This is a genomic window from Alteribacillus sp. YIM 98480 (genome assembly GCF_009765375.1).
GTDB lineage: Bacteria > Bacillota > Bacilli > Bacillales > Marinococcaceae > Alteribacillus.
The window spans coordinates 225847-283517 of sequence record NZ_VTOK01000004.1; the positions used below are offsets into that span (position 1 = coordinate 225847).

The window sequence follows — 57671 nt, forward strand, 5'->3', positions numbered from 1 at the left end:
TGTCGCGCTCCGCTTATTTTGCCGTATCTTTATTCATGTGCTTACTTATCGCGCTTGGAACATACGGCGGCTATGTATATATGAAAAAAAGCGTTTCAGATAGTCTTTCAGCAGAACCGGTACTCTCTGAAAGCGTATCAGCGGCTGATACCGACGAGGAAAAAGAAGAGGCAGATACGAAAAAAGTGATCCACGATTCGCAGAAAAGCGTCGTCATGATAGAAACGGACTATGGTCTTGGAAGCGGCTTTTTATATAACGAAAAAGGTGATATTGTAACGAACGCTCATGTCGTAGAAGGAGCAGAGACTGTCAGTGTACAGTTTTCAAATGCCGAAATACTCCCGGGAACGGTGATAGGAAGAAGTGATACGGTGGATGTGGCACTTGTCCGTGTGGATGCTCTCAAAGATGCAGAACCACTGCCCCTTGTAGAAGACGAATATCTTGAAGTGGGCGATGAAGTGATGGCGTTAGGAAGTCCGAGGGGGCTGGATAACACAGTGACCACTGGCATCATTAGCGGGGTGGACCGTGACTTTGAACTTCCTCCATATACTTATGAAAATGCCTATCAAATATCTGCTCCCATTGCTCCCGGCAGCAGTGGCGGTCCCCTTGTTATGCAGAAGTCCGGGCAGGTAGCAGGCATTAATTCTGCTGGCATGACAGAAGGAGATATTGGTTTTTCGATTCCGATAAATGATGTTCTTCCTATGGTGGAGAAATGGTCAGAAAACCCGGCAGAAACCAGAGAAGCAGCTTCTGCCCCAGTGGCAAATGCCGCAGTGGACGAGGAAGCGGCTGCCTACGTTGTTGGGTATTATTTTGACAGTCTGAATGTTGGCGATTATTGGACTGCGTATGATCTTCTCAGTTCAGATTGGAAACAGGGAGAAACATATGACGAATTTTCCGTTCGTAACGCTGATTTAGGCTACGTGGAAATACGGGAGGCTGACACCACAATCGTAGGAGACCAAGCCAAGGTCATGTTCGTTCTAATCGAAGATGAGGGTGAGAGTGAAGGTTGGTATCAGGCGACATATACAGTTGAAGCTGAAAACGATCAGCTTGTTATTGTCGATCGGGAATGGGAGAGTATTGAATAAGTTTTGAATGAGCTGCTCCAAAAAGAGGCAGCTCTTTTTTACACTGATAGAAAAGTATAGAATTTTAGCATGGATGAAGCATCGAGGTTGTCAAAATGTTGAGGATATCGTTATAAGTGCAGCTAGGCATAACCTGCACCTAAAGATTTGACACTAGCCAAGTTTTCCTTTGATTAAGGGACAAAAGACTAACAGGAAGGCACGTAAACAGAAGTTTTATAAGATTTTTCGTCATGAGAAAAAAATGTCGAATTAAGAAACTTACTGTTGAGAAAATTCGAATATTTTTGTATAATTAATATATGACCTTTTTCCTATGTCATCCGGTCAACTCCAAATTGCACTATAGGCGATAAGGGCAATACCATGAATAGATGGTGACGTAACCATTAGGGGCCCAGTTATCGAAGTGAACTCCTTTATTTAAAGATGTGGTTTGGATTTGCAGAAAAATCAAAAATATAGACATCAGGGATATTCCACCGGACAAGCATGAACGCAAAAGGAGAGAATCCCGTGGATGTGACAGTGGAGGAAAAAATGAGAAATAATAATAAATCGAATGAAATAAAGCGACCATCAAAAGAAACGGCTCAAGATCAAATAAAATGGCAAAAACTCGTCATTAGAGAAGAATATGTAACCTCTAAATAATGATATGGTGTGCAATAAAATATGGATTGATCTTTATAGGAGAAGGTAAAAGCAGTTCATCCTGAAATAACTGGATGGACTGTTTTTTGTGTTTGTTGGATCGTAGGAAGACTTTTTATAGTGACTTAGACCTTCCCCCCTGGGTATGGCTGTTATTAAAGTAGATGGGTAGTTTTGTATACTGTAAAGCCAAACGCCGTCATTTAACTATAGGACTTACTAAAGCGGCATCCGAGTTTTTCTAATAATCCTGGTGCTTCACAGGAGAATGAAGGAGCATATGGAATACATTAATAAATACGGAAAATTTAAAGGTTATTCGCAGATAGGAGGTATTTATTTGCGTAACATTATCGAATCTTCATGGGAGCGCTGCGAGGCTTCAGGTTTAAGCAGGACAAATGAAGAATTGGAAAAGCAGGTAAGTAATCCACAGTTTACGGAGTTAAAAGAAACGAATGCAGAGTTTTTAAACGTAGCTTCGCCGATTATTAGCGATTTGCATGAGATAGTTTACGGAACCGGCTTTTTAACATTGTTAACTACAGAAGATGGTGTGGTTTTAAAGGTACTAAGTGATCCTTCAACGCAAAATTTCACAGAAAACTACCAATTAAAGCCTGGACGGGTGTGGAGAGAAGAATGGATAGGAAAAAGTGCGATCGGTTTAGTTGTTCATCATGGAAAACCTTGTCAAGTTGTGGGAGAAGAACATTACTGGGTGCGTCTGCATGGAATGACATGTTCAGCTGCTCCAATTAAAAACGAGAAGGGAAAAATGCTTGGGATCGTCAACGTTTCGGGACCTGTAGAAAGAGTACATGTTCATACGTTAGGAATGGTTGTTTCCGCAGCTAAAGCAATTGAACGGCAATACCAATTAAATCAAAGTACCTTTGAGACAAAACAAATGAATCAAACATTAAATACATTATTAAATGTAGTCGAAGATGGAGTTATTCTGGTAGATCAATCACAAAAAGTGGTTCAAGCCAATGAATTTGCCAGATTGGTTTTAAAAAAGGAACATTCTTTAAAAGGAAAACCTATTAAATCATTATTTTCACATCCGAAATTGCACGAAGCAATCAGTACGTTAAAACCACTGCAAAACGAAATAATGACGATTAATCCAATAAATCGATCTGCTCTTGTGCAAGTAAAACCTGTAGTAACAAATGAAAACAGGGTAACAATTGTTATCACCTTTCGTGAAGTGCAACAAATACGTAAAATGGCACGACGAATTACAGGTAACGAAGCTTATAAATCCATGAGCGAACTCAAAGGAAAAAGTAAATCGATGGAGCGATTAAGGGAAAAGGTTGGTCGTATCGCGAAATCAGAAGCTACTGTCTTAATACTAGGGGAGACCGGCAGCGGAAAAGAAATTGTTGCTCACAGTATTCACAACATGAGTGATCGCAGAGATGGCCCGTTTGTCGTTGTAAATTGTGCTGCTCTTCCTAGAAATTTATTAGAGAGTGAATTATTCGGATATGAAGGAGGAACTTTTACTGGCGGTTGGAAAGAAGGAAAACCAGGAAAGTTTGAATTAGCAAATGGGGGAACTATCTTTCTTGACGAAATAGGGGAAATGACATTAGATATGCAAGTGATTTTACTTAGAGTTTTGCAAGAACAAATGGTAACAAGACTCGGAGGAAGTATAGCAAAACCAGTAGATATACGCATCATTTCAGCCACGAACAAAAATTTGAAAGCAGCTATACAAATAGGAGAATTTAGAGAAGATCTGTATTATCGTCTTAATTTACTTCGAGTAACTATTCCGCCTTTGCGTGAACGAATAGAAGACATTCCAGAATTAGTGCAGTGGTTTACTGCTAAACATCAAAAAGAAACAGAAACAAAGACTTTTCACCCAAAAGCGGTCCAATTTCTTAAAGATCAAACATGGCCTGGAAATGTAAGAGAACTAGAAAACGTTATTCAACGAAGTCTTATAATGAGTGAATCACAAGAAATACAAAAACACGAACTACAAGAAATATTGGGAGAAGATGCCGACCAAGATCACAAATATTCTATGAACTGGATGAGCGATATACAGGAACAAAAATTTTTAGACACTTATGAAAAAACACATGGGAATGTAACGGAGACAGCAAGACAATTAGGAATAAGCAGAGCCACAGCGTACCGTTGGAAGAAAAAATATGGGAAATGATTGTCTCAAATTGAGAATGTGAATCTCAAAATAATACATTTGCAAAAGTGTTTAAAACATAAATTTAAGGTTTTAGCGGGCTTTTTCAATTGGCATAATAATTGCAATCAAAATAAGTGACGTTATTTTTAAAAACAAATTATTGTAAACGCTAACAAAAAGAGGAGGAGTTATGATGTCTGCAAAAAAAGTATTGATTGTTACTGGAGACGCTGTGGAAGCTTTAGAGGTGTATTACCCATATTTTCGCTGTTTAGAAGAAGGATTTGAGGCAGATATTGCGGCACCGTCACAGAAAAAACTTAATACCGTTGTTCATGATTTTGAAGATTGGGAAACATATACCGAAAAAAGAGGATACATGATTGAAGCCAATAAGTCATTTGCTGACGTGGATCCGAAACAGTATGATGCTTTAATTATCCCCGGAGGACGGGCGCCAGAATATATTCGCATGGATGATCATTTGCCCAACATATTGGTTCATTTTTTTGAAGTAGATAAACCGATTGCCATTATGTGTCATGGAAGTCTCGTTTTAACCCCTATTGCAGAAAAGGTAAAAGGAAGAAAGCTTACCGCCTATCAAGCTTGTAAACCAGAAGTAGAAAGCATGGGAGCAGAATATGTAAATGAAATGAATTACGTAGATAAAAATCTTATTTCAGGACATGCATGGCCTGATCTTCCAGCTATTATGAGGGAATTTGTGAAACAAGTGAATGGAGCAGCTGTCAAGTCCTAATACAATTATTACTTTCAGGAGGGAGCCTAAAATGTATCGTACGGTAGATGGAGAAGAACTTTTTATAATTGATGCTCATATTGCTTTATGGGATGCAAGCAAGGAAAATCAATTAAATAATCATGGAGAAGAATTTATCAACTGTTTTTATGATTATCACCGTAATTTAACCCCGCCTGAGTACCATTGGGATAAGAAATCTTTTCTGAAATATAGTAAAGAAACTCTTATTAGTGATGTTTTTAATAAAGGTTATTGTGATATGGCTATCTTTCAGCCAGTCCCCCTGACTGACTTTTATAAGGAACCCTTTGGAGATATAAAAAAGAATGATGAATTGGTTAAACAATATCCCGGACGATTTATTGGTAACGGAAGCTTTGATCCGCGTGATAAGGAAAAGGGATTAAAGGTATTGGAAGAAGAAACAAAAAAATATCATTTAAAAGGTGTTAAACTATACACTGCTGAATGGCGTGGGGAATCAAAAGGGTATAAACTATCGGATCCATGGGCTAAACGATATTTGGAAAAATGTGAAGAATTAGGTATTAAAAATATTCATGTTCACAAAGGACCAACTGTTACTCCACTAAATCGTGATGCATTTGACGTGGCAGACATTGATGACGCTGCAAGTTCATTTCCAAACTTAAATTTTATCGTAGAACATGTAGGACTCCCTAGATTAGAAGATTTTTGCTGGATAGCAACACAAGAAAAAAATGTATACGGCGGGCTAGCGGTTGCGATGCCTTTTGTGTATGCACGGCCAAGATATTTTGCTCAAATTATTAGTGAGCTGCTTTTCTGGCTGGACGAAGATAGAATTCTATTTGGCAGCGATTATGCGATTTGGGAACCAGGCTGGTTGATAGACAAATTTATGGACTTTCAGCTTCCGGAAGATATCGTAGAAGAAACGGGTTCAGTACTAGATCTAAAAGTGAAACGCAAAATACTCGGAGAAAATGCAGCCCGCATTTACGACATTGATATTCCTAGAAAAAAAGAAGAACTAAAAAACAGCCCCATAAATGCAAGGGGGGACAGATCCATTGTTTAAGATTAAAGAAGTATATGACAGACTAGAACTAGTTACCGATCCAGAAATAGACCGTCCTTTACCAGAATTAGGATTTATTGAAGACGTAGAAATAAATGGAAAGTCTGTTATGGTGGGATTTCGTCTGCCAACTTATTGGTGTTCCCCTAATTTTGCCTTTATTATGGCAGAGGATATTAGAGATGAAGTTTCTGAGCTGCCCTGGGTGACTCAAGTCGAAATTAATTTAATAGAACACTCAGAATCCGAAAAAGTAAACCGTGGAGTAAATAGTTTTTATTCCTTCGAGGAAATGTTTTCTGACAAGACGGATGGAACAGGATTAAATGAACTGCGTCATATATTTAAGGTAAAGGCTTTCTATGGAAGACAAGAGCGTTTACTTCGATATTTGTTAAAAAATGATAGGAGTAAAGAAGATATTTTAGAATTAACGAAACAAACATTAATTCCTTTCACTAGAAACGATAGAACATTAGAAGAGTTAATGAAAAGTTATTTGAATATTCGTGAAAAGTTAAACCTAGACAACTCAAAGACAGTTAAGTTAATAACAGATGAATTTGGAAAACCATTAACAATAGAACAATTTAATGACCATCTCTTGCATGCTAGAAGGTCGCGCTTAACGATGGAATTTAACGGTCATTACTGCCAGACCTTATTACAAACAAGATATAGCTTATCGTAATGTCTTTCTAAATAAAGGAGTGTATACCGTGAAAGCATGGAGATTAAAAGAATTCAATCAGCCTTTATCGTTTGAAGAAATAGATGATCCAGTGATTACAGACCCAACAGATGTTATTATTAAGATTGGCGGGGCGGGAGTTTGTCGTACCGATCTCCATTTAATAGAAGGGATTTGGGATGAAACATTAAAAACACCGCTTCCTTTTACGATAGGACATGAAAATGCTGGCTGGGTTCATGAAATTGGATCAGGGGTCACAACGTTTGAAGTCGGTGATCCAGTAATCGTCCATCCGGTTGCAAGCTGTGGAAAGTGTTTAAGCTGTCGAGCAGGGGAAGATATGCATTGTGAGAACCTTGTTTTCCCGGGATTAACAGCTGATGGAGGGTATGCAGAATTTTTAAAAACATCTGAACGAGCCTTGATTAAGTTAGAAAATGGCGTGGAACCAAAAGACGTGGCACCTCTGGCAGACGCTGGAATAACAGCTTACCGGGCCGTTCAGAAAGCAGCTCCTTTAGCTAAACCAGGAACAAAAGCCTTATTAATTGGAATGGGAGGGCTTGGTCACATAGCGGTGCAGCTCATGCGAGAATTTGGTAATTCCGATATCATCGCTATGGATACAAATGAAGAAAGGTTAAAATTAGCTAGCGATTATGGTGCAGACGAAAGTGTTTTAGTTAAAGATGGGATGATTGAAGAGGTGCTGCATCTTTCTGAAGCCAAAGGAGTAGATTTAATTATAGATCTTGTTGGAACAGATCAAACCCACGAAGATAGCATGAAAATGCTGAAAAAGGGCGGCTCCTATTTTGTAGTTGGTTATGGTGGAGCGTTACATGTACCTTCGCTGAATATTATTAATAATGAAGTGAATATAGTAGGGAGTCTTGTGGGCAATTATAATCAATTGTATGAATTAATGAAATTACATGCGAAAGGGAAAATACATCTGCATTCTACTTCTTATCCATTGAGCGAAGCTAATGAAGTCTTAAAAAAGCTTGATGAAGGAATAATTAACGGTCGGACAGTGTTAGTTCCAGAATAATATACTAATCGGAAAAGATTTACTTGATAGCATTGACTTAAAAAATTAATCGAATACAACAACCTAGCGCTTCTTCGTTAATTTACACAGTGAAGAAGCGCTTTTTTTAATGGAAGAGAAGCATAAATACTGTTGACTTATAATTTAAAGTCGACTAAAATTTTCTTGTGTAAATAATAATGATTACGATTTTTGATGTGAGGGATAAACATATGGTTACTTGGAATTTATCAAATACAACTCATCACGTATTAATTTATAACGGCGGCAGCTGCATGAGGAAAAATGGAGAAGAGGTAACACAGGCGATTCGCGATGAAATAAAAAACCTTGGTCTTGATGAATACATACATACCACTCGTACGCGTTGTAACGGGCGATGTGAGGATGCCTGCGTGGTACTGGTTTATCCAGAAGGCGTTTGGTATAAAACGATAAACCCGGATATGGGAAGAAAAATCATTAATCAACACATTCAAAAAAATGAACCTCTTCACCCTTACATTGCTTACCGGTATCAGCATGCAAACTTCGAACCTGATAATATATCATCTATTGGTATATCTAAATCCAAAAAATAATAGGTATGGGAAGGATCACACAAAGCGGGAGGGTTTAATACATTTTGAACAATCACCGAACAGAACTTTTCATGTTGAGCGGCTTTCTAGGCAGCGGGAAAAGTACGATGCTCAGACAATTACTTCAGAAAGAACAAGAGGCTGGCAGGAACGTGGCTGTTTTGATGAATGAATTGGGAAAAAAAAGCATTGATTCATCTGTAGTTCCCGCCAATATGCCTCTAAAAGAGCTTTTAAACGGTTGTATCTGCTGTACGATCCAAGGCCAGCTCAGCCAGCAATTAGATCATTTATTAAAAGATAATGAACTCGATGCGATTTATGTAGAAGCAACCGGTGCTGCTCATCCTGTAGATGTGATCGAGGCTTGTACTCATCCTTTTATCGCAGACAAACTAAAAATAAAAGCGGTCATTACTTTGGTGGACGCGAAACAATGGAACGATAAAAAAGGCAGTCTGAAAGTGAAGAAGCTAATGAAAGAACAAGTGAAATACGCTGATATTGTGGTACTTAATAAGATAGACAAAGTGAGCAGCAGTGAACAAAAGGCTGTACATCAATCATTAAAAGAAATAAATCCAAAAGCAAGTACTCTCCCTGCTGCATATGCAAATATACCTTTATCCGTCTTATTTTCTTCTAAAACCAATTATTACTCTTTGCCGCCTGCAGAAAGGAAGGCACACGCTGTGGAAGACTTGCATCTTCACTCATTAACATTGCCGCTGCCTCAGCCTGTCAGCCGGCTCAAGTTTTCTCAGTGGATAAAAAAAATGGAAGGAAATGTCTTTCGCATGAAAGGATTTGTCATCTTTACGAGCGGACCAGAAATGTTTTTATTTAATTACTCCCACGGTGGATTGACCTTTGAGAAGCACCAGCAAGATAAAAACATTGATCCTTTACTGGTTATCATAGGAGAAGGCCTTGATGAGAATAAAATGAAGGAAGGACTTCATAAGCTTTAAAAACTATGTATAGATAGTAAAGGACGCAGCAGTAATTGCTTCAAATGACATAAAACGGACAGACTTATCTTTTGTATGAGTCTGTCCTTTCTTTTTGGCTGCAAGGTATTGGTAAATAAAGGAATATTTCCCTTCTCTATAAAATATGATTCCTATGTGCACTTATTCTTCTATTAGAGGGGGATGGCTGGATGAGCAGAGTGACGGAAATGGTGCTTGGGGTTATTGGCGGGTTGATTGGATTTGGCGGTGCCTTTTTTGCGTTATTTATGGGAAGCCTTGATGAAGCTTTTAATGAAACGGCCAGCAGTTTGACGGGACTAGGTGCTAGTGCTTTTTTGTTTAGTGCTTAAGCGATTGCAGGAGCGATCGTCGTGAAGTTTAAACCGAAAACAGGCGGCTGGATGATGGCCATAAGCGGCATAGCCATTTTATTTTCTATTAGTCTGTTCGGTGTGGTTCCAGCACTATTTCTTGTGCCCGCGGGATTAATGGGAATTTTGCGTAAAGAAAAGCAAACGCAGTCTCCAAATAAATCAGAAGGAAGTTAGATCAAAGCCCAATATAATGAAGTAATATGTAAATTTATACCGGTTAATTTTTTGTAACAGGCCAACCTATTTTAGGCATATATTAACCCAGAGTTTTAAAGAAAGGAGGAGAATTATGTATTTTTATTATTACCCCACAGGAAATCCATATGCCCATGCTCCTTACCACACGCGGCCTTATGAACAGCACCCTTATTACATGGAAGATAGAAGTTATTCCGGGTTTTCTAATGATTTTGATCGTCAGCAATCCGTTCGGGGGCAGGCTACCTGGACAGAGGGAGGGCCAGTAACAAAATGCGGTATCCCCTGGTCTCACAATAATTACATGACAGTTTCGGTTGGAGAAAATTCTCCTTATCAATGCGGGCAATCCTTAAGAATTAAAAATCTTACTTCTCCTGACAAAGAAGTGACGGTAACGGTTGTCGATCAGACGAGAGGCTATCCGCCTAATAAAATTAATCTTCACCGCAGCGCTTTTGAGGCACTAGGTGCCAACCTTGAAGTAGGTGTATTAAATGTTGAGATTACACCAATGCAGCAGTCAGATTCAAGCATAAGTAATGGAAGATGGGGAGAGTACTTATCGGCCATTACTCAAACGGCTTATCCGAGTTATTATGTGACCAATTTCCAAGCCGTAGGGAAAACACCCATGAATCCACAGCAGACAAAAGAAACTTATGATCTGCTATTGCAATCACCGCACGAATCCAGGCAAGTCCGCGGCAACGTTATTTATCAAACAAACACAAACCAAGTAATTTCTTTTGATATACAGGAAATGTGAAGATGATAGGAGGGGCTGTCTCACAAGCTGGAGGCAGTTCTTTTTTGTATTGAAATAAAACCAATCTAAGCAATTGATCCTCATCTCTCTTTTGTCGGTTTTATTATTTCTCTTTAGAAACGTTTACAATTGCTAAAGGATAGAGATAGAAAACAGGAAATAATATAACCGCACGATAAGTTGAAAATTATGGTAAAATATAGGTAGAAAAAGGAAGGGGAGAATGTTAAGCGTATGCAGGTATCTCACCCCGATGATTAAATCAAGTGACTCCTAATCTCATGATAAGGGAGGTCGGTTCCCTTGATCAATAAAACGAGAATATTTATAAGCTCTGCTTATGAAGAAGATTTAAAAACACCGCGGAAAATAGTGAAAAAGCATTTAGAAGAGAGTGGGCATTACGTTCCTATATTTGAAGACGGGGATTTTGGTACATGGGAAAAGGATACGTTAAAGCAATGCCAGGACGTCGTAAAAGCAAGCGATGTTTTTGTCCTTCTCATTCACCGAAAAGCAGGTGCCAGTTCACAACTCTTGCCAGGAAATGTGACACCTGCTTATTTAGAGTACAAAGCAGCAGTTATGGAAAACAAGCATATCCTTGTGTTTGTCTCCCCAGAGGTAAAAGAAAGTTTTTTTAAAATACAAAAGAAACTCGAGACCCTTCACAACGCCTTTTTAAACGACAATCACCGGGCGCCCGATTCTCCGTTTGATCCGTTTGAACATTGGATAATAGATGAAATAGAAAACGAAGGTTTGGCAAAACAATTTCTTAAAACAGCGGATCCGTTTATTTGGGCGTTTCTCTTTGAATTGTTTCAAAACGGACATTGGCTTTATGATTTTGACATTTCCAAGGCTGAAACACAGGCCCAAAATATTTCTGCGATGCTTAGCACATCGTTACGCTCTGTTATTGGTTTTATCTCAGAAAGAGAACACATTCAAACGTTAAAAAAACAGGCTGCTCAGCTGCTTCATTATGGTGATTATTCTCTTTTGATGCTTCATGCGTATAATGAGATGATTAAAGATACAGGGGAGATGAGGAAAAACTGGTCTGCTTTTTTAGAAAAAGCAATATCATTTTTCCATTGCCCCGTCGACATAGTGCAAGCCCCTGAATATAACCCTGTTGTCGTAAATACCATTAAGGACTGTTTTGCTGCAGCTCTTTATTGTTCTGTTGAAGAGCAATATTTGTCTCTAATTGGCCTAACCGGGGACATCCCAGCCCCAGAAGAAATGTCGCTCGACGCCGGGGCGTTTAAAAAGAGAACGATCGGATACAAAGAAGAGACGCAATCCCTTTACATCGCTGAATCTATTAGTCCTTTCGTCTTGTATTTGCATTTTTCTTTGGCTGATCCAATGACAGAGGAACAAATCACTGCGTACACGGATGAAATAGAACGAGCTGTCATGGAGCAAAGTGAGTATCATATCGAATGTTTAAAATCTCTGATTGGCGGAAAATCAGTGAGCCCAGAAGATAGTGTACGGTTTTACTCTCATGAAAAACAGAACACGATGCGTAAGTCTATTTCCCAAAACCTTGAATCCCTCAAGAGAGCATTGGATAGAGGAAATACATTGTTCCAAAAGAAATGGTAACAACATTTGATTTTAAATGACGAAGAGTTTTTAGAACATAGCGGAAGCGGCTGCAGCGGCTGTGCGGTCACTAATGAAGGTGACGAGATAGAAGCCTCCATTCATTGGAGCGGAGAATCGGAACGTTTTAAACTAGAGAACGAGCAATAGCTGCCTGTAATTATAGGACATATCTTCGAAACAGACGCCTCCTTTATACATAATGAACCAAAACAGAAAGGCGTTGATTATGTATACACCGGACAAAGAGAAAGGTCTAAACGACGAGGAATGAAGAAGCAGAAAAATATAAAAATTATTCATCATCTCGTTCTCTTTTTTTGTTTTCTATAAAAGCTTTAAATTGTTCCTTCGACACTCCAGACTCTATTGCTTCCTTTACGACTTCAATCCAAACGTCATCTAGTTCAGTTTCTTTTTCTTGTGAAGTCGGCGGTCCGAGCAAGAGTTGAACAGGGATATTTAACCCGTTCGCTATCTGTTCAAGCTTTTGAACAGATGGATATGGATATTTGTCTTCCTCTATTTTTTGCAAATGGCTGGTGGAAATTCCTGTTTTCTGTGCTAGCTCCGATATGGACATATTATTTTTCATCCGATAATGGACGATTCGTTGACCAATCATCCTGAAAATCCCCCTATACAATGTTCCAGTTTCTATGGTGTAAAGTGTTTAAATGTCGAAAAATTGTGATATTCGTCTATCTTTGTCACAAAAAAGACAAAGCTAAATTTATAATACTATAAAAATATTAGTTGTAAAGGTCTCAGAAGGATTCGCTGCCTCCCGATTTTATAAAAGCTATTCGTATAGAATAAAAGCTGCTATTGCCATTTAATTGTTATCGTGACTTTTTGCATGATTACAAAGAATCTTATAAAATCAAGTTAAATGGAAATGCAGGAGGGAATTGGAAGTGAGCGTCTACGGAAATGATAATAAAGACGTAGAACCGCATGAGTGGAAAAGGGGATATTTTTTACTATCTGATTCACCCATGATGGCAACTATAATCGATAAAGAAGATTTTTTCTCTATGGAAATATATAAAGCGGACAAAAAAGGCAAAAAACCTAAAAAAGCATGGAACAAAGCAAACAGACATTATCGTTTCTGTCATTATTACAAAATGTATACGGAGCAAAAAGGGAATACTGTAGAGGAATATGCGGTGTTACAAAAAACGGTAGCAGCACCGAGGTAGAGATTAGGCTACGAAGTTCAAAAATATATTTTTGAATAGAGGGCGGACCCAAAACGCTGCTTTTGAACAGTGTATGGGATAGCCCTTTTGCGGAACAGAAGACATTATTCTTTAACAATGCCAACGCCTGTGCCAAATAGACTGCCAGCAGAATGTAATCGGAGGTTCCGCTGTTCAGTCTGGTTCGAAAGCTGCCATTCCGGCTAAACGGTGAAGTTGTATGTCTTTCCATAAATTCTAGCAGGCGCTTTTTTTAATAATATGGAAATACTATCTGTTTAAAGCCATTTACTGTCCGAAATGTTCTGGTTACCTCGCTGTTATTTCCAAAATACTATCCGTTATTTTAGACTATGTTTGTCGGCATCCATGCAATCGGCAAGCAGCAAAAGGATTCGACAAAGTTCTTCATACTACTACGATTACGGTACAAGTCAAAAATGAAAAAGAAAATCAAGAAACAACGGACTATTACCAAAAAACTGATTGCCAATAAATGTAAAGAATATTTTGCTTAAGAGCAGCATCAGCCACTTCAAACTCGGCCAAGCTCCAGTAGAGACAATTATGTGAACTGTTTATGACAAAATTATCGTTCCACCGTACCCCTTTTAATTTTTATTATGATTGCGTCGGGACCAGATAATGAGGGGAAGAAGCAGTAATGAAAGAATACCTCCAGCAACGGATAAGGTTGCAAAACTTGAAACTCCTACGATCATACCTGATAGTGCACCGCCGGATGCCCCTGCCAAAGCGATAAAGACATCAACAGATCCTTGTGTTTTTGCTCGAGCTGTCGGGTTAGTTGCATCTACAATGAGAGCCGTTCCAGTAATCAATCCAATGTTCCAGCCAAAACCAAGTAATGCGAGAGCAATAGCGAGCACTGTAACTGAATGTACAGGTGCAGCAGCTGCAAGAACGCCAGCAGCTAGCAGTATGAAACCAGAAACGATGGTCATAGTCGTTCGTCCAGCCTTATCGACAAGTACTCCCGTCACAAGGGATGGCAGGTACATGGCCCCAATATGAATACCAATTACAATTCCTATCTCACTCAAACCATGTCCGTGATTATTCATGTGTATAGGTGTTATTGTCATAATGGCAAGCATTATCATTTGGGTTAAGACCATTATAGTGGCACCGATAATGATGCCTCGTCTGTCAGATACAGAGTTTAATAGATTAGTATCGTCTTGTTCTTGTACAGCAGCAGCTATAGCTTTTGCAACGATAAAAGGATCAGGACGCATAAAAACAAGTAGAATGAGACCAGCAAGAAGGAAGGCTGCTCCTGCTAAAATAAACGGACCAGCTAGAGCTGGGACACCTATGGATTCAGCAATATGCCCCGTAAAATCAACCAAGTTTGGACCCGCAACGGCACCTAAAGTAGTGGCTACCATTGCAATACTAATTGCAGTTGCCCGCTGTGTGGAGTTTGCTAAGTCTGTACCAGCATAGCGTGCTTGTAAATTTGCAGCAGTGCCGGAACCATAGATTAGAAGGGAAGCAAAAAGAAGAAAAATATTGTTCATTATTGCGGAAGCCACTACGCCAATGGCACCAATACCACCAGCCAAAAAGCCTGTGGCAAGTCCAAAACGCCGGCCAAATTGCTGGGATAGTTTTCCTATAAGCAATGCTGCTCCTGCAGAACCCAAGGTAAACAGTGCAGCTGGAACTCCAGCATAATTTTCTGTACCAAGCATGTCGTGGGCAAGAAGTGCTCCAGTGGTTATGCCTGCAGCAAGCCCGGCGCCTCCAAATATTTGGGAAATGACAACGATGATTAACGTTCGATGGTATAATTTTCGTTGTTTTTCTGGAGTAGCCATGTACACTTGCAGCCAAACTGGCTGGCTTTTTAACTTTTTAGTATCTTCTGCATTTCGAGCTAGCATGTTATTCTTCTTTTCCATACATTCACCTCCCAAATCCTTTTTCTATTTCATTAGTCCTTTATGTTTTGATTAAATTCTTGAAGGGGGCTCTGTACGGGCCCAAAGAGACTCCGGCCCCGGGCGGCTGAACTGCACCGCTGCCCCGTCTCTGTTTCAACGCCTCAAATAGCCTACTGATTAACCGAAGGGGATTCGATATTCAAAAAATAAAGTCACCAAAAATAAGCAGGATTATCATATAAGATATGACATAAAACATGGACACCGTACCTTCAGAAACTGTGTACTTTTATTTTATCTGAATATATTTGATAATAGAAATGCATATTAATAATAATTTGTATACGGGTAAGTTATAGATTTTAGGTAGAGGAGGTATAATGTCATGGATATTCAGCAGTTGAAAACATTTCAAACGGTAGCTAAACATGAGAACTTTTCTATGGCTGCAGAGGAATTATCTTTAAGTCAACCTGCTGTTTCAAGGCAAATAGATCGTTTAGAACAGTATTTAAACGTTAATTTGTTTTACAAAGTTGGAAGGAATATGAAATTAACTGCGGTAGGTAAAGAAATAAAAGTAAAAGCGGATCAAATTTTGGCTTTGGTTGACCGTACCACCTCTCTTGTTCAATCCATCAATGAACTGGAAACTGGTTCATTGCGTCTTGGAGCAAGCACAACGGTCGGTAATTATAGCATGGCGCCGATGGTGATGAAATTCATGGAAAAATATCCTCGTATTGATGTAACGCTTGATATCAAGTCAACAGCTGAAATGCAGAAAAATCTGCGCAATGAAATGTTAGATATTGCTATCATACCTGAGATTCCACAGTCGCGTGAATTTCAATCGGAAGTTTTTATTGAAGATGAAATTGTTTTTGCAGCTTCTCCACAACACCCGGTTGCAAAGAAAGAGCATTTAACATTTGAGGATTTGGCTGAAGAAAGATGGATTCTGCGGGGCCCAAAATCAAATACAAGAAAAACAATGGAAAATTATTTATTCTCTAAGGGGTTCCAAATCCCAAAAGGAATTGAACTTGGCTCTACAGAAGCCGTCAAGCAAGCTGTTATTACTGGAGGAGGGCTTGCTTTTCTTTCAAAAATGACGTTCGAAACGGAACAAAAGCTTGGAATTATACAACCTTTAAATGTAAGCGGGATCAGTTGTAAACGTCATTTTTATGTAGTACGCCATAATCACTACTATCCAACTCCTGCGGTCGATGCGTTTACTTCTTTCTTAACCGAAAAAATCGATTTATAAGACATATCAAAATAATTGAACACAGAACATATAAAATAAGAACACAGCTTGCGTTGCAATATGGAAAATTAAAGGGAAAACGAATAAGGAGAGTTACGCTGGGGGCGCTGAACTCCCCCAGAAAGCGTAAGCTAAGTGGAGAAGTTCAAGAGAAGGGATCTACTATTTTTTCTTCCTGCTGAATGATAAGGTTCTTACGCCAGTTTCGAAATTCGAGGTCGTCAAAAGCGGCGGCCATTTTCATATCGTCAATTGCATACAAGGCATCTTCTAACGAGCACGTAATGCCGGCTTCACAATGAATACGGGCAAGCTGGCGAGAAAGGTGAAGCATCTCGAGGTTCTCTTCAATTTTGGTGCGCTGTCCTTTTGTTAAGGCATCTAAATTTTCTAATATACCCTCGATTGTCTGGTGCTGTTTTAATAGTTTCAAAGCTGTTTTTTCGCCGATGCCGTGCACGCCGGGATAATTGTCGCTTGTGTCGCCCATCAGTGCTTTGACATCCACCATTTGAGAAGGCGTGATCCCTTTTTCTTCGGTAAAAGAAGTTGCGTTATATTCTGCGTAATTGCCATAGCCTTTTTTCAGAAGTAAAACCGTAACGTTTGGCTGCAGTAATTGAAGCAGGTCTTGATCGCCGGAGAGAATCAATACCTCATTATCTCCGCTTAAAACGCTGCTGAGCGTACCGATGCAATCGTCGGCTTCATACCCTTCAACACCCACGTTTGGGATGTTCAACGCTTCAACCACCTCTTTAGCCAGATCAAATTGCGGAATCAGTTCCTCAGGAGGAGCGCCGCGGTTGGCTTTATAATCAGGGTAGAGGTCATTTCGGAAGGTATGGCTTCCCATATCCCAGCAGCAGATAACATGTGTTGGCTGGTATCGATGTACTGCCGTAAACAGGTGTTTGACCAGACCGTATACACCGTTTGTTGGCTGCCCTTTGCTGTTAACCATATAGTAGTTGCTCATGGCTGTCGCGTAAAACGCCCGGAATAAAAGAGCCATGCCGTCCACAAGCATTATTTTATTTTTTTGCATATTCTTTTCCTCTCCTTTTTTCTACGTTTACTATATCAAAAATTAGAAACAATGTTCAGTGCTCTAGGCTGATATTCTGTAACATTTTGTTTCCAATAGATTTTACGAGCCTATATTTTATCATTTAATAATATTAAGTCTATTGGACTGTTTCTAAAGAATGGAAAATACACGGAATCTCCGAAAGTGTTGACTCTCAGGCAAAATTGGCGGAACCATTAAATCACAAGAGAATAAATTTACAATTCAGAATAAAGATGCCCGCTTCTCCTTTCAATAGGAATGGCATTGGGAAAAATGCTCAAGCTCTGGGTCATAGATCAGGGATAATTTTTGTATTTTAGCTTTCAGTTATGTAGAACGCTTGTGCTTTTGTTTTGAAAAGAAGAAAGGTGATAATATATTTTTTCTCTAGTACAATAGATTGATGGGAGAGTCAGATGAACGGAGGGGAAATAGATGAAAAAATATATATTGCCGTTTTTTATTATCGGTCTTGCTGCTTGTTCGAACGGGCCGACCCAGGAAGAAGTGATGAACGAGTTTGTGTCTGCCTGGAATGAGCAGGATTTTGAAAAAATGTATACATACCTGTCGGAAGAATCACAGCAAAGTATAAATGAAGAAACCTTTGTAGAGCGTTATGAGACGATATATGATGGGATCGAAGCAGAGGAGATTTCAGTAGAAGCAGCAGAAGTTTCAGAAGAAGAAGAGGAAGGCATTCCTCGCCCGTATGAAGTGTCGATGGAAACAGTGGCCGGAGAAATTTCTTTTGATGATGAAGCTGAGCTTGTGAAAGAAGAATCAGATGACGGGGAGACGTGGAAAGTTCATTGGGATTCTTCCTTTATTTTTCCAGAGCTTCAGGACGAAGAGACTGTTCAAGTCACGTCCAACGAACCGGTTCGCGGTGAAATTTTCGATCGGGAAGGCTCTCCTCTTGCGATTAATTCACCGGTTCAACAAGCAGGACTTGTTCCTGGGAAAATGGAGGACGATTCCATAGAAGAACTGGCGGAGCTTCTCGATATCGGTGAAGAAGAGATCGAATCAGCGCTAGACGCAGAATGGGTGTCGGATGAATCCTTTGTTCCTGTAACGAAATTAAGACCCGATGAAGAAGATATAGAAGAAGATCTTTTAGAAATTAACGGGGTAATGATTCAAGAGTCTTCCGCACGCTATTATCCGTTTGCTGAAAAAGCAGCCCATCTTACTGGTTATATTCGTCAAGTAAACGCTGAGGACTTAGAGGAGCTCCCAAAAAGTGAGTACGGTGCTGGATCGGTTATAGGGAGTACAGGGCTTGAAAGTGTGTATGAAGAAGAGCTGCATGGATCAACGGGCTGGCGGATCTACATTCCAGAAAGTGATACGACGATTGCTGAAAAAAAAGTGGAGAACGGAACGGATATAACGACGACAATAGACGCTTCTTTTCAACAAAAGATGTATGATGAAATGAAAGGCGACGCTGGTGCTGGAGTGGCCCTTCATCCGCAAACCGGGGAAACACTTGCACTCGTTAGTACACCGGCATATGATCCAAATCATTTTGTATTCGGGTGGCCGGACGGAGAATTTGAAGAAGTAAATGATGACCCAGAAACCCCGTTTTCCGCTAGATTTAATAACCGGTATGCGCCAGGGTCCACCATTAAGCCTATTACAGCTTCTATTGCCCTCCAAAACGGAAATCTTGATGTAAAGGAAGCGAAAACGATCGAAGGAAAGAGCTGGCAGCCAGATGAGAGCTGGGGCGGCTATGAAGTGACACGCGTTTCCGATCGATTAAATGACGTGAATTTAGAAAATGCTTTGATTACGTCAGATAATATTTATTTTGCCCAAGCTGCACTTGACACCGGAGCAGACAATTTCACCGAAGGACTGCGCAGCTTTGGCTTTGAAGAAGATGTTCCTTACGAGTTTCCGGTCAATGGCTCTGCTATTGCCAATGAAGGATTGAATGAAGAAATATTACTTGCCGATACGGGATATGGTCAAGGCGAAATGCTAATGTCACCGATACATTTAGCAGTGGCATATACTCCTTTTTTAAACGATGGTGATATGCTAAAACCAACCCTCGAGCTTCGTGATGAACCGAAAGAGGTATGGCAAGACCAAGTCGTTCCCTCAGAAGATACAGAGGTTATTACGCAAGGATTGCGGGGCATTGTAGAAAACGAAAGAGGTTCAGCGTATGAACCTGTCATGAATGAACTTACGATTGCTGGGAAAACAGGAACAGCAGAATTAAAAACAGCCCAAGGAGACGAAGATGGAACAGAAAATGGCTGGTTTGTGTCCTATGATTATGAAAATGAAGATATGCTGATTACCATGATGATAGAAGATGTACAAGGACGCGGCGGAAGTGAATACACAGTAGAAAAAGTGAAGAACTTGTTTAATAATTAAAGTCTTGTTGTAAGACACAATCGGCTGAACGTTAAAAAGGCAGGGAATCATCCGTACGGACACTAATCGTACAAAAGATCCCCTGCCTAACATAATTAATAATTTAAAGAATATGGGGGAAGCTCAAGAGGAGTTGGAACTCGTTTAGACAAATATTTTAAGAACTAAACATTGCTTGTAAAAAAACGGGAAGAAAAACATATTTGGGAGTCTTCTGACGAATATACAACAAAGTACAACTGTAACCAATGCAGACTGCGAAACAAGTCAAGCTGATGATCATTCTATATTAAGAAAAGTCATATCGTAAAGAGCTAATACCAGCAAGTTGATCTCTAATACGCAAAAAGTGATAAAGTTTTGGCGTTTTGAATATTGACAATGGTGAATTTTTAGATTATTATAAATTAAAATAGAGGCGAATGATCGTTGTGGGAGAGCGCAAAGCTTAGCCACCGAAGGAGCAAGTTCCAAAAACAAACCCTTGGAACCAATCTCTCAGGTAGATGTACCACAATGAGACGCATCTCTGGAGAGCGCATTAATTAATGCCACCAAAGGGGCTGCCTTTCTAAAGGCTAAACTCTCAGGTAAAAGGACAGAGAAGGGTGAACTACCACCTTTCTCTGTCCTTTTTGCGTGCAAAAAAACTATTCCAAAGGAGGACTCTAAATGAGTGTGAAAATTAATGATCCGAAGGTTTATGAAGCGATAGAACAAGAAAAGTCACGCCAGCATAATACATTGGAATTGATTGCCTCAGAAAATTTTGTGAGTTCAGATGTGTTAGAAGCAATGGGAAGTGAACTGACAAATAAATATGCAGAAGGGTATCCTGGCAAGCGTTACTATGGCGGGTGTAAACATGTGGATATCGTCGAGGAGCTAGCTATCGAACGTTTAAAATCTTTGTTTGGTGCGAAGTACGCTAATGTTCAGCCGCATTCAGGCGCACAAGCAAACTTAGCAGTATTTTATGCATTGCTTAAACCCGGGGATAAAGTGATGGGGATGGATTTGTCGCACGGAGGTCATTTAACACATGGGAGTCCGGTTAGTATATCAGGAAAATGGTTTGATGTTGTATCTTATGGCGTACGTGAAGATAATCAAACGATTGATTATGAAAAATTGGAAGCCATAGCAATGAAAGAAAGGCCCAAATTAATTATTGCTGGAACGAGCGCTTACCCTAGAATAATCGATTTTTCCAAATTTAGAGCAATCGCTGATAAAGCGGGAGCAAAATTAATGGTCGATATGGCACACATCGCTGGCCTTATAGCCGGAGGTGTCCATCCTTCACCGATTCCATATGCAGATGTGGTCACGAGTACTACGCACAAAACGCTGCGAGGTCCGCGCGGGGGGATTATTTTGTCGAACGATAAAGAAATGATGAAAAAAGTCAATAAAGCTGTTTTTCCAGGAATCCAAGGCGGCCCTCTAATGCATGTTATAGCCGCTAAGGCAGTAAGTTTTCTTGAAGCATTAGACCCTGATTTTACTAACTATGCAAAACAAGTAGTAAGCAATGCATACAACTTGGGGGAGGAACTTAAACAACAGGGAGCTTCCTTGGTTTCAAACGGGACGGATAATCATCTTATTCTTTTAAATGTAAAACCTTGGGGGCTGACAGGAAAAGAAGCAGAACAATACTTGGAAGAAGCTGGAATAACGGTTAATAAAAACACTATTCCATTTGATTCAGAAAGCCCTTTTGTTACTAGCGGTATTCGAATGGGAACGGCTGCCTTAACAACCAGAGGAATGAAAAGCGACGAAATGAAAGATATAGCCAAAGTTATAACTTCCATTTTAAAAAACAAAGGGAGTGCATCAGCCATTCATAAGGCAAAAGAGACGACAACGTCAATCTGCCAGCGTTATCCTTTATTTCAACCTTCGCTGAAAGTATAAGAATACTGCAGACGTACTCCTGGTCTCTATACAGGATTCCGTCCCAAAAGAAGATTGCATTTATTATGCGGAGGAGGTACCACCATGGAATTTAAAAGTTGTTTTGACATTATCGGTCCTATCATGGTCGGGCCGTCAAGCTCTCATACAGCAGGTGTTGTTTCTATTGGGAATTTTATTTATGAACTATTAGGCGGTCCACCTGGATATGCTTCCATCACTCTTTATGATTCGTTCTCTGAAACACATTCGGGACATGGTACAGATAAAGCTTTAGTCGGTGGAATGTTAGGAATGCGTACAAACGATTCAAATATTAAATCCGCAGTGGAATTTGCTAATAAGCAAGGATTAAATTTTGACATTCAACTTCAGGATTATTGTCCTTATTTCTCTCATCCAAATACTGTAAAAGTAGAAGCTGAAAGACATGAATATAAAATAATTGCAGGAGGTGTCTCTCTAGGCGGCGGTCTGTCAAAGATCTTTTTATTAAATGAAAAAATAGTAGATATACCCATAAGTGCAAATGACAATGTTTCAACGCTTGTACAATCTTACACTAGTTATGTAAAAAGACAAACTTCATTGGGAGGATCTTATGAAGATTGAATCAATGAAGGAACTGCTTCAACGATGTGAAGAAAAGGGAAAAACGATCAGTGAAGTGATGTTAGATATGGAAGTTGAAAATTCCGGAAAAACTCGTGAAACGTTGATTGATAAAATGACAGCTCGTTTACAACAAATGAAAAACACAATAGAACTAGGCATTCAGGATAAATCCTCTTCACCTAGCGGGATTTCTGGCGGTGATGCAGTACGTGTTGATGAGTATGTAAAAAAAGAAACCATTCTCTCTGGAAATTACATTGGTGATGCGATGCGTTTCTCTATAGCTACTTCTGAAAGTAACGCCAAAATGGGGATCATAGTAGCAACGCCCACTGCTGGGGCTGCGGGTGTATTGCCAGGTATTCTGTTTTCTTTACACAAAAACGATAATACTCCTTTTGAAACATTAGTAGAAGGATTATTTACCGCAAGCGCCCTTGGGTATGTCATTGCCAATCGATCATTTATATCAGGGGCAGCAGGAGGGTGCCAGGCCGAAGTAGGTTCGGCTACGGCCATGGCTGCGGGGGCAATCGTAGAACTTAAAGGCGGGTCACCGGAACAAGCCGTTCATGCTGCTGCAATTGCTCTTAAGTCATTATTAGGATTGGTATGTGATCCAGTAGCAGGGCTTGTGGAAGTACCTTGTATTAAACGTAATGTTATGGGCACTTCCATAGCATTTTCAGCAGCTGACTTATCTCTGGCAGGGGTGAAAAGCAGGATTCCGTGTGATGAAGTGATTAAAGCCATGTATGATATTGGGTCTGAAATGCCTCGAACTTTAAAAGAAACTGCACTTGGGGGGCTGGCTGCAACAGAAACCGGCCAGCAAGTAAAAGAAAGAATGTATAAGAAAAAAGGCGGCTTTTAAAGAGGAGGTGGATCTCTACTTGGTTATTACTCTTTCTTCTCAAGCTTTTGAAAAATTAAAAACAATGAACATGGAGGAAAAAGCACCACGTATAGATGCTGAAATAACTGGTGGTTGTGGAATGTCAGTAAATATTTCCCTCATTTTTGACGAACCGAGACCTAACGATAATCATATTGCTTATAAAGGCATTACAATAAATATCGATACGTTTACGAAGCGTTATTTAGATGACATTACACAAGTTGATTACACAGAAGAACAAGGTTTTGTTATTGGAAAAAGATGGTCACAAACTGTTTGCGCGATCCAAGTTTGAATGGAACAAAAAATAATTACAATGATGACTCCAGTTTTATACCGGAGTCATCATTTTTATATTTACTTTAAGAAATGTTGAACTCTTTTAGTTTTCGATATAGTGTTGTTCTTCCCATACCGAGCTTTTCAGCTAATTTAATCTTGTTACCCTCGTAAAGATCGAGAAAAGAGGTGAGGATAGCTTTTTCTGCTTCCATTAAACTGTCCTTGTAACTTTCTAAAATAGGAATTGATACGGTTTTGTAATTGTCAAGAAGGTTGTCGTTCTCAATACATTCATTTAAGAGTTGTAAGCAATATTGGTGTGTTATTTCTCCAGTCTCCGTTTCACTTAAAACAATAAACCTTTCTAATATATTATATAGTTCTCTAATATTTCCTGGGTAGCTATGATTAGTTAAGCTTTTGTATATTTCTGGAAAAAACGGCTCTATAGTATAATAAAGTGCTTTATTGTGTTCCATTATGAAGTCTCTTGTTAACAAAAAAATATCTTCCTTTCGGTATCTCAAAGGAGGAATTGATAATTTTAAAACGTTTAATCGATAAAACAGATCTTTTCTAAATTTGTTTTCTTTAACCATTTGAATGAGACCTTCGTTGGTTGCAGCTATAATCCGTATATTAATAGGAACTACTTGATTACTTCCTATCCTTACTATTTCTTTTTCTTGTAACACTCTTAGAAGTCGAGTTTGAAAACTTAAAGATAAAGAATTAATTTCATCCAAAAAAACAGTTCCATTATGCGCAATTTCGAATAATCCTTTTTTTCCTCCTTTAACTGCTCCAGTAAAAGCTCCATCCTCATAACCAAACAATTCACTCTCTAGTAAGCTCTCGGGTAAAGCACCGCAATTAATAGCAACAAATGGATTGTTCTTTCTAATACTATGATTATGCATACTTTGTGCAAATAGTTCTTTGCCTGTACCGGTTTCTCCAGTTAATAATACGGTAGAATCCGTTTCAGCATATTTTTTTGCTTTGCTAACCGTTTTCCTCATAATTGGGCTTTGGTGAATAATGTGATGAAAGAAAGTTTTTGCTTTTAATCCCTTCGCTTTTGTCTCTGATCGATATTTTTGTTCTAACTTTTGAATTCTTGTTATGTCTTGCACGGTTATGACATTACCTGTTTTCATTTCTTTTACCATTATAGGTACACGATTAATATTTAATGTAGTATTTTTATGGTCAACCAGTTCATCATTTAGAAGCTTTTTATCAAATATTCGCTGATGTTTGGATTCGGAAAAAAGATCGTTAATATCCTGTTTATAGGGAATTTCTTCTAAATCTAATAACTTAGTAGCAGAATGATTAATTAAGGTAAGTTCATCCTTCTCATTTGCAGCTAAAATGCCATCACTTACTGAGTTTAAAATTGCTTCCATTTCCTTCGCTTTTCTTTCTTCTTTTCTATTTATTTCAACAATCTCTATTGCCCTCTCAATTGCTTCCAATATTGTATTTTCAAGAGAATATATTAATAGGCTATTTAATTTGTGTTTTTTTGCGTAGTTAATCGCTATGCTCGTGCCTATTACTGTTCCACCGCATGGTGCAAAAAATTTGATCTTCTCTTCTAATTCATCTTGTGTACTGTAAGATAAAAATTCAATATTGATATCAAGCATGTCAACTAATAAAGAGTAGTCATATTCTAGATCTTCAAAACGAGCCATTGCGATAGCTATATGAGGAGAATGTTTTAAAGCTTTTTTTATTGAGGAAAGGATGTCAAAAGCAGTGATTCTAAAAGTAATTATAGGTATATTAGTGATACTCTTGAGCATTTGTTGATTTGCTCTTCCTGTAATAATAATATCTGTTTTTTGCTTTTCTAACTTTGGTATTATTTCTAGACATTCATTTAAAAGGCATTGATATACATCAATAGAGACGTGGTTATTAGCATTTTTAATAATTCCTTTTGTTAGATCAATAAAATCTCTGTAACCTAGTATTGCAATTTTAGGGTTCATATGCACTCTCCTAAATTTATATTTATGCTAATATTAAAACAATAATCTTAATTTTGAAACAAAATCTTTAAACATGAATTATAATAATTTAAATATTAAGAAGATTGAATGATTAGAAGAAAATTGTTTACGTTGGTACGTCCGTTTTTATGAAAAAGATTTGTTTAAATTTGAAAGAATATTTAAATTATATTAAATTGGCACATTAATTGCATTATTCTTACATTGAAAACCAATAACAAGAAGGGGGAACTTTACCTAATGAAACGTTGGGCTTTAATTATTTCGGTTTGCACACTCATTACTACTGTTGGTTGTTCTGGTTCAAGTGAAAGTGGGGCAAGTGAAAATACCGATGGAGGAGATCTAGAATATTCTATAGGGGCAGGTACTACAGGAGGAGGTTTCCATACAGGAGGGACAGCTCTATCAAATGTTTTAAATGAAAATATGGACAAGATGGAAACAGTAGTGGAAGTTACTGGTTCTTCTAAGGATAATGTCCAGCTAATGCAAGGTGGGGAAATTGAGTTGGGCTTATCTTCTACGGAAGTTGCTTGGGAAGCTTTCAACGGTGAATTTTCTTTAGAAGGAATGGAACATGATAAATTAAGGACGTTGCTGCCGGGCTGGCCAGGAGTATACATGTTTGTGACACTAGCAGACTCAGAGATTAAGACGATTGAAGATTTGGATGGAAAAAGTTATAGTGCTGGTCCAAAAGGAAGTGCAAATGAAATTTTTGCTGAAAGAGTATTTGATACTTTTGACATAGAACCAGATGTTGTTAACTTACCAACCTCAGACGCTGCTAATGCATTAAAAGATGGGACAGTAGATGGTTTTTCCATAGCATGGCCCTCCTCTGCAGTAACGGAGTTAGAGACAAGTCATGAGGTGAAAATTGTAACGTTGAGTGAGGAGGAAAAGCAAACATTCTTAGATAATAACCCTCCATATCTTTGGCTCGACATACCAGAGGATGCATATAATGCTGCTTCAAAAGGGATAGAAAACTTTGGTTTATATAATTTATTTATAGTAAGTAGTGATATTCCAGAAGAGACAGTGTACGAAATATTGAAAACTGTTTATGAAAATACAGATACTATAGAACAAGTATGGCCTCAAATGGCAGAAGGAATGACAATAGAGAATGTTGATCAAACGACTATACCTTATCATAAAGGTGCTGTTAAATTTTTTGAAGAACAAGGAGCAGATATTCCAGAAGAACTGATCCCACCAGAGTAGTGGATTTTTTACTAGGGTTCCTCTCGTTATATGGGGTTTATGGAAACAGTAAATGATAAACTACAACTTCTAACGTACAGGATGTACTAATGCCGCCGTGGCCACGAAACGCGGCGTTATTAGGCGGCTTCCTTTACTTGGCGAAAAGTTAGTTTTCTAAAAATCGGTAGGTGGTGAAAAATAATGAAAGATGCACTGTTTAAAATAACAGGGGTAATACTTTCTCTCTTTGTAGTATGGGTTCTCAACTTTTACCCTTTAGGGCCTAATATATTTAGGCCAGCTATTGTACTTTTGTCGAGCATAATTATTTTTACTGTCTACAAATCAAAATATAGATGGGTTGACTATTTGCTCTTAATTTTGGGAGTCATTACGTTTGGTTATGCGCTTAAAGAAATAGAAGGTGTATTAGATAGAGCAGGTATATTTAGTACAAACCTTGATCTTATTTTTGGCACACTAGCCATTATATTAGTGTTAGAAATGACAAGAAGAACTGTTGGAATAGCACTTCCAGTAATTGGTCTAGTCTTTTTTTTATATGCTATTTTCGGCCAGATGTTACCGGGAGAACTTTCTCACGGTGGTTATTCTTACGCCAGGATCATTACAGCTCTTTTTACTTACAATGGGATTTTTGGAACAGCACTTGCAGTGGTAGCGACGTTTGTAGCCATGTTTATTGTTTTTGCAGCTATTTTAAATTTAACTGGGGTAGGAAATATTTTCTTAGATTTATCGAAGGGAATTGCCGGGAAGCGCAAAGGTGGTCCTGCAAAGATTGCAACCATTTCTAGTGCATTATTTGGGAGTATATCAGGAAGTGCGGTAGCAAACGTAGCGTCTACAGGCTCTTTTACCATACCAATGATGAAAAAACTTGGTTACAAAGGCACTTCGGCAGCGGCAATAGAATCAGCTGCATCCACTGGTGGGCAAATTATGCCTCCTATCATGGCCGCTGGGGCGTTTTTAATGGCGGATACACTTGGTGTACCTTATACAGAAATCATTAAAGCAGCGTTAATACCTGCAGTACTCTATTTTATTACCATATGGTTTACGATAGATTTTAGATCAGCAAGGAGAGGATTAAAAGGTTTACCACCGGAAGAAATACCAAGTGTTAAAAAACTTATATTAAAAGATGGCGTTATGTTATTGCCTCTCGTTATCTTAATTGTTGAACTTACCGTTTTTAAAGTGTCTCCGGTACGAGCAGCTTTTATTGCTATTGTTCTGGCTCTTCTAATAAGTTTCTTTAGAAAAGAAAGCAGGCCGAGTTTTACAGGTATATATAATACGCTATTCCAGGCTTCCAAAGGAATCGTGTCTATTATAGCACCCGTTACATGTGCTGGCATTATTATAGGCGTCATTGGTCTAACAGGTATAGGTGGGAAGATTGCAAGTTTAGTCATTAGTCTCTCAGGGGGTATCTTAATTGTAGCATTAATTCTAGCTATGGTTACAGCTATTATCTTTGGTATGGGACTACCTACGACAGTTGCTTATTTACTAGTGGTATCAGTGTTAGCACCAGTGTTATCTGAGTTAGGAATACAACCAATAGCTGCACATTTATTTATTTTCTACTTCGCTTGTTTATCTGGAATTACCCCTCCAGTGGCGTTAGCTTCCTATACCGGAGCGAATATTGCAGGAGCTCCACCTATGAGGACAGCTTTCGAATCAAGCAAGATAGCAATCGCAGCATATATCTTACCTTTCTTTTTTGTATTTGAACCAGCTCTTTTAATGAATGGAACATGGCCAACTATTACTGTCGTATTTATCACTGCTTTAATAGGTGTATTTGCCATAGCAGCTAGTTTAGAAGGTTGGTTGATAGGAAGATTGAGTTTGCTTAAGCGAGGAGTGTTATTCCTTTCATCGATTGTTCTTATAACACCTGGATGGATTACTGATATTATTGGCATCGCTCTTTTGGTCATAGTTGCTTTTTTTCAATATTACAAGAGTAGATTACGAAATGGGAAAGATTCAACTTCGGAAATACAAGAGAACGTAGAAGAGAAAAAGATAAATAGAAGTGCTTGGTTCTGATCAATTCAAGAGGAGAGATTTTCCTTAAATGGGATAGGTGTTTATTTTATGAAACATAACTTGAAATAATTTCTCTCCTTAAAGTCCCTTTATTGTTTAGTTTTTAAAATAGATTAGTATTCGCTGTTTAACGCCCGTCTTCTGAGTACACATAGAAAAACTTTTTGAACAGTTGTCCGAGCACAATGGTCAGCACCCGTGTAGGCCAATTCGTATTGGCGACATGTGTACCTCTTATATGTCGACGTGACGTTTTCAGAGAATGTCTGGTTTTATTGGCATGATTATTGCATTTATTAAAAAGTGAATATTCAATAAAGGAGGAAAATTCATGGGTTATAAGCTAGGGGTCGATGTTGGAGGAACATTTACAGACCTATGTTTGTTTGATGAAGAAGAGAAAAAAAATATGGTTTTAAAACTTCCTTCAACTCCTCAAGATCCATCAAAAGCAATAATTGAAGGAATTAAAAATATTTTGTCTATTAATAAGGTTAACCCTAACAAAGTTAATTATTTAGTTCACGGAACGACAGTAGGAACAAATGCAGCTATTGAGAGAAAAGGTGCTAAAACGGCATTAATTACTACTGAAGGATTTAGAGATTTATTAGAATTGGCGAGGCAGACAAGGCCATCCATTTACGATCTTTATAAAGATAAACCAGAACCTATAGTAAAGAGAAACCTTCGAAAAGAAGTAACAGAACGTCTTCGGTTTGATGGAACAGTTGAGAAATCACTTAATAAAGAACAAGTAAGTGATGTGTTGGAAGAAATGCTTAAAGATGATATTGAAGCTGTGTCTGTTTGTTTCATGCATTCATATTTAAATCCCGCCCATGAAAAAGAAGTTAAACAGATAATCCAGGAGATCTTACCCGATGTATATGTTTCGGTGTCTAGTGAAGTCCTCCCAGAGTATAGAGAATATGAAAGATTAATGACTACAACATTAAATAGTTATTTAGGGCCTGTAGTCAGTAAATATGTTAATAATTTTGCTGAAAATATTAAAGAGATAGGAATAGAAACAAAACCTTACATTAACCAATCAAATAGCGGTGTCATGTCTATAGAAGTTACCAAAAATAACCCTGTTAGAACTGCTTTATCAGGCCCTAGCGCAGGCGTGGCTGGAGCAGCTTACATTGCCAAACTAGCAGGTTTTGAGGATATCATCACCTTTGATATGGGTGGGACTAGTACAGATGTTTCGTTAATGCAACATTCTATTCCCAAGGTTGCCACCGGAAAATCAGTAGCTGGTTTTCCAGTTCAGGTACCCATGACTGATGTTCATGCAGTAGGTGCTGGCGGGGGGAGTATTGCTTGGATTGACAATGGGGGAGTTCTAAAAGTGGGACCGCACAGCGCAGGTGCTAGTCCAGGGCCAGCAGCTTATGATAAGGGTGGAACAGAGCCAACGGTTACAGATGCAAACGTTTTTTTAAAAAGATTAAATCCAGAATATATTTTAGAGGGCAGTATGCCGATTAATTATGCAGCAGCAAATGAGGTTATTGAAGATAAACTTTCTGTGCAAACAGGTTTATCAGTAATAGACGCAGCAAAAGGGATACTTAAAATTGTTAACTCTAATATGATGCGTGCTATTCGAGTGGTTTCTGTGGAACAAGGCCATGACCCTCGTGAATTCACCCTTGTGGCTTTCGGCGGAGCAGGAGCATTACATGCTGCTCACGTGGCAAAGGAATTAGGAATTAAAAAGGTACTTGTACCAGATAGCCCAGGTATTTTATGTGCGGTGGGCTTACTAGCTTCTGACTTGAGAATGGACTTTGTTAAGACAGAGAGATTAAAAGCTGCCCCCCAAAATCTATCTCTGATTGATGAAAAACTAAATGAGTTAATTACTGAAGCTAAAGAATGGTTGCTAGAAGAGGGAGTGCCTATGGAGCAGCAAATGATTGATTGCAAAATAGATATAAGGTATGTAGGGCAAAATTATGAGTTATCTATCCCTATTAAAGGAGCATTGAAAACAGAAGAAAACCTAAAGGTGTTACAACAGGCATTTCATAGTGAACACGAAAAGGCTTATGGCTATGCGAATGAAAGAGAAGAGGTAGAATGTATTAATTACCGTGTAATAGGAAGAGGAGCTACTTCTAAGATAAATCTAAGGAGTCATGAGGCAGGCAGTACAGATGCTTCTCATGCCGTTTTAGGAGTGAGGAACGTTTATTTTGATGAAGTTGATGCGTTCATAAATACAAAAGTTTATCAAAGAAAAAAGCTAAAACCTAATAACATTATAGAAGGCCCTGCGATTGTTGAACAAATGGATTCCACTACTGTCATACCACCTCATTCAAAAGCACAAGTAGATCTTTACAAGAATATTATTATCAATCTGTAGGAGGACAAAATGAAATGAAAACTAAATCCATTGATCCTATTACTGTAGAAGTTATGGGAAATGCTCTATTATCTATTGCCGAAGAAATGAGTGTAACTCTCGTACGTACTTCTTATTCTACTAATATCAAAGAACGTAAAGATTCATCAACTGCTATTTTTAATGCGAAGGGGGAAACAATTGCACAAGCTGCAGCCATACCTGTTCACCTAGGATCTATGCTTGGAATTTGTAAAGAGATTCTTGCAAAATACCCATTGGATCAAATAAATCCAGGAGATATGTTTGTCGCTAATGATCCTTACAACGGAGGGGGGACTCATTTACCGGATATTACAATTGCACAACCGGTGTTTAAAGATGGAGAAATACAGGCTTTTGTTGCAAATATTGCTCACCACTCGGATGTTGGTGGGAAAGTAGCAGGAAGTTCATCAGGAGATTGTACTAGCATTTTTCAAGAAGGGTTAAGAATACCACCTATTAAAATATGCAGCAAGGGAATTATCAACCAGGATATCATAGATATGATTCTATTGAATTGTCGTACCCCGAAAGAAAGATTAGGAGATTTATGGGCTCAAATTGCCTCAAATCGAATAGGTGAGAATAGAATTGAGGAATTAATAAATAAGTATGGGAAATTTATGTTTAAAGAAGGACTAGAAGCATTTTTAAAATATGCAGAAAATAAAATCCGAGATGGTATTAAACAAATTCCAAATGGTGTTTACGAATTCACAGATTACCTTGACGATGATGGCATTGAATTAACAAAAAAACATTTACCCATAAAGGTTTCGGTAAAGGTTCAAGAGGATCATATTATTTTAGATTTCACTGGGTCTGTGAAACAGGTAAAAGGAGGAATTAATGTAGTAAAAACAGCATTATATGCAACCATTTATTATGCCTTAAAAGCAATTATAGATTCTGAGATTCCTTCAAACGCTGGATATTATCGAGCAATTGAAGTAATTGCCCCTGAAGGTACCATTGTCAACGCTACTCCACCAGCAGCAGTGGGAGGCAGAACGGATACTTGCCAAAGAATAGTGGATGTTATTTACGGTGCTCTCGCTAAAGCAGTACCTGAAAAAGTGGTTGCTGGATGTAATAGTGCTGTTACGACTGTATTATTTTCAGGAACGGATCCACGTAATAATAATTTCTTTGTTTATCCAGAATCTTTAGGCGGCGGTTTAGGGGCCAGGTCAAACAAAGATGGAATAGATGGGGTCCATGTTCATGTTACAAATTCATCCAATCTCCCTATTGAATGTTTAGAAATGGAGTACCCAATAATGATTGAAAAATTTGAATTTATAAAAGATTCTGGAGGGGCTGGGAAGTATCGAGGAGGTCTAGGTATAAGACGGGATTACAAGATTACTGTACCAATGGAGTTTGCTTCTCATGCTGATAGACAAAAAAATGCACCTTGGGGTCTATTAGGCGGAAAACCTGGAAAAACTGGAAAATTTGTTATAAATCCGGGTACGAAAGAGGAAAAAATTTTACAGTCAGGCAAAGTATCAGAAATAGAGCTCAAACCAGGAGATATATTAAGTGCTCAAACTCCGGGTTCTGGTGGTTATGGCCTTCCTTCTGAAAGGGAGGAGAAGAGAATAAAGGAAGATATATTACTAGAAAAAACTACTCTACACCAAGCGGAAAAAGATTACTGAAAAAACATTGGAATCACGCTATCAATGATAGATTATGAAAATTTGAGAAGAAGGGATGAATCGGATGAGTGAATTAAAGACATTATTTTTAGATCAAAGTGACGTGAAAAAATGCGGTGGAGGAAACATATCAAAATTTATAGAGACAATGGAAGAGGTGTTCTCCCTTCACGACAAAGGAGATTATATACTACCAAATAAAACAGTACTACGCTGGGGAGATATGGACTCAGAATCACAAACAGGACGGATTAACTCCATGCCTGGCTTCATAGGAGGGAAATTTAATACTAGTGGGATTAAGTGGATATCTAGCTCGCCCAACAATCCATTCAAACATCACCTCCCTAGAGCTGCAGGAATCATTATTCTAAATGATCCTGAAACGTTGATGCCGGTGACAGTTATGGATGGAACCCTTATAAGTGCTATGAGAACCGGAGCTAATTCGGGTGTAGTCGCAAAGTATATGGCTAAAAAGAACTCAAAAGTATTGGGGCTTATTGGAGCGGGCGTGCAAAACAGAACACAACTCATGGCTATCTATCACACTGTCCCCACTCTAGAAAAAGTAAAAATTACAGATTTAAACGCAGAGCGAGCCAAAAACTTTGCAAACGAGATGAAAAAAGTTATTCCATTGCCATTTGAAATTGTAAACAGCGCAGAAGAAGCTGTACGTGAATCTGACATATTTATCACAGCAACTGTTACAGAAACCCCAATTGTTAAGTCGGAATGGATAAAAGAAGGTTCACTCTATATCCATGTTGGCAGTCACGAATGTGAATTTGATGTGATCAATCAGTCCAATAAAGTTGTCGTTGATGATTGGGGAGAATTAAAACATCGCGGTGTGGAAACGATCTCGATTATGTACAAAGAAAATGAATTTGATGAGACTAATTTATACGCCGAGCTTGGAGAGATTGTTAATGGTAAAAAAGCAGGAAGAGAAAATGATACGGAAAAAATTTATTTTAATAGTTGTGGTCTAGGGATACAAGATCTTGCTATTGCAAAAATTGTTTATGAAAAAGCTATTAGAGAAAATCATGGTCAATGGATCTCATTTTGGGATCAGCCTTCTTTCGTATAACATATAAGGATAAAGGAAGGGCAGGTTGTAATATATTCTGCCCTCCTAAGATTCTACACAATTGAATCTAAATAATGATAGGGAAACAAAAAACAGTTAATATATGAAATTTTCTCCGATCTGAAAGTGTGAAGCATTACATATCCTTCTCTTTAGCGATTGCAGATTCGTTTACAACTATAGATGAAGTGATTCATTATAATAAACAATTTGACAAAGCAGGAAAAATTTCTTATCCTTTAATTGAACAGCGGTTAATTAAAGGGGATTGAAAATTTGTCACCTAGAAAAGCAGTAGATCAAGAGTTATCAAGAGAGATTATCATGGAAGCAGCCCGTAAATTGTTTGTAAAACACGGCTACCAGAATGTATCTATAAGAAAAATTGCCCAAACATTAGATTACAGTCACGGGTCTATTTATTATCATTTCAAGAACAAGGCTGAATTATTTTATTCATTAGTGGATCAGGACTTTTCTATGCTCAATATAAAATTAGATGAGATATTGAAGCGTTCGATTTCTCCTAATGAAAAGATAAAAGCTGTTCTGTTAGGGTACATTCAATTTGGATTAACACATCAGAACCACTATGAAATTATGTTTCTCATAAAAGATGAAGAAATAAAAAACTACGTTATCGACGGACCGAACAAGACATATGAAAAGTTTGCACAGGCAATCTATACTTTGTCTAGTAATGGGGTGAATGTAAAAACGATTTGGACGGTCTTTTTAATGCTTCATGGTTTTGTTGCTCATTATTGTCACAGCGGTCAGAGCTTCCAGGATGTAAGCGGTTTTGCCGAATCATATGTCGATGATATTTTAACTGGCATTTTGCAAGCATAATTTTTTACCTTGGGAATGTTTAACTTTGTTAAAGAATCAAAGTATAAGCAAACTACGACTTCCACCATTGGTACTTGGCGGGAAGTCGAGTTTTCTTAACCATTAATTGAACGGTGGTTAATTAATATAAGTTAGGGGGAAAATAATGAAAAAAGCATTGGTTTTAGGCGCTTCTGGTTCTATGGGAAATGCCATTACTTTTGAATTGGTAAGCCGGGGGGTTGAAGTGGCAGCATTTGCACGAAACAAGAAAAAGCTGGACCAACTTTTCGGTGATAAGAAGCACGTTCAGGTTTTGTCAGGGGACGTATTTAACAGTGCTGACGTGATACATGCTGCAACCGATGCGGATGTGATTTTTCACGCGATAAACATTCCATATCCCGAGTGGGCCGTAAAGCAGCACGTGCTGTTAAACAATATCCTACAAGCTGCAAAAACAAACAAAACGAAGCTTGCTCTAGTGGATAACATATATGCTTATGGAAGAAGCAATGGAAATGCGATTTCAGAAGAGTTTCCAAAAAAACCGCACACGAAAAAAGGAAGAATACGACTGGAACTTGAAAAAATGGCTAAACAATCAGGCGTTCCGGTGGCCATTGCCCATTTCCCTGATTTCTACGGGCCGCAGATGGGAAATACGCTTCTTCATTATACGTTTCAATCGATGATTCAAAACAAAAGGGCCATGTTTGTCGGAAATCAAGAGATTGCTAGAGAGTATATTTATACGCCTGATGGTGCGAAAGCTATCGTTGAATTAGCTCTTCATGAAAAAGCTTACGGAAAAAATTGGAACATACCAGGGTATGGAACAATCACGGGGAAAGAAATTGTTCAAATCGCAAAAGAACACACGCAGTATACGAAAAAGGTTCGCACCGTTACAAAATCAATGATTCGCTGTTTAGGGTTATTCAACAAGATAATGCGTGAATATGTGGAAATGTATTATTTAAATGAAACACCGGTTGTGTTAAGTGGAAAAAAGTATGAACAAGAAATAGGGTCTTTGCCTCGTACGTCATATAGAGAAGGGATTTTTCAGACTTTGCAATCCATGAAACAGTAAGGAAATGCAAAATGTTTAGTAAAACAAGCAATCGAGAAGAAGTCCATTTCTGTCTTTTAATGCTAGTTTGATTACGAAAGGAGAAATAATGATGAGAGTTTTTTGGTTAAACCGCCCTTTCCGTAAAAGATTTGCATAAGTCAAAAGAGTTTTTCGTTGAGCTTTGTTTTTCTGTCCACTTACATCAGGATAAGGCGGAGTTGGTTATTGGCGAGAAAGAAGTTAGAGGGGGCTTTTTCCTGAGGACACTTTCAAAAATTTTTCAGAACATGAATTGGCAGATCCAAAAACAGGCTGTAGAAGTATTACTTTCTATTGATGACATTCGTTAGCTTTCATCTCCTCTTTATAAAATAACAATCTAGGATAGGCATCTTGAGAATGGGCTTTTGAACTTCCTTAACTGGATGGTCCTGGCATTTTGGGAGAACATTGACCACTATGACTAGAAAGTCATATTCCTCTAAAAATGGTATTAATTGCAGATGATAATGGACAATATAGCCTCCATAATGATCGCTGGAGTGTCTTCATATTCTATATATAAACTCCAAAGCTTTATCGAAAACTCTTCCAATCCGTTATGGGGATTATGTTAAATAGTGGACATGAAGGCTGTCCTCGATCTTTAAAAAATCCTGACTCTCTCCTTTAAACATATAAATTATCCATAATTTTTACTATCTTATTCTTTCAATACGCGTCCACAACATGTGAAGGAGCTGTCCCATCGTCAGATCTATTAGATCTAGGTTATCATATTTTTATGGGGATGATATCTCAGGATAGCCGGATGAGGAAGCATAGCCCCATGAGTATATCCCGTGTTGAAAAGTGTCTCCTCCAAGAGATGCTTGAATCGGAGGTAGTTTCAATTTTGGGTGCATTGTTAAAAGTTCCAATGTGAAAGGAATAAAACAAAAATAATTAAAATTTCAAAAATTAAAATAAATAGCATTGACAAATGAAAGCGCTTGTAATAAGATCTTACTTAAATCACACTTAGATCTTACTTAGATCTAAGTAAGATCTATGGTGATCCCTTTTAATATGAAAGCGTATTTTTACATTTTGGGGGGGGGGAACTGTTCAATTAGTATATTGATTTGAATTCAAGGGTGACTGGAAGAAATAAGTTTTTATTAAAAAAGGGGGAAAATTTTTAATGTATTTAAAAATGCCATTTTTTATTATTATTGCTTTAACTTTTACTCTATCAGCTTGTTCAGGAGGTTCAAATTCTGAAAACGTAGATTCCGGAGCAGAAAGTTCAAACGGATCAGGTACAGATTCTCAAGCCACTGACTACCCTTCAGGTAATATTAATTTTTTAGTTGGTGCAGGGCCTGGGGGTGGAACTGACAATTTTGCGAGGTCTTTAGTCGAACAATTTGAAGAAATGTACGATACAAATGTTAATGTTACAAATTTAGAGCAAGCTTCCGGTGCGGTAGCTAATGAAAGAACAGCTAATGAAGAGCCAGATGGACATACCTTAAATTTTGCTTCATCCACCTATATTATTACGGTAGCAGCAGGTCAAAATAATACAGGTCTTGATGAGTTGACGCCGGTAGCTAGAATGCAATCTGATATTCTCTCAATTACAGTGGATCCAGAACAGTTTGAAGATTTTGACGAATTTAAAGAATTTGCTGAAAACAATCCTGGTGAATTAACTGTGGGAGGGACACACGCTGCTTCTCCCGATGAAATGGGCTTATTAGAATTGAATGAGGCTTCAGGATTAGACTTGGACTATGTACCATATGATGGTTCTGGTGAAGCACAAGCGGATCTTTTAGGTGGCAATATTGATGCTCTATTAGAGTATCCTAGTGCAATGTTGGACTATGTTGAATCTGGAGATATGCAGCCCATTTTGTTCTTGGCAGAAGAAAGGTTGGATGAATTTTCGGATGTTCCTACTACAACCGAATACGGCTGGGATGTAACAAATGGTAATGAAAGAGGTGTATTGGTGGATGCAGACACACCAGATGAAATTATAAAGGAGCTTGAAGAGGCCCTCCACACTATTTATGAATCCGATGAATACAAGGAATATGAAGAAAGCAACCATCTGCATTATAGAGAAGGCTGGATGGGTGCAGAAGAATATAGACAAAAGTTAGAAGAAAATAAAGAAATGTACGAAGAATTTTTAAACAATAAATAAAATTAGTTATACAGATGGAGATATAAACTATGAGAGTATTTTCTGTTTTAACTATTATTTTTGCTTTGTTTTTTTTACCGTTTGCATTGGAATTAGAAAGTTCTAGTGAGGTCTCTACAATTATTGGGCCGCGCACTTGGCCTTTGTATATTTTGATCTTTATTTTAGTGTTAGCTGTATATCATTTAATAAAAACAGAATTGGAGAAAAAAAGAGATCAATCTGCGGAAGATAGTAACGTAGATGAATACGGAGAATCAGATCATAAACAATTAGGTGAAGAGGAAAAAGGATGGTTCGAGAATTATAGACACTTTATACTCTTAGCTACCATTGTCATATATTGTATATTAATTAATTTATTAGGTTTTTTACCGGCTACTTTTATATTTATAGCTGTTTGCAGTATCGTCCTAGGTTTAAAAAATAAACTATACGTATTAATAACGACAGTGGTAGGATCTTTTATGATTTTTATGTTGTTTGATTATGTCTTAAACATTCCTTTGCCGTAAAAAAAGAAAAGTAACTGAACTAATGCCAAGCTAAAGCGCTTTTGCGATAGTTTTCAGAAAGTAATAATTTGTTGGAAGCATTTTTGCTAAGGAAGGTATTCTTATGTGGGAAAATTTAAGTAATGGCTTGATGACTATCATCGAGCCTACACATTTTATTATTCTTATGGCAGCCGTCATTATAGGGTTTCTAGGTGGAGCTTTACCTGGACTTAGTGGTGTTATGCTAGTAGTTATATTATTACCTGTTACCTATGGAATGGATGCTACCAGTGCTTTCATGTTACTAACTGCCATTTATGGAGCAACAGTTTTTTCTGGATTAATCACTGCTATTTTATATAGGGCTCCAGGGACACCTGAGGCAGTGACTACAGTCTTTGATGGTTACCCAATGACCCAAAAGGGTGAGGCTGGAAAAGCGCTAGGTATTGGAATTTCTAGTTCAGCTATTGGTGGGATGATAGGAACCATTTTTCTTATCCTTTTAACTCCTACGCTGGCAAATTTTGCTCTTCGATTCTCAGCACCTGAATATTTTGCACTTGCCATTCTAGGGTTAACAGTAGTAGCGTCTTTAAGTCGAGGCAAGTTAACCCTAGGATTAATAGGAGTCCTTTTCGGATTGTTTATTTCCTCTATTGGAACTGATCCATTAACAGGTGCACATAGGTTCTCCTTTAATAGTGCTAATTTTAGCAGTGGTATTGAGCTTGTACCCGTCATTATAGGTCTATTTGCTATTTCTGAAATACTGAATAGATCCTCGAAAAAAGAAAATATGGAACAAAAAGTTACGAAAGTAAAAACAAAAATTTTCGATTCTAATTTAATGAAGAAGATTACCGGTACATTGGCTCGTTCCTCCCTACTTGGCTCAATAATTGGTATTTTGCCAGGGATTGGAGCCAGTACAGCTTCGATGCTTAGTTATAGTGAGGCTGTAAGGTGGTCCAAAACTCCTGAAAAATTTGGAACTGGTGCCCCTGAGGGAATAGCTGCACCTGAATCAGCAAATAATGCCGCAGCTATGGGTGCATTAGTCCCCTTATTTGCTTTAGGAATACCAGGGAGTGGAACAACAGCCGTTATATTAGGTGCTTTTATCATGCATGGTTTACAGCCTGGTCCTAGTCTTATGACTACGGAAAGTGACTTAGTATACGCTGTTTTTGCGGGTCTTCTAATAGTCAATCTTATGATTTTGATTTTTTCTAAACCTTTTATTTTCTTGTTTTCAAAGTTGCTAAACGTACCATATTCTGTTATTGGCCCATTAATTATTATTTTCTGTATTATAGGTACGTTTGCTATTCGAAATTCAATGTTTGATGTGTATGTAATGCTCTTTTTTGGGCTTCTAGGGTATCTTTTAGAAAAAGTAGGATTTCCATTAGTAACTATTATATTAGGGGTAGTTTTGGGTCCCATTGCTGAGAGTGAATTTCGTCGAGCACTAGAAATGTCCAATGGTGATTTCTCGATATTCTATGCGAGACCTATTAGTGCTATATTACTGACATTTGCAGGAATTTTCATTATTTTTGCTTTTATTAAGCCGATAATGCAAAGACATAAAAAGAGGGGAAAATTGGAGTATCAAGAAAAAATAGGAGGGAAACCATGATTTATCATCATTTATTTAGGCAAGCAGAAAAAAAAGAGGTGACTGTTGCCGTAATTGGAACAGGCCATTTTGGTAAAGCAATCGTTACTCAACAATCTTATAATAAGCATTTAAAAGTAAATGTCGTAATGGATAAAAATTTGGAAGCAGCTAAACAGGCATTAGTTGATGCTGGAATAAGCGAAGATAAAATTTATTATACAAATAACGCTTCGCAAGCCAATAAAATGCTTCAAAATAATAAATATATCTACACTGATCAGCTGGACGTAATACTACAGGTCGATCAAATCGATGTTGTTTGTGAAGGTACTGGCGTTCCGGAAGTGGGAGCATTACATGCTAAACGGGCTATTGAAAACAAAAAGCACGTGGCGATGGTAAATAAAGAAACAGATTCAGCTGTAGGTCCTATTCTCAAGCAACTAGCTAAAGAAAATGACGTAGTATATACACCGGTCGATGGTGATCAACATGGACTTCTTATGGCTATGTATGAATGGGCGAAGGAAATTGGATTAACTGTAATATCCGGAGGGAAAGCCCGAGACGGAGAGTTTGTCTATGATGAAGAGAAAAAGACAGTATCTATAGAAGCGGATGGTATTACTGTTCATGAATCTAAGACTGTCCAATTAACGAAGGAAGAAGCAAAATACTTTAAACAGATCCCAGAGTCCAATTCTGAAAACTATGTCAGGAAAAGGGAAGAAATATTAAAGGAATTACCAGGAGCGGGAGCCTTTGATCTTTGTGAATTAACTATCATGGCTAATTCCACAAAGCTAACTCCTGATATTTCTGAATTGAATAAGGCTTCTTTAAAAATAACTGAATTACCCATTGCATATTGCAGTAAAAAAGATGGAGGTATTTTCGAAGGAGAAGAGGTTATTGATCTCATTACTTGTTTGAGAAGAGAAGATGAGTCAGGTATGGGGGGAGGAGTGTTCCTAGTTGTACGTTGTGATAATGCGTATTCTAATTATATTTTAACAACGAAAGGTCAAATTCATAACTATGATCGCTCTGCAGCTGTTATATACCGACCTTACCATTTGTGTGGAGTAGAAACATCGACCTCTATTTTAACTGCGGGTTTACTTAATCAGGATACCGGTGGTTTTGACTATAAACCCCGATATGATTTAGTGAAAAAAGCTGCAAGAAATATAAAAGCCGGTGAAACCTTTGGAGATGATCATGACTATTCTATGGCAGCATTAATATGCCCTGCCAAACCAATGTTGGATTCTAACCCCGTTCCTGGCCATTTACTGACAGGAAATAAAGCAAAAGTTGATATCTCAAAAGGGGAAATTATCACTTATGATAAAGTTATAGAACCAGAAAACTCAACCTTGTGGAATTTACGAGAAATGCAGGACAAACGATTTTTGAACGAATCAGCACTTAATAATGTTTAATATGTTCTTTAACGTTATCTTCTTTATCTGACTGAAACTGACCATAATTATTTTGGAGGAAAACTTTTATGAAGAACCGTCTTCTCTTAGGGTTTTATGGTGATGATTTTACGGGTTCTACAGATGCCATGGAATCATTAACCATTAACGGGTTTCGAACAATTTTATTTTTGGAAACTCCCAAAGTAGAAACATTGCAACAATTTGAAGATGTGCAGTGTGTTGGTATTGCTGGGACCTCAAGAGCTAAAACACCTGAAGCTATGTACGAGGAACTTCAACCAGTATACAAACAATTGGCAGAGATTAATCCATATTATGTTCATTATAAAACATGCTCCACCTTCGATTCTTCCTCGGAAGTAGGAAGTATTGGGTATGCTGCTGACTTAGCAAAAGAATATTTTAAAGATCAGCTGTACTATATGTTGATAGCTGCACCACGACTAGGTAGATACACTGTTTTTGGCCAGCATTTTGCAAAAATGAATGAGGAAGTATATCGATTAGATCACCATCCAGTTATGGCAAAACATCCTGTTACTCCTATGGATGAAGCAGACTTGAGTTTACACTTGGGGAAACAGACAAAACAAAAAATTGAAGGAGTAAATGTTTTGGAATTGGAAAAAGGCGAACTGTATGTCTCTCAACTATTGAACAAATTTCAAAACGATAATCAGGAGATTATAGTATTTGATGCGCTGAAAGAAAGTCATACAGAAACGTTTGCAAAAAGCATAGAAATAACAAGAAATGAAAACCCCCAATTTTTGATTGGCTCTTCAGGTATTGGTTATGCTCTGGCAAGCCAATGGTATCAAAAAAGACTCAATAAAACTTCCACAGAAAAGAAAAATGTAACGAAAACAGATAAAGTTTTAGTAGTTTCAGGTAGCCTTTCAGAAATCACAAGTGATCAAATGAAACATGCTATCGAAAACGGTTTTCACGCCGAACCAATACCGTTTGAATATTTTGGAACAAGAGACATACCTCATGAGTTTCTAGAAAAAATAAAAATACTGCTTGAAACAAAGAAAAAAGTTATTATATATACGGCGGCTGGTTCAAAGGATGGATTGGTTGAGAAAACACGAAAACATTTGGAAGGGATTGGAGTAAGTAAAAAAGATATGGGCTCTGTGATTGGACGTGATTTAGGAAAATGGACCAAAAAGTTGGTAGAAGACAGTCAATTACAGAGAGTAATTATTTCAGGAGGGGACACTTCTGGATTTGTCACAAAAGAGCTTGATATTTACGCGTTAGAATTATTAACTAGTATTTCACCTGGAGCTCCCTTATGTAAAGCTTATTCTAAAAATGGTCTATTTGACGGGATAGAGATTGCACTAAAAAGTGGTCAATTAGGAGGGACTAATTTCTATGAACGTGTGATGTCTTGACCATTTAGGAGGATTTTTTTATGAAAACTGAACCGTCAAGTTTGTTATTGAAAGACGTGGCGTATTTTAAAATAAAAAAAGGGATTTTGGAAGAAAGATACAAACCTGGTTCTTTTTTATCAGAAAAAGAATTAATAGATGAGTTAGAGATGAGTAAGACTCCTATTAAATCAGCGATTGTTAGACTGGAAGCGGAAGGTTTTGTAACGGTTTCTGATAAGAGGGGCATAAATATCAATGACTTATCAATTGATCGTATTAATGATATTTATAATTTGCGTATTGCTTTAGAAACATTTAACTGTGAGCAGATTTATAACAGGGTATCAAAAAAAGATCTCGATTCTCTTGAAAAAAATATAAACGAGATGGCTAGTATCGTTGAGGATTTAGATGTTCCGAAATTCGCCGAAATGGATCATGTTTTCCATCGATTGATTAGTAATATTGCAGGAAATCAAGAAATTCAACGAATCTTATTAAACTATCACGATCATTTGTATCGCATCACGCTAAGACATTTAAATAAAGAACCAGAAAGAATGAAAAAATTCTTTCTAGATCATCAAATCATTTTTAAGGAACTGAAAAATCATGATGTGAACTGTGTCAACACAATGAAAAAACACTTAGAAGAATCAAAATTATTGTTATTCCAATAGTATTGGAGTGGATGAGTATGGATGTAGTCTTCATGGAGGATAAAGAAAAAATATCGATAAAGGATTACCAACTACCTTCTTTAAATAAAAATGAGGTATTAATAAAGGTGAAAATGGCTGGTATTTGTGGATCGGATATTAACACTTACAGAGGGCTACACCCTTTCCGGAAACCCCCAGTTATTATGGGGCATGAGGTTTCAGGGGAAGTCGCGGATATAGGAACGGAAGTTAAAAGTTTTCAAAATGGTGATAAAGTAACGGTTGAACCACAGCAAGGGTGTACCCAATGCGAATATTGTCTTAGCGGTAATGAAAATCTCTGTACATTACGCAGAGCACCAGGCGTTGGTAACTGGAGTGGAACCATGGCGGAATATTTTATAGCACCTTCTTCAACTGTTATCAAGCTCCCACCCGAAACATCATTTGAAACGGGGGCATTAATTGAACCTCTTGCTGTTGGATTTCATGCCATAAATAAAGCTAATGTTCAACCAGGAGAAAAAGTAGCCATATTAGGAGCAGGTCCAATAGGGTTATTAACTCAAGCAGCTGCTTTGCACAAAGGAAGTGATTTTGTCATGGTCACAGATATTATTGATTATCCTTTGGATATTTCTCAACAGTTAGGCGCTCACACCACAATAAACGTTGCTTCCTATACTGACTGGGTAAAAGCAGCAATAGATAATGTAGGAGATAAGTTTGACAAAGTAATCATAGCAACTGATGCAAAAGAAATCGTAAACCAAGCTCTGCAATTAACGAAAAGAGGCGGTAAAATAGTTACGGTTGCTATGTTTCATAAAAAACATCTCATTGATGTAAACAATATACAAAGTTTGGAGAAAGAAATTATCGGATGTATGACGTATAATCGTGATGATTTTTTACAAGCTATTGAACTCATAAAGTTTGGAAATATACCAATCGAACAAGTTATTTCCCATATTCTTCCTTATTATGAAGCATCTCAGGGGTTTCGCCTCGTACATCAAAAACAAGATCGATCATTGAAAGTACTACTTCGTTTTTAGTAATCTTTCCTTTTTAGTTAGGAGGCAGGTATTGTGAAGGAAAACAAGAAAATCATTACAGAATTACAACAAACAGGAAAGTTTATGATTGACCATCAATTGGCATGGGGAACAGCTGGCAATATTAGCGCGAGGACAACAGGAGAAGAATTTTTAATTACAGCAAGCGGCACATACTTAGGTGAGTTAAATGAAGAAGATGTTATTATCTACCCAGGAACAAGCAGACAAACCAAACGCCCATCAAAGGAATTCCCTATGCATGAAGCCATTTATAAGAAAAGAAGCGACATTAATGCTATTCTTCACTCTTCTCCTTTTTATAGTACACTGTTAGCCTGTTCGGATTTAGAAATTCCATCCAATTATTTCGTTGAAACGATGTACTATCTTGAAAGAGTCCACAGGGTTAGATATGAACACCCAGGAAGCATTGAATTAGCAGAAGCAGTTCGAGAAAAAGCTAACACTGCAAATATATTCTTGTTGGAAAATCATGGGGTTTTGGTATGTGATACAAGTATTAAAGAAGCGTTAATGGCTGTACAAACTCTAGAATTTGCAGCAAAAATGTTAATTACTGCTTTAGAAAAGAACATTGAAATAAAAGGATTGACTAATGAAGTGATCACTGACTTTCTCGAAAATGCAGGATACAAACCGAGAAGAAATTGGTAGTTGACAGGGACCATCCATTGTTAAAGATATTGAAAGAGACCAAATTACCGATATTTTTTTTAAATAAAAGAGGAACTATCTAAATTTTTATAATATTCCGCTAAAACCTTAAGTAATAGTTTATCATATGATGTCAAAGAAATAGGTGACTAGAATGAATGCATTTCTGCTGGATGTTTTTAAAGCATTTATAATTAATTATTTATTTAATCTTCTTATCTAGCTTTTGATTCTGGTTGTAAATGTGTTTTTCCTTCCCTCTATGCAGGTGTTGTTCAGTAGATCGGTTATTATAGCCCAGTTTGGAGTTCTTTTACCGGTTTCTACTCTACTTACTTTATTACTAATGATTCGGAGGTAGACGGTCAATCGTTATGTCAACGAAAAATGGGTCTCGAGTAGTAAATGAGGGTCTTCCTTTACAACATAGGTGGTTCGAACTCTATTAAAATTTTACCAGAGGAAGTCTCAATTTACTTCTTGTATCGCTTAATCGACGTTGAAGATGGGGGGGGATACCATTCACCTATTATGTTATTGGAGGAAAGCTCTATTTTCATATGAGTGTGGTACTTACGAAAAAGAAACTATTGTTCCATGATCTTATGACGAAAACATATGCTATAAGGAGTCATATCTTCATAATTGGACTTGGCTGACAAAAGTCATCCGGCTTGGAAAGGATTGCTGCTCCGTAGAACGGGGCAATCCTTTTTGGACCGGATACAGGGGCGTGACTTGTCAAATTCCTTTATAATTAAAATGAACGAAAAATATGGTTGCAACGTTATGACAAAATGCGTAAATAATGTCCCTTAAATATTATGCCCCTTCTTCTGTTTCTTCCTCACTGTCTTCTTCTGTGCTTTCTTCCTCTGAATCACTGTCTTCCATATTCTCTTCGGTATCTGTTTCTTCTTCTCCCTGTTCTGTATCTTCATTCAGATCGGTTCCTGCATCTTCTGCTGGTTCTTCATCCATGACGGGTTCCTCTTCTTCTGCTTCTCCGCCGCAAGCTGTAAGTACTCCAATAGCCATTAAAGCTGAAGCAGCAGTGTAAAGTACTTTTTTGTTCATCTTGTAAATCCCTCATTTCCAATTAGATTTTGGGCGCTGATTTTATACATGAGAAAAGACTAAGGCTTCTGCCATTTGAACTCAGCGGAAAGCCAAATTTTTCTAATCAGCTAAAAATAACCTACCAGAGAGGGGAAGCTTCGTCTATGTCTTGCGTCTGTTTTTGAAGCTGTTTTATATTATTTCATGACATTATGGTAATTATTGGTTGAAATTGAAATTGTTAGGTATTATTATTAATTTGCTTTTAACATCATTAAAATTGTAAATTTTCGCAAGGAAGATTTTTATAAATAAATGAATTTCATCATTCATTTCTTGTCATTGTAAACGAACATTATATAATATTTTCTCGTTATCGTAGTGTCTTTTTTGCAGCAGGCTTGGCTTCAGTCTTCTCGGCATTAAGCTGTCTGCGGGGTTTTCAGAACTCACCGCCTTCTACAACAATCGATATAATGTTCGATATTGATAATCATGAATAAAAATCCGTTGCAAGGACATACTAAATTTTTTAAATTCCATGTTCTTAGGATCACTCGTATGGCTTAGAATTTCGTTTATTTCTCGAACGCGTCGTGCATATTACGATTAATACATTCTCACGGCCCCATGAGTAAACATCAAAATCATTTCATTTGAGATTGTAAGAATAAAAGGATGTGACCAATGAGTGGAGAAAGCAAAGATCAATGCAAGCCAGCTCTTTGTTCTGATGTTTTTGTTCGGACATGGCAGTGCTATCTTGATCCCTCTTGGTGTTGATGCAAAGCAAGATGCCTGGCTTGCCGTCCTTTTGGGAATGGTGGGCGGTTTGTTCATGTTTTTGATTTATCACCGTTTGTATCAATATTATCCGGACACGATGCCAACCGAGTATATGCAAAAAATAATCGGGAAATTTTTCGGCAAGGTTCTCGCTTGTGTTTATATCGTGTATTTTTTATACCTAGCAGCAAGAATACTGCGGGATTTTGGGGAAATGCTCGTAACATTTTCCTATCAGGAGACTCCACTGTTTATTACCAATGCACTGCTTCTTCTTGTCATCGTATATGCCGTCTGTAATGGCATTGAAGTATTAGCGAGAACAGGGGAGTTTCTTTTTATAATAATGTATCTATTTGCGATTGTTGGATTCGTGTTACTTGTGATTTCTGGTGTCATGGATCTAAACAATTTGAAACCGGTTCTCGAAGAAGGCATGGGGCGTGTACTCAACACCTTCTTTACGCAAACATGGTACGTTTCTTTTGGAGAGGTTATCGTTTTTGCAATGATACTGCCATATGTTAACAGACCGAAAAAAGTGAAAATGGCCGGAATGTCAGCCATTGCTATCATCGGCATTAACCTTGCGATCGTTATGGCAGTTGATATCACAGTTCTTGGCGTTGATATTTATACACGTTCGCAGTTTCCGCTTCTTTCTACAATTCAATCGATTGAGGTGGCTGAATTTCTGGAACGGTTAGACGTCTTTTTTATGATTACACTTATTATCGGTGGTTTTATTAAAGTAAGTATCTTTTTTTATGCAGGCGTGATCGGAACATCTATCTTGTTTAACGTGAAAGAGAAGGCCAAGCTTGTATACCCGCTTGGAGTTGTCGTCTTGTTTTTTTCCATGATTGTTGCAAGCAGTATCTCGGAACATAACTATGAAGGGATGCGGATCATACCACTGCTAATGCATTTACCTCTTCAAATTATCATTCCTGTTTTGCTGCTGCTTTTTGCTGTAATAAAAAATAGAAAGTTAAGGAAAGGCGAGAATAATAGAAGAAGCGGATAAACATCGGGAGATGCACATTGATCCGCTCACAAATCTTGATTTCTGACAAAGTACATGTTTTTGCTTTTTATTCCATAAACTAAACAGGGTCACAAACGATAAAGTTAGGTGAATGTACATATGGATTCTAATTGGATGTCAATTATTCCGTTTTTAGTGGTTATGCCCATAGCTATTATTACAAGACAAGTGCTTCCTGGACTGATATTAGGCTTGCTCGTTGGTTCTTATATTGTCTCTCCTTCTGTTATCGGCGGGATGCAAGCGATGCTTGGATATGTGGTGGAAGCATTAATTGACGAAAACAATATAAAAATAATTGTGTTTTTATATGCTTTTTCCGGTCTGATTGGGATGATTAAATTTTGCGGCGGGATTAAAGGATTTGTGGAAAAAGCATCTGAAAAAATAACCTCAAAAAAAGAGGCCTTGTTTCTTACTTATATTTCAACGATTGGCACATTCAGTGCTCCGACGTTCCGTTTCGTTACGATTGCACCGATTATGAAAGCACTGCTTAAAAAAGTAAAAATGAGCACGAAAGAACTTGGATTTGTGATTGAGACCACTTCTACTCCTATTATTGTGTTAATACCAGTGGCCACCGCTTTTGTAGGATACATGGTGTCAGTCGTGCAAATTTCTGTGAAAAATCAAGCAGGTGCAGGAGATCCGTATGATTTGTTTCTGCAAAGTATACCTTTCAATTTTTTTGCAATCGTTATTATTTTATTAGGAATATACTTAAGCTTTTTTCACCACTCCAGCTCTGAGGCTCCAACTCAAATAGAAGACAACAAGGAAAACGAAGAAGAAGAGGATGATTGGCATGACTGCCACCCGGCGGTTGCAAAAGAACTGCCTACTAAGCCATGGAATTTGATTCTTCCTGTTGCTATCGTCATCAGCTTGACACTATTTTTGACGTGGTGGGATGGGTACGTTCAAGGCTATGCTTTCCCGCAAGCTTTTATTGAAGCAGATGTATTAGAAGCCATGGTGATTGCGCTTTTAATTACATCGCTCGTTACTGTCGTTTTCTTCTTATTCCAAAAGTTTAAATTAAAAGATATTATCAACAGCTTTGTTGTCGGTGGAAATGAATTAATGTCGGTGATTGTACTCTTGTCTGTTGTATGGGGGTTATCTTCGGTCACCGAAGAGCTCGGCTTTTCTGGTTTTGTTACGGAACATAGCGGCTGGATTCCTGAAATGTTTATTACGCCGCTTATGTTTGTATTTGGGGCAGGGGTTTCTTATTTTATTGGTTCCGCGTGGGGGACGTGGGGGATTTTAATGCCGCTTGGAGTGTCGCTGTCGATGGCAGCTGATATTTCGTTGCCTTTGATTATAGGAGCAGTATTTGCGAGCGGTTCGTTTGGAGCGTTTGCTTCCCCGTTAAGCGATGATACCAATACGATTGCAAGAATTTTAAATGTAACCGTGGTCGATTATGCGCATTACAAATTAAAACCAGCATTAATAGCTGCTGGAATCGCTACGATTCTTTACGCAGGTACTTCCTTTTTTCTTTAAGATAGTCATTGAACGGGGATTCGTTTATGCACATTGTCCTCCTTTGCATATGCTATGGCTATAGAAGGAGGGAAGTTATGGGCAAAAAAAAAAAGGGCAAAAGCAAGAAGGCAGTCATTAAACGTAAAAAACGGAAGAAAAACCAAAAGGTCACATTTATCGTAAAAGCAAATGGAATTAAAAGCAAAGTTATTTACCCGATGCCAAAAATTTTTCAGGGTGACAACGGTTATTAACAATCAGTTTACGGATTCGCCAAATACGACGCAAATCGCCAGCGGGGCTGGAAAAAGCAGTGCGGCTGGAAGTAATGCTGCCCTTAACTCATTAAACACAGAACAGCAGCAAAGTGCAGGAGCGCAAGGGAAAGCGAAAAATATAGGAATGAAAGGCAAGCAAACCAAGTCGTCAAAAAGAAAAAACGCCGAAAGAATCAAAATGAAATTGTATTAGCCATTAATAATCAAAAGAATCGAACAAAGGGTACTCAATCAGCAGCTACCCAAGTAGCAAGCGGAGGCGGAAAGTACAGCAGCGGCGGAACAAATGCCGCCATTAGCAGCTCTAACACGAAACAACAACAATCCGTAGGCGGAGGAAAAGGGGCATTAGGTCTTAATAAAGGAATAAAAAACAAACAAAAGAAAAAGAAGAAAAGAAGAAAACGAAACAGTCGCTAAAACCATTAAGAATACGATTATTTTTTTGCACTTATTTCATTTTTATCTTTCAAAAAACTTTCAAAAACTCTGAAATATTAAAGTTTCGGAGTTTTTTTGTGTCATTAATAAGCATACCTATAAGTAAAGGGACTCCCATAGGCAAGAGTGAATGAAGTGATAGATCCAGCTAGCAGGACAATATTCAAAAGCAACAGCCATGATTTTGTTTGTGTAGACCCGATTAAAGATGTCGTGGAACAATCCATGAAAAGTACTGTCCACCATGCTGTCCTTTTTAACTGGGTATTGTAAAAGGTAAGAGTTGGGAAGTGGAATATATGGTGGTGTTAACAGGTGATTCCCTTCGTTTTTCAGAAGTAAAGAAAGTACTGTTTGAAGATGAGATAGTTATTGCTTCAGACAAAAGCATGGAAAAGGTAAAAAGAAGCCGTAAAGCTGTGGAAGATATCGTAGAAAAAGAGAGGGTTATTTACGGTATCACCACAGGCTTTGGAAAATTCAGCGATGTGCTTATTCAAAAAGAAGATGTGAAAGAGCTTCAAAAAAACTTAATATATTCCCATGCATGCGGGGTGGGGGATCCGTTTCCTGAAATCGTTTCACGGGCTATGCTTCTTTTGAGGGCAAACGCACTTTTAAAAGGATATTCCGGGGTGCGTCCGCTCTTAATCAATCGTTTGATTGAATTGCTAAATAAACGCATTCACCCGGTAATACCTCAGCAAGGTTCGCTTGGAGCAAGCGGTGATTTGGCGCCGTTATCCCACTTAGCATTAGTCCTTCTTGGTGAAGGAGACGTGTTTTATAAAAAGCAAATAATTCCTGCTGATACTGCCTTAAAAAAAGAAGGGGTACTACCGGTTATTCTAACAGCAAAAGAAGGGCTTGCACTTATAAACGGAACCCAGACGACGACAGCAATGGGTGTTATCGCTTATTTGAAAGCAGAAAAGCTGGCCTATCAATCGGAGATCATAGCTGCACTCACCATAGAAGGACTGTGCGGAATTATTGATGCGTTTGATGAAGATATTCATTTGGCACGGGGCTATCCAGAGCAAATAGAGGTGGCAAAACGGATGCGTCATTATGTAAAAGGCAGCCATTTAACGACGAGACAAGGAGAACTGCGGGTCCAAGATGCCTATTCTCTTCGGTGCATTCCACAAGTTCACGGAGCGACGTGGCAGACACTTCATTATGTAAAAGATAAGCTGGAAATCGAAGTGAACGCTGCCACGGATAATCCGCTTATTTTTGATAATGGAAGGAAAGTGATTTCCGGCGGAAATTTTCACGGACAGCCGATCGCACTGGCACTGGATTTTTTAGGAATTGCTGCGGCAGAGCTAGCTAATATATCGGAACGCCGTATTGAACGGCTTGTTAACCCGCAATTGAATGATTTACCCCCATTTTTAAGTCCAGAACCAGGCCTGCAATCTGGGGCGATGATTATGCAATATACAGCAGCTTCGCTCGTTTCGGAAAATAAAACGCTGGCACATCCAGCCAGTGTCGATTCGATTCCATCCTCGGCGAACCAAGAAGATCATGTCAGCATGGGAACGATTGCTGCAAGGCATGCAGCAAAAATTATTGAAAATGCCACGCGCGTACTAGCGATTGAAGCCATTTGCAGCATGCAGGCAGTTGAATATCGGGGAAAAGATAAAATGGCACCTAAGACGAGAGCCTTTCTAGAAAAAGGAAGAGCTGTCGTACCATTCATAACGGCAGATAGAATGTTTTATAAAGACATCCAAGCGATGTATCGGTGGTTGAAAAAAAGTACCGCGGAATTCTAATAAAAATTATAACAACATGCCGGTAAAAACAACTTAAATTTTTGCATCTCCAAAATAGGAGCTGCTAGGTTGGCAGCTCCCCTCACGTCTGTTTGGTTTATTTCTGCTATGCCTGTAAAAACATCAGATTCAAGCGTTATATATTTTCTACTGCTACAGATATACCTTGGCCTACACCGATACACATTGCAGCCAGTCCTAAACCAGCATCCTGCTTTTTCATTTCATGAATTAAGGTCGTTAATATTCTCGCACCGCTGGCTCCTAATGGATGCCCAATCGCAATGGCCCCACCGTTAACGTTTACTTTTTCTCTATTTAATTCGAGTTGTTTTATGCATTCGAGTGATTGAGAAGCGAAGGCTTCATTTAATTCTATCAGATCAAAGTCACTGCTTTTAAATAGATTTCGTTTCATTAACTTCTGGGTAGAGGCAATCGGACCGATTCCCATAACAGATGGCTCTACGCCGGCTGCTGCAGAAGCTTTGAACCGTACTAGTGGTTTTAAGCCGAGTTTTTTGGCACGGCCAGCACTCATGATTAATAGAGCAGAAGCCCCGTCATTCACACCAGAAGCATTTCCTGCCGTGATGGTTCCGTCTTTAAAAAGGGGAGGGAGGGTTTTTAATTTTTCTAGTGTTGTATTTGGACGAGGATGTTCATCGCTGTCTATTACGGTTTTGTTACCCTTTTTGTCTGTAATAGTAACTGGAACAATTTCTTCATTAAAACGTTGACACTCTATAGCCGTTTTCGTACGCATTTGACTTTGATAAGCAAACTCGTCCTGTTCTTCGCGAGAGATATGAAACCGTTTCGCCACATTTTCAGCTGTTTCGGGCATAGAATCTATTCCGTACATTTCTTTCATTTTAGGGTTTGGAAAACGCCAGCCAATCGTAGTATCTAACATTTCCATATTTCCGCGCGGAAAATCTTTTTCTGGTTTTTTCATTACAAAAGGAGCCCGGGTCATGCTTTCGGTTCCGCCGGCAATTAAGATGTCTTCTTCGCCTGATAAAATAGCACGAGCTGCGGTGCTGACTGCATCGAGGCTGGAGCCGCATAAGCGGTTTACCGTTGTTCCACTAACTGTTTGCGGCAATCCTGCTAAAAGGGTAGACATTCTTGCGACATTACGGTTTTCTTCCCCTGCACCATTTGCATTTCCAAAGATAACGTCATCGATTTCTTCTGCTGGAAGGTTGGGATTACGTTCCATTAGAGCTTTAATAACCACAGCTCCAAGATCATCCGGTCGTACGTCTTTCAGAGCTCCTTTATATCGGCCGATCGGTGTCCGCACAGCATCAACAAACACCACTTCGTTCATCTTATTTCGTCTCCTTTTGCAATAGCTGTTCATTAATACGGTAAGCTGCGGTCGTATGACCTTCTACATCGTTTAATGTTGTATCACCAATTAACTCCGTCAGCTCATATCCGTCGTCTTTCCATTTGAATACCGCCATGTCAGTGATGATGACATCGGCTTTGCGGTTTGACGTAATAGGATAAGAGCATTTGTCTACGAGTTTAGGAGAACCGTCTTTGGAAACGTGGTTGGTAGTTATAATGATTTTTTTAGCACCGACAAGCAAGTCCATCGCTCCACCGACGCCAATAATATTTTTACCAGGGATGGCCCAATTGGCAACCAGTCCATTTGAATCGACTTGGAGAGCGCCGAGAATGGCTACATCCACATGCTCGCCGCGGATCATGGCAAAAGAGTCTGCGCTATGAAAATAGGAAGCTCCTACTGCTTCTCCCACAGGAAGTTTTCCGGCATTTACGAGAAGAGGATCAATATCTTCTTCTTCAACAGAAGTGACACCAAGAAGTCCGTTTTCTGTATGCAAGTAGTAATTATCTTTATCCAAATAGTTAGCAACGAGTGTCGGGATACCAATGCCTAAGTTAACGATCGAATGAGGAGAAAGTTCTTCGGCTGCTCGTTTTGCAATCATTTCTTTTTTACTCACGCTCAATCACCCCGTCTTTTGTCAGGATTAAACGACTTTTGATCACAGCGTCCACGTACAGGTGAGGAGTTACGATTTCTTCAGGGGACAGTTCGCCTTCTTCTACAATCTCGTCCACCTCTGCAATAACGTATTTGGCAGCGGATGCCATGATAGGGTTGAAATTTCGCGCTGTTTTGTAGTAGACAAGATTTCCTTTTGTATCTGCCTTAAAAGCACGAACCAAAGCTACATCTGCTTTGAGAGCTTTTTCTAGCAAATAGGTTTCTCCGTCTATTTCTTTCGTTTCTTTGCCTTTAGCTAGGTCTGTTCCTACAGCTGTTTTCGTGTAAAATCCGCCTATTCCGGCACCACCGGCACGAATGGCTTCAGAAAACGTTCCCTGCGGAAGCAATTCCAGCTCAAGCTTGCCTTCATTGTACCACTGGGCCACTTCCCGGTTGCTCGTGAAATAAGAACCAACGGCTTTTTTTAATTTTCCTTGCTGCAATAGAATGCCAAGCCCTTTTCCAGCTTCTCCTACATTGTTGCTAATAATCGTCAGCTCTGAAGCGTCACGTTTTGTTAGTGCATCAATTAAAGTGAGCGGGCTTCCGATAAGACCAAATCCTCCGACCATGATGGTGTCTCCTGTTTGTACGTTCTCTATGACGTGTTGAGCTTCTTCTGTTATTGCTACAGTCATGATTTTACCCCTCCATTCGCTAAAAAGTGTTGAATGTGTTCCAACACTTTCGGCTGTTTATTAAACACGAGTTCGTAATGGTTAACAGGTGTCCTTTCTGTTTGCAAACGGCTGATATGTTTTTTGGTATCGTTGAATGCTTCTTCTTTAAAAAGAGCTTTATTGTTTTTCATCGCACCGGCAGCAATAATTAATAATGTTTCACAAGAAATAGAAGAACAAACCGTACGAGGATCAAAGGAATAAAGGCTTTCAAAATCTTGTTTGGTCAAAGCGTAATCTGATTTGTGTGTCCACTGGCTGCCGTCTTGCTTCACTTCATATCGGGCAATTTCTTCTAATTTGCTGTCCCAGTGAATGTTAAGGTTTTGATAGAGGTTTTTTGTTTCTTTGACGTATGCTTCTTGGGAGGAATATGATTTTTCAAGACGACTTAAAGAAGGAATAACAAGGTCTCGTGTCGTTTCATTGGCTTCACCGGCTCCGTCTAAAAGAATAAGAGCTTCGACGTTTGAAAGTCTGCTTGCTGTAATGGCACAAATATAAGCACCCATCGAATAACCCATTAGAATAGGGCGTTCTATTTTCAATGTTTTAATAAGATCGATGAAATCATCTGTATGGGTGTAAATGGATGTGTCAGGATCTGCTTTATCGCTATTGCCGCGCCCTAGAATGTCATAGCTGATAAATCGATAGTTTTCTAAAAAGGCTTCTTGATAATAATGAAGCTGCTTATGATTGCCAGTTAGACCGTGAGCGGCAATGATTGTACCTCGATCACCGCCTGGGGTGTCGTGAATATAAAGCGTACGCCCGCTTTTGGTGGTTAGATACTCTCCCATGCTTTTTCGTATCCTTTCTTTTTTTACTTTAGTAAAATGTAAACTAACTAAAGGAACAAAGTATAAGCTTTGTCCATTTAGTCAACGGTGTAAATCGAATAGTTGACTTTACCTGGAAGTCGAATACCTTTTGAGACAAACAAACGTCTATTCAGCCAATCATATTTTGGAGAAGCAGTTTCAAAAACAGGAGAGGTTCTAAAGTAGTATTCATCCGGGTCGACCTCTTCGTTGTGATCAAGGCGCTTTAAAACTTCCGGTTCCCCGGTGCGGATCCCGCGGTAAGTCATTAATATTAATGCTTCATCGTCTGTTTTTAAAAGAATGCGAACGTCTTGAATAATCGTTCCGTCTTCACGAACGGTAATCCAGTCATCGCCACCGGGAACAACCTCAGCAATTAGTTTTTCACCTTGCAGTGAGCCGCCGGTTACTCGGATCACGCGTCTGTTTCCAATGGGTGTTTTTCCTGGTAAATGAGCACCCTCTACCGTTAATTCCATGTCAGCTAAAAAGGAAAGGGAGGGGGCAGATAAATGTCTCATAACGTCGATTCTCCTTTTTAATTCGTCTAACTTTAGTGCAAAAATCGTGTGGTTCTTGCACTTGCGATTTCTTATTGTCGAAGGTAAGCGGAAACTTTTTCTTCATCTAGTTCCACACCCAGCCCAGGTTTATCAGGAACGTATATATATCCGTCTTTTATGGTGACAGGTTCTTTCACGGGGTCATCGGCAAGCCAGTCCGGACCGAACAATTCACTTCCATAATCAAGGTTAGGAATAGAAGCGTAAGCATGTACACAAGCAGCTGTGCCGATTGAGCTCTCTAATGAAGTTCCGCCAAAGCAGGAAATGCCAGATGCCTCGGCGATACCTGCTACTTTGATTGTGTTTTTCATTCCGCCGGCTTTATGAATTTTTAAAGAGAAAATATCGGCAGCGTCTGCTTTGGCAAGCCGCATCGCATCATCAATCGTAGAAGCGCTTTCATCTGCCATGATAGGGACCTTTTTCATCGCAGCTAAACGAGCTAATCCTTCTACATCTTGAGGAGGAAGCGGTTGTTCGAGAAAATCAATGCCAGCGTCGAAAAAATCTCCCATCCATTTCATGGAGGTTAATCGGTCCCAAGATCCGTTTGGATCTATGCCGATGGTGGAGTGAGCGCGGATTCCTTCAGCGATTCGGATGGAACGTTTTGCATCATCTTCTGGTGCTTCTTTTCCTGATTTCGTCTTAAAATTGTCGTATTTACCGGATGTAACATACTCTTTTGCTTCCTCGATATCGCCTTCTGGAGTGCCCGATGCCAAAGCCCAGCGAACAGGTATTTTATCTTTATGGAGGGTTCCTAAAAGCTGATGGACGGGAATGTTGTACCATTTACCTAGAGCATCCAGAAGCGCCATTTCGACTGTTGCTTTTGCAAAGTAATTCCCGCGAATTTGACGGTTCATTTTTTGTAACAATGCTTCTGTAAGAACAGGGTCTTGGTCCAAAAGAAGCGGGGTAACATATTGGTCAATAACAAGCTTCATCGTTTCGACGCTTTCGCCATTCCAAAAGATACCTGGTGTTGTACCTTCACCAATTCCTATAATACCGTTGCTCAATTCTACTTTTAATAAAACAAAACTTTTCGAAGATACTTTTACGGCTGAAAATTGGTGAGGACGTT

Annotated in this window: 51 protein-coding genes and 1 riboswitch (2 of these 52 only partly in view); of the genes, 40 read left to right on the forward strand and 11 right to left on the reverse strand. The window is 38.5% G+C overall.

Annotation, left to right across the window (positions count from 1 at the left end; all coding sequences use genetic code 11):
* The 14 genes from FZF09_RS07210 to FZF09_RS07270 form a co-directional block, all read left to right on the forward strand.
* On the forward strand, positions 1–1112 hold the 3' portion of the coding sequence (locus FZF09_RS07210) for a S1C family serine protease (RefSeq protein WP_158735903.1). It extends 1 nt beyond the left edge of the window; the window shows 1112 of its 1113 coding nt (coding positions 2–1113); the start codon is cut by the window's left edge — 2 of its three bases fall inside, at positions 1–2; its stop codon occupies positions 1110–1112.
* Between the two features lie 516 nt (positions 1113–1628).
* Positions 1629–1766 (forward strand): hypothetical protein, encoded by a 138-nt coding sequence (locus FZF09_RS07215; protein ID WP_158735904.1) that lies wholly within the window; start codon positions 1629–1631, stop codon positions 1764–1766.
* A gap of 340 nt (positions 1767–2106) precedes the next feature.
* Positions 2107–3957, forward strand: coding sequence for a sigma-54-dependent Fis family transcriptional regulator (locus tag FZF09_RS07220; protein ID WP_158735905.1), 1851 nt, complete (start codon positions 2107–2109; stop codon positions 3955–3957).
* Between the two features lie 172 nt (positions 3958–4129).
* Complete coding sequence (locus tag FZF09_RS07225; RefSeq protein ID WP_233269427.1) at positions 4130–4702, forward strand: DJ-1/PfpI family protein; 573 nt, start codon at positions 4130–4132, stop codon at positions 4700–4702.
* 31 nt (positions 4703–4733) lie between these two features.
* Positions 4734–5768 carry an amidohydrolase family protein gene (locus FZF09_RS07230; protein ID WP_158735906.1) on the forward strand — a complete coding sequence of 345 codons (1035 nt, stop codon included), beginning with the start codon at positions 4734–4736 and terminating at the stop codon, positions 5766–5768.
* Positions 5761–6459, forward strand: a complete 699-nt coding sequence (locus FZF09_RS07235; RefSeq protein ID WP_158735907.1) for an iron-sulfur cluster assembly protein — start codon at positions 5761–5763, stop codon at positions 6457–6459. Before FZF09_RS07230 ends, FZF09_RS07235 begins: the two co-directional genes overlap by 8 nt.
* 28 nt (positions 6460–6487) lie before the next feature.
* Positions 6488–7516, forward strand: coding sequence for an NAD(P)-dependent alcohol dehydrogenase (locus FZF09_RS07240; protein WP_158735908.1), 1029 nt, complete (start codon positions 6488–6490; stop codon positions 7514–7516).
* Between the two features lie 212 nt (positions 7517–7728).
* Positions 7729–8097 (forward strand): (2Fe-2S) ferredoxin domain-containing protein, encoded by a 369-nt coding sequence (locus FZF09_RS07245; protein WP_158735909.1) that lies wholly within the window; start codon positions 7729–7731, stop codon positions 8095–8097.
* A gap of 44 nt (positions 8098–8141) precedes the next feature.
* A complete protein-coding gene (locus FZF09_RS07250) occupies positions 8142–9068 on the forward strand; it encodes a CobW family GTP-binding protein (protein WP_158735910.1) in 927 nt (308 codons plus the stop codon).
* A gap of 191 nt (positions 9069–9259) precedes the next feature.
* Complete coding sequence (locus tag FZF09_RS22765; protein WP_233269428.1) at positions 9260–9421, forward strand: hypothetical protein; 162 nt, start codon at positions 9260–9262, stop codon at positions 9419–9421.
* 21 nt (positions 9422–9442) lie between these two features.
* Complete coding sequence (locus FZF09_RS22770; RefSeq protein WP_233269429.1) at positions 9443–9619, forward strand: hypothetical protein; 177 nt, start codon at positions 9443–9445, stop codon at positions 9617–9619.
* 115 nt (positions 9620–9734) lie between these two features.
* A complete protein-coding gene (locus tag FZF09_RS07260; protein ID WP_158735911.1) occupies positions 9735–10412 on the forward strand; it encodes a DUF3889 domain-containing protein in 678 nt (225 codons plus the stop codon).
* 303 nt (positions 10413–10715) lie between these two features.
* The gene (locus FZF09_RS07265) at positions 10716–12032 is read left to right on the forward strand and encodes a DUF4062 domain-containing protein (protein ID WP_158735912.1); all 1317 of its coding nucleotides are present in this window, start codon (positions 10716–10718) and stop codon (positions 12030–12032) included.
* Positions 12033–12038: 6 nt separating this feature from the next.
* Complete coding sequence (locus FZF09_RS07270) at positions 12039–12182, forward strand: hypothetical protein (RefSeq protein ID WP_158735913.1); 144 nt, start codon at positions 12039–12041, stop codon at positions 12180–12182.
* A gap of 145 nt (positions 12183–12327) precedes the next feature.
* Here the strand turns inward: FZF09_RS07270 and FZF09_RS07275 are convergent, their stop codons facing one another.
* Complete coding sequence (locus FZF09_RS07275; RefSeq protein WP_158735969.1) at positions 12328–12657, reverse strand: helix-turn-helix domain-containing protein; 330 nt, start codon at positions 12655–12657, stop codon at positions 12328–12330.
* A gap of 292 nt (positions 12658–12949) precedes the next feature.
* Between FZF09_RS07275 and FZF09_RS07280 the strand changes: the two genes are divergently transcribed.
* Positions 12950–13237 (forward strand): hypothetical protein, encoded by a 288-nt coding sequence (locus FZF09_RS07280; RefSeq protein WP_158735914.1) that lies wholly within the window; start codon positions 12950–12952, stop codon positions 13235–13237.
* 611 nt (positions 13238–13848) lie between these two features.
* Here FZF09_RS07280 and FZF09_RS07285 read toward each other — a convergent pair.
* Positions 13849–15081 (reverse strand): MFS transporter, encoded by a 1233-nt coding sequence (locus FZF09_RS07285; protein WP_370514434.1) that lies wholly within the window; start codon positions 15079–15081, stop codon positions 13849–13851.
* A gap of 451 nt (positions 15082–15532) precedes the next feature.
* Here FZF09_RS07285 and FZF09_RS07290 point away from each other — a divergent pair, with 451 nt between their 5' ends.
* Positions 15533–16420, forward strand: coding sequence for a LysR family transcriptional regulator (locus tag FZF09_RS07290; protein ID WP_158735915.1), 888 nt, complete (start codon positions 15533–15535; stop codon positions 16418–16420).
* A 145-nt stretch (positions 16421–16565) separates the two neighbouring features.
* Here FZF09_RS07290 and FZF09_RS07295 read toward each other — a convergent pair whose 3' ends face one another.
* On the reverse strand, positions 16566–17468 hold the full coding sequence (locus FZF09_RS07295) for a 5'-3' exonuclease (RefSeq protein ID WP_158735916.1): 903 nt from the start codon (positions 17466–17468) through the stop codon (positions 16566–16568).
* 459 nt (positions 17469–17927) lie between these two features.
* Between FZF09_RS07295 and FZF09_RS07300 the strand changes: the two genes are divergently transcribed.
* The 5 genes from FZF09_RS07300 to FZF09_RS07320 all read left to right on the forward strand — a co-directional run bounded on the left by FZF09_RS07300 (position 17928) and on the right by FZF09_RS07320 (position 23626).
* Complete coding sequence (locus FZF09_RS07300; protein ID WP_158735917.1) at positions 17928–19895, forward strand: penicillin-binding transpeptidase domain-containing protein; 1968 nt, start codon at positions 17928–17930, stop codon at positions 19893–19895.
* A gap of 422 nt (positions 19896–20317) precedes the next feature.
* Positions 20318–20419, forward strand: a riboswitch (glycine riboswitch).
* A gap of 148 nt (positions 20420–20567) precedes the next feature.
* Positions 20568–21818, forward strand: a complete 1251-nt coding sequence (gene glyA, locus FZF09_RS07305) for a serine hydroxymethyltransferase (RefSeq protein ID WP_158735918.1) — start codon at positions 20568–20570, stop codon at positions 21816–21818.
* 84 nt (positions 21819–21902) lie between these two features.
* A complete protein-coding gene (locus FZF09_RS07310) occupies positions 21903–22430 on the forward strand; it encodes a serine dehydratase beta chain (RefSeq protein WP_158735919.1) in 528 nt (175 codons plus the stop codon).
* Entirely contained in the window at positions 22420–23307 is an 888-nt protein-coding gene (gene sdaAA, locus FZF09_RS07315) for an L-serine ammonia-lyase, iron-sulfur-dependent, subunit alpha (RefSeq protein ID WP_158735920.1), read from the forward strand. The genes FZF09_RS07310 and sdaAA overlap by 11 nt, the downstream gene beginning before the upstream one ends.
* A 19-nt stretch (positions 23308–23326) precedes the next feature.
* On the forward strand, positions 23327–23626 hold the full coding sequence (locus tag FZF09_RS07320; RefSeq protein ID WP_158735921.1) for an iron-sulfur cluster biosynthesis family protein: 300 nt from the start codon (positions 23327–23329) through the stop codon (positions 23624–23626).
* 67 nt (positions 23627–23693) lie between these two features.
* Here FZF09_RS07320 and FZF09_RS07325 read toward each other — a convergent pair whose 3' ends face one another.
* Positions 23694–25616 carry a sigma-54-dependent Fis family transcriptional regulator gene (locus FZF09_RS07325; RefSeq protein WP_158735922.1) on the reverse strand — a complete coding sequence of 641 codons (1923 nt, stop codon included), beginning with the start codon at positions 25614–25616 and terminating at the stop codon, positions 23694–23696.
* Positions 25617–25877: 261 nt separating this feature from the next.
* Between FZF09_RS07325 and FZF09_RS07330 the strand changes: the two genes are divergently transcribed.
* From FZF09_RS07330 to FZF09_RS07400, 15 genes are all read left to right on the forward strand, one after another.
* Positions 25878–26870, forward strand: coding sequence for a TAXI family TRAP transporter solute-binding subunit (locus FZF09_RS07330; RefSeq protein ID WP_158735923.1), 993 nt, complete (start codon positions 25878–25880; stop codon positions 26868–26870).
* A 183-nt stretch (positions 26871–27053) separates the two neighbouring features.
* Entirely contained in the window at positions 27054–28940 is a 1887-nt protein-coding gene (locus tag FZF09_RS07335) for a TRAP transporter permease (RefSeq protein WP_158735924.1), read from the forward strand.
* Positions 28941–29271: 331 nt separating this feature from the next.
* Positions 29272–31323, forward strand: a complete 2052-nt coding sequence (locus FZF09_RS07340) for a hydantoinase/oxoprolinase family protein (protein ID WP_158735925.1) — start codon at positions 29272–29274, stop codon at positions 31321–31323.
* 14 nt (positions 31324–31337) lie between these two features.
* Complete coding sequence (locus tag FZF09_RS07345) at positions 31338–33011, forward strand: hydantoinase B/oxoprolinase family protein (RefSeq protein WP_158735926.1); 1674 nt, start codon at positions 31338–31340, stop codon at positions 33009–33011.
* A gap of 64 nt (positions 33012–33075) precedes the next feature.
* Complete coding sequence (locus tag FZF09_RS07350; RefSeq protein ID WP_158735927.1) at positions 33076–34110, forward strand: ornithine cyclodeaminase; 1035 nt, start codon at positions 33076–33078, stop codon at positions 34108–34110.
* 276 nt (positions 34111–34386) lie between these two features.
* Positions 34387–34962: a TetR/AcrR family transcriptional regulator gene (locus FZF09_RS07355; RefSeq protein ID WP_158735928.1), complete on the forward strand. Its 576-nt coding sequence runs from the start codon at positions 34387–34389 to the stop codon at positions 34960–34962.
* A gap of 145 nt (positions 34963–35107) precedes the next feature.
* Positions 35108–36037 carry an NAD(P)H-binding protein gene (locus FZF09_RS07360; RefSeq protein WP_158735929.1) on the forward strand — a complete coding sequence of 310 codons (930 nt, stop codon included), beginning with the start codon at positions 35108–35110 and terminating at the stop codon, positions 36035–36037.
* Positions 36038–37202: 1165 nt separating this feature from the next.
* On the forward strand, positions 37203–38216 hold the full coding sequence (locus FZF09_RS07365) for a tripartite tricarboxylate transporter substrate binding protein (RefSeq protein ID WP_158735930.1): 1014 nt from the start codon (positions 37203–37205) through the stop codon (positions 38214–38216).
* A 29-nt stretch (positions 38217–38245) separates the two neighbouring features.
* Positions 38246–38731, forward strand: coding sequence for a tripartite tricarboxylate transporter TctB family protein (locus tag FZF09_RS07370; RefSeq protein WP_158735931.1), 486 nt, complete (start codon positions 38246–38248; stop codon positions 38729–38731).
* A 103-nt stretch (positions 38732–38834) separates the two neighbouring features.
* Positions 38835–40358 (forward strand): tripartite tricarboxylate transporter permease, encoded by a 1524-nt coding sequence (locus FZF09_RS07375; RefSeq protein WP_158735932.1) that lies wholly within the window; start codon positions 38835–38837, stop codon positions 40356–40358.
* Entirely contained in the window at positions 40355–41785 is a 1431-nt protein-coding gene (locus FZF09_RS07380) for an NAD(P)H-dependent oxidoreductase (RefSeq protein WP_158735933.1), read from the forward strand. The genes FZF09_RS07375 and FZF09_RS07380 overlap by 4 nt, the downstream gene beginning before the upstream one ends.
* Before the next feature lie 68 nt (positions 41786–41853).
* Positions 41854–43194 (forward strand): four-carbon acid sugar kinase family protein, encoded by a 1341-nt coding sequence (locus FZF09_RS07385; RefSeq protein ID WP_158735934.1) that lies wholly within the window; start codon positions 41854–41856, stop codon positions 43192–43194.
* A gap of 20 nt (positions 43195–43214) precedes the next feature.
* Positions 43215–43856, forward strand: a complete 642-nt coding sequence (locus FZF09_RS07390) for a GntR family transcriptional regulator (protein ID WP_233269430.1) — start codon at positions 43215–43217, stop codon at positions 43854–43856.
* A 17-nt stretch (positions 43857–43873) separates the two neighbouring features.
* Positions 43874–44896, forward strand: coding sequence for a zinc-dependent alcohol dehydrogenase (locus tag FZF09_RS07395; RefSeq protein ID WP_158735935.1), 1023 nt, complete (start codon positions 43874–43876; stop codon positions 44894–44896).
* A 33-nt stretch (positions 44897–44929) separates the two neighbouring features.
* Positions 44930–45574, forward strand: a complete 645-nt coding sequence (locus tag FZF09_RS07400) for a class II aldolase/adducin family protein (RefSeq protein WP_233269431.1) — start codon at positions 44930–44932, stop codon at positions 45572–45574.
* A gap of 822 nt (positions 45575–46396) precedes the next feature.
* Here the strand turns inward: FZF09_RS07400 and FZF09_RS07405 are convergent.
* Positions 46397–46651: a DNA primase gene (locus FZF09_RS07405; RefSeq protein ID WP_158735936.1), complete on the reverse strand. Its 255-nt coding sequence runs from the start codon at positions 46649–46651 to the stop codon at positions 46397–46399.
* Positions 46652–47324: 673 nt separating this feature from the next.
* Between FZF09_RS07405 and FZF09_RS07410 the strand changes: the two genes are divergently transcribed.
* The 4 genes from FZF09_RS07410 to hutH all read left to right on the forward strand — a co-directional run bounded on the left by FZF09_RS07410 (position 47325) and on the right by hutH (position 52473).
* Positions 47325–48446: a GerAB/ArcD/ProY family transporter gene (locus FZF09_RS07410; protein ID WP_158735937.1), complete on the forward strand. Its 1122-nt coding sequence runs from the start codon at positions 47325–47327 to the stop codon at positions 48444–48446.
* Positions 48447–48566: 120 nt separating this feature from the next.
* Entirely contained in the window at positions 48567–49982 is a 1416-nt protein-coding gene (locus tag FZF09_RS07415; protein WP_158735938.1) for a Na+/H+ antiporter NhaC family protein, read from the forward strand.
* Positions 49983–50153: 171 nt separating this feature from the next.
* On the forward strand, positions 50154–50435 hold the full coding sequence (locus FZF09_RS07420; protein WP_158735939.1) for a hypothetical protein: 282 nt from the start codon (positions 50154–50156) through the stop codon (positions 50433–50435).
* Between the two features lie 547 nt (positions 50436–50982).
* A complete protein-coding gene (gene hutH / locus FZF09_RS07425) occupies positions 50983–52473 on the forward strand; it encodes a histidine ammonia-lyase (RefSeq protein ID WP_158735940.1) in 1491 nt (496 codons plus the stop codon).
* 136 nt (positions 52474–52609) lie between these two features.
* Here the strand turns inward: hutH and FZF09_RS07430 are convergent, their stop codons facing one another.
* From FZF09_RS07430 to FZF09_RS07455, 6 genes are all read right to left on the reverse strand, one after another.
* On the reverse strand, positions 52610–53809 hold the full coding sequence (locus tag FZF09_RS07430) for an acetyl-CoA C-acyltransferase (protein ID WP_158735941.1): 1200 nt from the start codon (positions 53807–53809) through the stop codon (positions 52610–52612).
* A 1-nt stretch (position 53810) separates the two neighbouring features.
* On the reverse strand, positions 53811–54461 hold the full coding sequence (locus tag FZF09_RS07435; RefSeq protein ID WP_158735942.1) for a 3-oxoacid CoA-transferase subunit B: 651 nt from the start codon (positions 54459–54461) through the stop codon (positions 53811–53813).
* Positions 54454–55146, reverse strand: coding sequence for a CoA transferase subunit A (locus FZF09_RS07440; RefSeq protein WP_158735943.1), 693 nt, complete (start codon positions 55144–55146; stop codon positions 54454–54456). The genes FZF09_RS07435 and FZF09_RS07440 overlap by 8 nt, the downstream gene beginning before the upstream one ends.
* Positions 55143–55991, reverse strand: coding sequence for an alpha/beta fold hydrolase (locus tag FZF09_RS07445; protein WP_158735944.1), 849 nt, complete (start codon positions 55989–55991; stop codon positions 55143–55145). Before FZF09_RS07445 ends, FZF09_RS07440 begins: the two co-directional genes overlap by 4 nt.
* A 77-nt stretch (positions 55992–56068) precedes the next feature.
* Entirely contained in the window at positions 56069–56536 is a 468-nt protein-coding gene (locus FZF09_RS07450; protein ID WP_158735945.1) for a DUF3237 domain-containing protein, read from the reverse strand.
* A gap of 71 nt (positions 56537–56607) precedes the next feature.
* On the reverse strand, positions 56608–57671 hold the 3' portion of the coding sequence (locus tag FZF09_RS07455; protein WP_158735946.1) for a muconate/chloromuconate family cycloisomerase. Its footprint extends 58 nt past the window's final position; 1064 of the gene's 1122 nt are visible here — the last part of the coding sequence; its start codon lies off the right edge, out of view; its stop codon occupies positions 56608–56610.

Coding starts and splice junctions, on each gene's coding strand:
- FZF09_RS07310 (WP_158735919.1), top strand. CDS start 21,903: ATGGAATTTAAAAGTTGTTTTGACATTATCGGTCCTATCATGGTCGGG.
- FZF09_RS07440 (WP_158735943.1), bottom strand. CDS start 55,146: ATGACTGTAGCAATAACAGAAGAAGCTCAACACGTCATAGAGAACGTA.
- FZF09_RS07290 (WP_158735915.1), top strand. CDS start 15,533: ATGGATATTCAGCAGTTGAAAACATTTCAAACGGTAGCTAAACATGAG.
- FZF09_RS07420 (WP_158735939.1), top strand. CDS start 50,154: ATGGAATTAAAAGCAAAGTTATTTACCCGATGCCAAAAATTTTTCAGG.
- FZF09_RS07405 (WP_158735936.1), bottom strand. CDS start 46,651: ATGAACAAAAAAGTACTTTACACTGCTGCTTCAGCTTTAATGGCTATT.
- hutH (WP_158735940.1), top strand. CDS start 50,983: ATGGTGGTGTTAACAGGTGATTCCCTTCGTTTTTCAGAAGTAAAGAAA.
- FZF09_RS07390 (WP_233269430.1), top strand. CDS start 43,215: ATGAAAACTGAACCGTCAAGTTTGTTATTGAAAGACGTGGCGTATTTT.
- FZF09_RS07375 (WP_158735932.1), top strand. CDS start 38,835: ATGTGGGAAAATTTAAGTAATGGCTTGATGACTATCATCGAGCCTACA.
- sdaAA (WP_158735920.1), top strand. CDS start 22,420: ATGAAGATTGAATCAATGAAGGAACTGCTTCAACGATGTGAAGAAAAG.
- FZF09_RS07340 (WP_158735925.1), top strand. CDS start 29,272: ATGGGTTATAAGCTAGGGGTCGATGTTGGAGGAACATTTACAGACCTA.
- FZF09_RS07360 (WP_158735929.1), top strand. CDS start 35,108: ATGAAAAAAGCATTGGTTTTAGGCGCTTCTGGTTCTATGGGAAATGCC.
- FZF09_RS22765 (WP_233269428.1), top strand. CDS start 9,260: ATGAGCAGAGTGACGGAAATGGTGCTTGGGGTTATTGGCGGGTTGATT.
- FZF09_RS07395 (WP_158735935.1), top strand. CDS start 43,874: ATGGATGTAGTCTTCATGGAGGATAAAGAAAAAATATCGATAAAGGAT.
- FZF09_RS07450 (WP_158735945.1), bottom strand. CDS start 56,536: ATGAGACATTTATCTGCCCCCTCCCTTTCCTTTTTAGCTGACATGGAA.
- FZF09_RS07370 (WP_158735931.1), top strand. CDS start 38,246: ATGAGAGTATTTTCTGTTTTAACTATTATTTTTGCTTTGTTTTTTTTA.
- FZF09_RS07430 (WP_158735941.1), bottom strand. CDS start 53,809: ATGAACGAAGTGGTGTTTGTTGATGCTGTGCGGACACCGATCGGCCGA.
- FZF09_RS07415 (WP_158735938.1), top strand. CDS start 48,567: ATGGATTCTAATTGGATGTCAATTATTCCGTTTTTAGTGGTTATGCCC.
- FZF09_RS07245 (WP_158735909.1), top strand. CDS start 7,729: ATGGTTACTTGGAATTTATCAAATACAACTCATCACGTATTAATTTAT.
- FZF09_RS07230 (WP_158735906.1), top strand. CDS start 4,734: ATGTATCGTACGGTAGATGGAGAAGAACTTTTTATAATTGATGCTCAT.
- FZF09_RS07295 (WP_158735916.1), bottom strand. CDS start 17,468: ATGCAAAAAAATAAAATAATGCTTGTGGACGGCATGGCTCTTTTATTC.
- FZF09_RS07335 (WP_158735924.1), top strand. CDS start 27,054: ATGAAAGATGCACTGTTTAAAATAACAGGGGTAATACTTTCTCTCTTT.
- FZF09_RS07330 (WP_158735923.1), top strand. CDS start 25,878: ATGAAACGTTGGGCTTTAATTATTTCGGTTTGCACACTCATTACTACT.
- FZF09_RS07300 (WP_158735917.1), top strand. CDS start 17,928: ATGAAAAAATATATATTGCCGTTTTTTATTATCGGTCTTGCTGCTTGT.
- FZF09_RS07445 (WP_158735944.1), bottom strand. CDS start 55,991: ATGGGAGAGTATCTAACCACCAAAAGCGGGCGTACGCTTTATATTCAC.
- FZF09_RS07275 (WP_158735969.1), bottom strand. CDS start 12,657: ATGATTGGTCAACGAATCGTCCATTATCGGATGAAAAATAATATGTCC.
- FZF09_RS07325 (WP_158735922.1), bottom strand. CDS start 25,616: ATGAACCCTAAAATTGCAATACTAGGTTACAGAGATTTTATTGATCTA.
- FZF09_RS07365 (WP_158735930.1), top strand. CDS start 37,203: ATGTATTTAAAAATGCCATTTTTTATTATTATTGCTTTAACTTTTACT.
- FZF09_RS07385 (WP_158735934.1), top strand. CDS start 41,854: ATGAAGAACCGTCTTCTCTTAGGGTTTTATGGTGATGATTTTACGGGT.
- FZF09_RS07380 (WP_158735933.1), top strand. CDS start 40,355: ATGATTTATCATCATTTATTTAGGCAAGCAGAAAAAAAAGAGGTGACT.
- FZF09_RS07345 (WP_158735926.1), top strand. CDS start 31,338: ATGAAAACTAAATCCATTGATCCTATTACTGTAGAAGTTATGGGAAAT.
- glyA (WP_158735918.1), top strand. CDS start 20,568: ATGAGTGTGAAAATTAATGATCCGAAGGTTTATGAAGCGATAGAACAA.
- FZF09_RS07285 (WP_370514434.1), bottom strand. CDS start 15,081: ATGGCTACTCCAGAAAAACAACGAAAATTATACCATCGAACGTTAATC.
- FZF09_RS07260 (WP_158735911.1), top strand. CDS start 9,735: ATGTATTTTTATTATTACCCCACAGGAAATCCATATGCCCATGCTCCT.
- FZF09_RS07350 (WP_158735927.1), top strand. CDS start 33,076: ATGAGTGAATTAAAGACATTATTTTTAGATCAAAGTGACGTGAAAAAA.
- FZF09_RS07225 (WP_233269427.1), top strand. CDS start 4,130: ATGATGTCTGCAAAAAAAGTATTGATTGTTACTGGAGACGCTGTGGAA.